This window comes from Streptosporangium sp. DT93, assembly GCF_049844535.1.
In the GTDB taxonomy this organism is placed as follows: Bacteria; Actinomycetota; Actinomycetes; order Streptosporangiales; family Streptosporangiaceae; genus Streptosporangium.
Map to the genome: position 1 here is coordinate 223,072 of NZ_JBNCLF010000006.1, position 56,524 is coordinate 279,595.

51 protein-coding genes, 1 pseudogene and 1 riboswitch (1 of these 53 cut by a window edge) are annotated in these 56,524 nt (G+C 73.6%); of the genes and pseudogenes, 33 read left to right on the forward strand and 19 right to left on the reverse strand.

Annotated elements, in window-relative coordinates; genetic code table 11:
- The first annotated feature begins 154 nt into the window (after positions 1-154).
- Positions 155-247, forward strand: a riboswitch (adenosylcobalamin (AdoCbl) riboswitch).
- Positions 248-288: 41 nt separating this feature from the next.
- The 6 genes from ACLQ2R_RS15685 to ACLQ2R_RS15710 are packed head-to-tail and all read left to right on the forward strand — an operon-like array spanning position 289 to position 5,924.
- Positions 289-483 (forward strand): CbtB domain-containing protein, encoded by a 195-nt coding sequence (locus ACLQ2R_RS15685; protein ID WP_386233655.1) that lies wholly within the window; start codon positions 289-291, stop codon positions 481-483.
- 7 nt (positions 484-490) lie between these two features.
- Positions 491-1,264 (forward strand): CbtA family protein, encoded by a 774-nt coding sequence (locus ACLQ2R_RS15690; RefSeq protein ID WP_425960219.1) that lies wholly within the window; start codon positions 491-493, stop codon positions 1,262-1,264.
- The gene (locus ACLQ2R_RS15695; protein ID WP_425960220.1) at positions 1,261-1,827 is read left to right on the forward strand and encodes a histidine phosphatase family protein; all 567 of its coding nucleotides are present in this window, start codon (positions 1,261-1,263) and stop codon (positions 1,825-1,827) included. The genes ACLQ2R_RS15690 and ACLQ2R_RS15695 overlap by 4 nt, the downstream gene beginning before the upstream one ends.
- A gap of 20 nt (positions 1,828-1,847) precedes the next feature.
- A complete protein-coding gene (locus tag ACLQ2R_RS15700; RefSeq protein WP_425960221.1) occupies positions 1,848-3,968 on the forward strand; it encodes a putative cobaltochelatase in 2,121 nt (706 codons plus the stop codon).
- 19 nt (positions 3,969-3,987) lie between these two features.
- Entirely contained in the window at positions 3,988-4,590 is a 603-nt protein-coding gene (gene cobO / locus ACLQ2R_RS15705; RefSeq protein ID WP_425960222.1) for a cob(I)yrinic acid a,c-diamide adenosyltransferase, read from the forward strand.
- Positions 4,584-5,924, forward strand: coding sequence for a cobyrinate a,c-diamide synthase (locus tag ACLQ2R_RS15710; RefSeq protein WP_425960223.1), 1,341 nt, complete (start codon positions 4,584-4,586; stop codon positions 5,922-5,924). Before cobO ends, ACLQ2R_RS15710 begins: the two co-directional genes overlap by 7 nt.
- Positions 5,925-6,070: 146 nt before the next feature.
- Here the strand turns inward: ACLQ2R_RS15710 and ACLQ2R_RS15715 are convergent, their stop codons facing one another.
- Both ACLQ2R_RS15715 and ACLQ2R_RS15720 read right to left on the reverse strand, forming a co-directional pair.
- The gene (locus ACLQ2R_RS15715) at positions 6,071-6,865 is read right to left on the reverse strand and encodes a serine/threonine-protein kinase (protein ID WP_386233635.1); all 795 of its coding nucleotides are present in this window, start codon (positions 6,863-6,865) and stop codon (positions 6,071-6,073) included.
- A gap of 161 nt (positions 6,866-7,026) precedes the next feature.
- Entirely contained in the window at positions 7,027-7,431 is a 405-nt protein-coding gene (locus tag ACLQ2R_RS15720; protein WP_425960224.1) for a hypothetical protein, read from the reverse strand.
- Between the two features lie 230 nt (positions 7,432-7,661).
- Here ACLQ2R_RS15720 and ACLQ2R_RS15725 point away from each other — a divergent pair, with 230 nt between their 5' ends.
- The 8 genes from ACLQ2R_RS15725 to ACLQ2R_RS15760 all read left to right on the forward strand — a co-directional run bounded on the left by ACLQ2R_RS15725 (position 7,662) and on the right by ACLQ2R_RS15760 (position 15,727).
- Entirely contained in the window at positions 7,662-7,871 is a 210-nt protein-coding gene (locus ACLQ2R_RS15725; RefSeq protein ID WP_386233629.1) for a ubiquitin-like protein Pup, read from the forward strand.
- Positions 7,872-8,420: 549 nt separating this feature from the next.
- Complete coding sequence (prcB, locus tag ACLQ2R_RS15730; RefSeq protein ID WP_425960474.1) at positions 8,421-9,239, forward strand: proteasome subunit beta; 819 nt, start codon at positions 8,421-8,423, stop codon at positions 9,237-9,239.
- 25 nt (positions 9,240-9,264) lie between these two features.
- Positions 9,265-10,077 (forward strand): proteasome subunit alpha, encoded by an 813-nt coding sequence (gene prcA / locus ACLQ2R_RS15735; RefSeq protein WP_425960225.1) that lies wholly within the window; start codon positions 9,265-9,267, stop codon positions 10,075-10,077.
- Positions 10,078-10,565: 488 nt separating this feature from the next.
- On the forward strand, positions 10,566-11,924 hold the full coding sequence (pafA, locus tag ACLQ2R_RS15740) for a Pup--protein ligase (protein ID WP_425960226.1): 1,359 nt from the start codon (positions 10,566-10,568) through the stop codon (positions 11,922-11,924).
- Between the two features lie 251 nt (positions 11,925-12,175).
- Positions 12,176-13,138 carry an FKBP-type peptidyl-prolyl cis-trans isomerase gene (locus tag ACLQ2R_RS15745; protein ID WP_425960227.1) on the forward strand — a complete coding sequence of 321 codons (963 nt, stop codon included), beginning with the start codon at positions 12,176-12,178 and terminating at the stop codon, positions 13,136-13,138.
- Positions 13,139-13,327: 189 nt separating this feature from the next.
- Positions 13,328-14,353 carry an FKBP-type peptidyl-prolyl cis-trans isomerase gene (locus tag ACLQ2R_RS15750; RefSeq protein ID WP_425960228.1) on the forward strand — a complete coding sequence of 342 codons (1,026 nt, stop codon included), beginning with the start codon at positions 13,328-13,330 and terminating at the stop codon, positions 14,351-14,353.
- 223 nt (positions 14,354-14,576) lie between these two features.
- Positions 14,577-15,218 carry a helix-turn-helix transcriptional regulator gene (locus ACLQ2R_RS15755; RefSeq protein ID WP_425960229.1) on the forward strand — a complete coding sequence of 214 codons (642 nt, stop codon included), beginning with the start codon at positions 14,577-14,579 and terminating at the stop codon, positions 15,216-15,218.
- A gap of 32 nt (positions 15,219-15,250) precedes the next feature.
- On the forward strand, positions 15,251-15,727 hold the full coding sequence (locus ACLQ2R_RS15760) for a DUF3291 domain-containing protein (protein WP_425960230.1): 477 nt from the start codon (positions 15,251-15,253) through the stop codon (positions 15,725-15,727).
- On the opposite strand, the gene ACLQ2R_RS15765 is transcribed toward ACLQ2R_RS15760, so the two are convergent.
- Positions 15,673-16,875 (reverse strand): DUF3866 family protein, encoded by a 1,203-nt coding sequence (locus ACLQ2R_RS15765; protein WP_425960231.1) that lies wholly within the window; start codon positions 16,873-16,875, stop codon positions 15,673-15,675. The genes ACLQ2R_RS15760 and ACLQ2R_RS15765 overlap by 55 nt on opposite strands.
- 40 nt (positions 16,876-16,915) lie before the next feature.
- Here ACLQ2R_RS15765 and ACLQ2R_RS15770 point away from each other — a divergent pair, with 40 nt between their 5' ends.
- The 7 genes from ACLQ2R_RS15770 (at position 16,916) to ACLQ2R_RS15800 (ending at position 24,209) form a co-directional block, all read left to right on the forward strand.
- Positions 16,916-17,872 (forward strand): helix-turn-helix transcriptional regulator, encoded by a 957-nt coding sequence (locus tag ACLQ2R_RS15770; protein ID WP_425960232.1) that lies wholly within the window; start codon positions 16,916-16,918, stop codon positions 17,870-17,872.
- The gene (locus tag ACLQ2R_RS15775) at positions 17,869-18,825 is read left to right on the forward strand and encodes a helix-turn-helix transcriptional regulator (protein ID WP_425960233.1); all 957 of its coding nucleotides are present in this window, start codon (positions 17,869-17,871) and stop codon (positions 18,823-18,825) included. The genes ACLQ2R_RS15770 and ACLQ2R_RS15775 overlap by 4 nt, the downstream gene beginning before the upstream one ends.
- 24 nt (positions 18,826-18,849) lie before the next feature.
- A complete protein-coding gene (locus tag ACLQ2R_RS15780) occupies positions 18,850-19,038 on the forward strand; it encodes a hypothetical protein (protein ID WP_425960234.1) in 189 nt (62 codons plus the stop codon).
- A gap of 79 nt (positions 19,039-19,117) precedes the next feature.
- On the forward strand, positions 19,118-19,462 hold the full coding sequence (tatA, locus tag ACLQ2R_RS15785; RefSeq protein WP_425960235.1) for a Sec-independent protein translocase subunit TatA: 345 nt from the start codon (positions 19,118-19,120) through the stop codon (positions 19,460-19,462).
- Between the two features lie 141 nt (positions 19,463-19,603).
- Complete coding sequence (gene tatC / locus ACLQ2R_RS15790) at positions 19,604-20,485, forward strand: twin-arginine translocase subunit TatC (RefSeq protein WP_425960236.1); 882 nt, start codon at positions 19,604-19,606, stop codon at positions 20,483-20,485.
- Between the two features lie 17 nt (positions 20,486-20,502).
- Positions 20,503-21,378: a YegS/Rv2252/BmrU family lipid kinase gene (locus ACLQ2R_RS15795; RefSeq protein ID WP_425960237.1), complete on the forward strand. Its 876-nt coding sequence runs from the start codon at positions 20,503-20,505 to the stop codon at positions 21,376-21,378.
- Positions 21,379-21,479: 101 nt separating this feature from the next.
- Positions 21,480-24,209: a DEAD/DEAH box helicase gene (locus ACLQ2R_RS15800; RefSeq protein ID WP_425960238.1), complete on the forward strand. Its 2,730-nt coding sequence runs from the start codon at positions 21,480-21,482 to the stop codon at positions 24,207-24,209.
- Positions 24,210-24,398: 189 nt separating this feature from the next.
- On the opposite strand, the gene ACLQ2R_RS15805 is transcribed toward ACLQ2R_RS15800, so the two are convergent.
- From ACLQ2R_RS15805 to ACLQ2R_RS15815, 3 genes are all read right to left on the reverse strand, one after another.
- The gene (locus ACLQ2R_RS15805; protein WP_425960239.1) at positions 24,399-25,748 is read right to left on the reverse strand and encodes an RNB domain-containing ribonuclease; all 1,350 of its coding nucleotides are present in this window, start codon (positions 25,746-25,748) and stop codon (positions 24,399-24,401) included.
- 156 nt (positions 25,749-25,904) lie between these two features.
- Complete coding sequence (locus ACLQ2R_RS15810; protein ID WP_425960240.1) at positions 25,905-26,831, reverse strand: 5'-3' exonuclease; 927 nt, start codon at positions 26,829-26,831, stop codon at positions 25,905-25,907.
- An 18-nt stretch (positions 26,832-26,849) separates the two neighbouring features.
- Complete coding sequence (locus ACLQ2R_RS15815; protein ID WP_425960241.1) at positions 26,850-28,085, reverse strand: PP2C family protein-serine/threonine phosphatase; 1,236 nt, start codon at positions 28,083-28,085, stop codon at positions 26,850-26,852.
- A gap of 219 nt (positions 28,086-28,304) precedes the next feature.
- Here ACLQ2R_RS15815 and ACLQ2R_RS15820 point away from each other — a divergent pair, with 219 nt between their 5' ends.
- A complete protein-coding gene (locus tag ACLQ2R_RS15820; RefSeq protein ID WP_425960242.1) occupies positions 28,305-29,420 on the forward strand; it encodes a M24 family metallopeptidase in 1,116 nt (371 codons plus the stop codon).
- A gap of 281 nt (positions 29,421-29,701) precedes the next feature.
- Positions 29,702-30,871 (forward strand): acyl-CoA dehydrogenase family protein, encoded by a 1,170-nt coding sequence (locus ACLQ2R_RS15825; RefSeq protein ID WP_425960243.1) that lies wholly within the window; start codon positions 29,702-29,704, stop codon positions 30,869-30,871.
- 273 nt (positions 30,872-31,144) lie between these two features.
- On the opposite strand, the gene ACLQ2R_RS15830 is transcribed toward ACLQ2R_RS15825, so the two are convergent.
- The 3 genes and pseudogenes from ACLQ2R_RS15830 to ACLQ2R_RS15840 all read right to left on the reverse strand — a co-directional run bounded on the left by ACLQ2R_RS15830 (position 31,145) and on the right by ACLQ2R_RS15840 (position 34,463).
- Positions 31,145-32,554 carry a dihydrolipoyl dehydrogenase family protein gene (locus ACLQ2R_RS15830; RefSeq protein ID WP_425960244.1) on the reverse strand — a complete coding sequence of 470 codons (1,410 nt, stop codon included), beginning with the start codon at positions 32,552-32,554 and terminating at the stop codon, positions 31,145-31,147.
- A 25-nt stretch (positions 32,555-32,579) separates the two neighbouring features.
- Positions 32,580-33,044: a pirin family protein gene (locus ACLQ2R_RS15835; RefSeq protein ID WP_425960245.1), complete on the reverse strand. Its 465-nt coding sequence runs from the start codon at positions 33,042-33,044 to the stop codon at positions 32,580-32,582.
- Positions 33,045-33,355: 311 nt separating this feature from the next.
- Positions 33,356-34,463: pseudogene (locus ACLQ2R_RS15840) on the reverse strand (RNA-guided endonuclease InsQ/TnpB family protein).
- Positions 34,464-34,612: 149 nt separating this feature from the next.
- Between ACLQ2R_RS15840 and ACLQ2R_RS15845 the strand changes: the two are divergent.
- The 3 genes from ACLQ2R_RS15845 (at position 34,613) to ACLQ2R_RS15855 (ending at position 37,956) form a co-directional block, all read left to right on the forward strand.
- Positions 34,613-36,388 carry a sensor histidine kinase gene (locus ACLQ2R_RS15845; protein WP_425960246.1) on the forward strand — a complete coding sequence of 592 codons (1,776 nt, stop codon included), beginning with the start codon at positions 34,613-34,615 and terminating at the stop codon, positions 36,386-36,388.
- A gap of 46 nt (positions 36,389-36,434) precedes the next feature.
- Positions 36,435-36,920 (forward strand): Lrp/AsnC family transcriptional regulator, encoded by a 486-nt coding sequence (locus ACLQ2R_RS15850; protein WP_425960247.1) that lies wholly within the window; start codon positions 36,435-36,437, stop codon positions 36,918-36,920.
- A 100-nt stretch (positions 36,921-37,020) separates the two neighbouring features.
- Positions 37,021-37,956 carry a nucleoside hydrolase gene (locus ACLQ2R_RS15855; protein ID WP_425960248.1) on the forward strand — a complete coding sequence of 312 codons (936 nt, stop codon included), beginning with the start codon at positions 37,021-37,023 and terminating at the stop codon, positions 37,954-37,956.
- Positions 37,957-38,062: 106 nt separating this feature from the next.
- Here ACLQ2R_RS15855 and ACLQ2R_RS15860 read toward each other — a convergent pair whose 3' ends face one another.
- Positions 38,063-38,488, reverse strand: a complete 426-nt coding sequence (locus tag ACLQ2R_RS15860; RefSeq protein ID WP_425960249.1) for a nucleoside deaminase — start codon at positions 38,486-38,488, stop codon at positions 38,063-38,065.
- Positions 38,478-38,918 carry an LLM class flavin-dependent oxidoreductase gene (locus ACLQ2R_RS15865; protein ID WP_425960250.1) on the reverse strand — a complete coding sequence of 147 codons (441 nt, stop codon included), beginning with the start codon at positions 38,916-38,918 and terminating at the stop codon, positions 38,478-38,480. The genes ACLQ2R_RS15860 and ACLQ2R_RS15865 overlap by 11 nt, the downstream gene beginning before the upstream one ends.
- A gap of 93 nt (positions 38,919-39,011) precedes the next feature.
- On the opposite strand from ACLQ2R_RS15865, the gene ACLQ2R_RS15870 reads away from it, so the two are divergent.
- Positions 39,012-39,125 (forward strand): AsnC family transcriptional regulator, encoded by a 114-nt coding sequence (locus ACLQ2R_RS15870; RefSeq protein ID WP_425960251.1) that lies wholly within the window; start codon positions 39,012-39,014, stop codon positions 39,123-39,125.
- A gap of 427 nt (positions 39,126-39,552) precedes the next feature.
- On the opposite strand, the gene ACLQ2R_RS15875 is transcribed toward ACLQ2R_RS15870, so the two are convergent.
- Entirely contained in the window at positions 39,553-40,791 is a 1,239-nt protein-coding gene (locus tag ACLQ2R_RS15875) for an aminotransferase class V-fold PLP-dependent enzyme (protein WP_425960252.1), read from the reverse strand.
- A 22-nt stretch (positions 40,792-40,813) separates the two neighbouring features.
- On the opposite strand from ACLQ2R_RS15875, the gene ACLQ2R_RS15880 reads away from it, so the two are divergent.
- Entirely contained in the window at positions 40,814-42,202 is a 1,389-nt protein-coding gene (locus ACLQ2R_RS15880) for a PLP-dependent aminotransferase family protein (RefSeq protein WP_425960253.1), read from the forward strand.
- A 156-nt stretch (positions 42,203-42,358) separates the two neighbouring features.
- Here the strand turns inward: ACLQ2R_RS15880 and ACLQ2R_RS15885 are convergent, their stop codons facing one another.
- From ACLQ2R_RS15885 to ACLQ2R_RS15895, 3 genes are all read right to left on the reverse strand, one after another.
- Positions 42,359-43,330 (reverse strand): N-acetylglucosamine kinase, encoded by a 972-nt coding sequence (locus ACLQ2R_RS15885; protein WP_425960254.1) that lies wholly within the window; start codon positions 43,328-43,330, stop codon positions 42,359-42,361.
- The gene (locus ACLQ2R_RS15890) at positions 43,327-44,586 is read right to left on the reverse strand and encodes a 6-phospho-beta-glucosidase (protein ID WP_425960255.1); all 1,260 of its coding nucleotides are present in this window, start codon (positions 44,584-44,586) and stop codon (positions 43,327-43,329) included. Before ACLQ2R_RS15890 ends, ACLQ2R_RS15885 begins: the two co-directional genes overlap by 4 nt.
- A 268-nt stretch (positions 44,587-44,854) precedes the next feature.
- Complete coding sequence (locus ACLQ2R_RS15895) at positions 44,855-46,114, reverse strand: ROK family transcriptional regulator (protein ID WP_425960256.1); 1,260 nt, start codon at positions 46,112-46,114, stop codon at positions 44,855-44,857.
- Between the two features lie 261 nt (positions 46,115-46,375).
- On the opposite strand from ACLQ2R_RS15895, the gene ACLQ2R_RS15900 reads away from it, so the two are divergent.
- From ACLQ2R_RS15900 to ACLQ2R_RS15915, 4 genes are all read left to right on the forward strand, one after another.
- The gene (locus tag ACLQ2R_RS15900) at positions 46,376-48,757 is read left to right on the forward strand and encodes a HelD family protein (protein WP_425960257.1); all 2,382 of its coding nucleotides are present in this window, start codon (positions 46,376-46,378) and stop codon (positions 48,755-48,757) included.
- A gap of 592 nt (positions 48,758-49,349) precedes the next feature.
- Positions 49,350-51,092: an apolipoprotein N-acyltransferase gene (lnt, locus tag ACLQ2R_RS15905; RefSeq protein ID WP_425960258.1), complete on the forward strand. Its 1,743-nt coding sequence runs from the start codon at positions 49,350-49,352 to the stop codon at positions 51,090-51,092.
- Complete coding sequence (locus tag ACLQ2R_RS15910) at positions 51,092-51,862, forward strand: polyprenol monophosphomannose synthase (protein ID WP_425960259.1); 771 nt, start codon at positions 51,092-51,094, stop codon at positions 51,860-51,862. The genes lnt and ACLQ2R_RS15910 overlap by 1 nt, the downstream gene beginning before the upstream one ends.
- A gap of 106 nt (positions 51,863-51,968) precedes the next feature.
- Entirely contained in the window at positions 51,969-52,565 is a 597-nt protein-coding gene (locus ACLQ2R_RS15915) for an FxsA family protein (RefSeq protein ID WP_425960260.1), read from the forward strand.
- 126 nt (positions 52,566-52,691) lie between these two features.
- On the opposite strand, the gene ACLQ2R_RS15920 is transcribed toward ACLQ2R_RS15915, so the two are convergent.
- On the reverse strand, positions 52,692-53,135 hold the full coding sequence (locus ACLQ2R_RS15920; RefSeq protein ID WP_425960261.1) for an SRPBCC family protein: 444 nt from the start codon (positions 53,133-53,135) through the stop codon (positions 52,692-52,694).
- A 236-nt stretch (positions 53,136-53,371) separates the two neighbouring features.
- Here ACLQ2R_RS15920 and ACLQ2R_RS15925 point away from each other — a divergent pair, with 236 nt between their 5' ends.
- Entirely contained in the window at positions 53,372-53,863 is a 492-nt protein-coding gene (locus ACLQ2R_RS15925) for a GNAT family N-acetyltransferase (protein WP_425960262.1), read from the forward strand.
- A gap of 166 nt (positions 53,864-54,029) precedes the next feature.
- Here ACLQ2R_RS15925 and ACLQ2R_RS15930 read toward each other — a convergent pair whose 3' ends face one another.
- The 3 genes from ACLQ2R_RS15930 to ACLQ2R_RS15940 form a co-directional block, all read right to left on the reverse strand.
- Complete coding sequence (locus ACLQ2R_RS15930) at positions 54,030-54,593, reverse strand: snapalysin family zinc-dependent metalloprotease (protein WP_425960263.1); 564 nt, start codon at positions 54,591-54,593, stop codon at positions 54,030-54,032.
- A gap of 64 nt (positions 54,594-54,657) precedes the next feature.
- The gene (locus ACLQ2R_RS15935) at positions 54,658-55,779 is read right to left on the reverse strand and encodes a S1 family peptidase (protein ID WP_425960264.1); all 1,122 of its coding nucleotides are present in this window, start codon (positions 55,777-55,779) and stop codon (positions 54,658-54,660) included.
- Positions 55,780-55,993: 214 nt separating this feature from the next.
- Positions 55,994-56,524, reverse strand: the 3' portion of a protein-coding gene (locus ACLQ2R_RS15940) for an MHYT domain-containing protein (RefSeq protein ID WP_425960265.1). The gene runs 354 nt beyond the window's last position; 531 of the gene's 885 nt are visible here — the last part of the coding sequence; the start codon falls outside the window, past its right edge — the gene reads right to left on this strand; it ends in the stop codon at positions 55,994-55,996.

Below are 56,524 nucleotides of genomic sequence, written 5' to 3' on the forward strand. Positions count from 1 at the left end.
GGGGCTCCCCGGCGCCCTGTGCGGTCTGGGGCGGGGGGCGGCGGCCCGGCCGGGCCGCCTCCCCCCTCACCATGTCCGACCGCTTTTTCGGTTAATTAGCTTTTTTGTCTGGATTGACGGGCGATGGGAAACCGGGATACGTTCCGGGTGTTTTGTGGCGGTGCGAGGGAAATCCGGTGAGATTCCGGTACGGTCGCGCCACTGTAACCGGCCCCCAGGGGCGGAAGTCAGGTCACTCGGCCGCCACCGACCTACGAAAAGGGACGCGTGATCCCGGAGGAGGTAGTCGTGAGTCAGATCTCGGCTCCGTACGCCCAGCCCATCCCCCTGCGGTCGCTCACCCGCTGGCTTCTCGCCGTGCCGGTGCTGCTGCTCCTGGCCTACCTGGTCACCTTCGACCAGGGAGTGGTCTCACAGGCGGGTGACTACCTGCACGAGCTGATGCACGACGGGCGTCACCTCCTCGGCGTCCCCTGCCACTGAGCCACAGGTGATCACCAAACTGATCGTCCGGGGACTCGTCGCCGGACTGCTCGCAGGGCTGCTCGCGGCCGTTTTCGCCTACGCCGTGGGCGAGCCGCGCATCGACCAGGCCATCGCGCTGGAGGAGGCGGCGGCCGCCGTCGCGGCCCCCGCCGGGGACGTCGGGGGCACGGCGACCGGAACGCACTCGCACGAGGCGGGGACGGAGGAGGCCGCCCACTCCCACGGGGAGGAGGCCCTGGTCAGCAGGAACGGGCAGCGGTTCGGCCTGTTCCTCGCCCTGGGCCTGTACGGGCTGGCGGTCGGCGGCCTGTTCGCCCTCGTCTACGCGGCCGTACGCGGCAGGGCCGGGCCCCGCTCGGAACCGGCGCTCGCGGTCACCCTCGCGGCCGCCGCGTTCCTCGCGGTGGTCCTCGTCCCCTTCGTGAAGTACCCCGCCAACCCGCCCGCCGTGGGCGACCCGGGGACCATCGGCCAGCGCACCGTGCTGTACCTGGTCGCGGTGGCCATCGGCCTCCTGGCGGTGGCCGCGGGGGTCGCCGCCCACCGGTACGCCTCCGGCGGCGAGCCGTGGGTGCGGTGGCTGGTCACGGGCGCCGCGGTGCTCGTCCCCGTCGTCGCCGCCTGGGCGCTGATGCCGAGGATCGCCGAGGTGCCGCGGGGCTTCCCCGCTGACCTGCTCTGGGACTTCCGGGTCGCCTCCCTGGGCACCCAGGTGGTCTTCTGGGCGGGCATCGGCGTGCTGTTCGCGTTCGCCGCGCGCCGGCGCACCCCGGTGTGACGGCGGCCCCCTCGGGGGTCACCCGGCTGCTGCTGGTCTGCCACGCCTCCACCGAGGCGACGGCGCGGGCCGCGTTCCCCGCCGACGAACCGCTCGACGGGCGCGGCCTGCGCCTGGCCACCGGGCTGGCACGGGAGTTCGTGCCCGGCCCGGCGGCCTGCCCGCCCGAGCTGCGCTGCCTGCAGACGGCGGCGGCGCTCGGCCTGCGGGCCGAGCCCGACCCGCTGCTGGCCGACTGCGACTACGGGCGCTGGGCCGGGATGACGCTGGGTGAGGTCGAGGCCGCCGAACCCGAGGCGCTCGCGTCCTGGCTCGGCGACCCGGCCGCGGCACCGCACGGCGGCGAGCCGGTCACCGCGCTCCTGGCCAGGGTGTCCGGCTGGCTCGCGGTCCGCCCCCCGGGCCGTACGGTCGCGGTCACCCACCCGTCGGTCGTCCGCGCCGCCGTGGTGCACGCCCTCGGCGCCCCGGCCCGCGCCTTCTGGCGCGTGGACGTGGCGCCGCTGTCCCGGGTGACGCTCACCGGGCGCGGCGTGCGCTGGCGGCTGACCTACTCCCCGTGACGACGAAGGAGGACCCGAAGGTGCCTGACTCCCGTTATCCGTTCACCGCGATCGTGGGGCTGGAGGATCTCAAGCTCGCCCTGATCCTCAACGCCGTGTCCCCGCGGGTCGGGGGCGTGCTGGTCAGGGGGGAGAAGGGCACCGCCAAGTCCACCGTCGTACGGGCGCTGGCCGCGCTGCTGCCCCCCGTCGAGGTGGTGGCAGGCTGCCGCTTCTCCTGCGATCCCGCCGCCCCGGACCCCGGCTGCCCCGACGGGCCGCACGAGGTCCCTCCCGCCCGGGGGACGCTCCGGCCGGCCCGGCTGGTCGAGCTGCCCGTCGGCGCCTCCGAGGACCGGCTCGTCGGCTCCCTCGACATCGAGCGCGTCCTGACCGAGGGCGTGAAGTCCTTCGAACCCGGCCTGCTGGCGGGCGCCCACCGGGGCGTCCTCTACGTCGACGAGGTCAACCTCCTGCACGACCACCTGGTGGACCTGCTGCTCGACGCCGCCGCCCTGGGCACCTGCTACGTCGAGCGCGAGGGCGTGTCGGTGCGGCACGCGGCGCGCTTCCTGCTGGTGGGGACCATGAACCCCGAGGAGGGCGAGCTGCGCCCGCAGCTGCTGGACCGCTTCGGGCTCACCGTGGAGGTCCGCGCCTCGCGCGAGCCGTCCCTGCGGGTGGAGGTGGTACGGCGCCGCCTGGCCTTCGAGGCCGACCCCGACGGCTTCGCCGCGGCCTGGTCGGGCGAGGAGCGCGAGCTGGCGGCCCGGATCGCCGAGGCGCGGGCCCGGCTGCCGGAGGTCGTCCTCCCGGACGCGGCGCTGCTGCGGATCGCCACCGTCTGCGCGGCGTTCGAGGTGGACGGGCTGCGGGCCGACCTGGTGACCGCGAGCGCGGCGATCGCGCACGCCGCCTGGCAGGGCCGTACCCGGGTCACCGCCGACGACGTACGCGAGGCGGCCCGGCTCGCGCTCCCGCACCGCCGGCGCCGCGACCCCTTCGACGCGCCCGGCCTGGACGAGGCCAGGCTCCAGGACCTCCTGGACCGGATCCCCGACGACCCCGACGACCCCGACGACGGCCCCGGCGGCCCGGGACCCGACGGCCCGGACGGCCCCGAGGGTCCGGACGGCCCGGACGGCCCGGACGGTCCCGGGGGCCTGGACCCCGACGGCGCTCCCGAGACCGGGGAAGCGGCGGGGGACACGCCGGACCACCCCGGTGACCCCGTTGATCACGGCGGCGCGGACGCCGGGCCGCCCTCCGTCCCGGACGTCCCCGGCCCGCGCGGCGCCGGCCCCGAGGCCGGGGAGCAGGGCGCGGACCCCGCAGGGAAGGGGCCGGGCGGCTCGGAGCGGACCTCCGGCGCCGACCCGGGCGCCAGGACCAGGCTGTTCACCGTCCCCGGCGTCGGCGCCGGAGCCCCCGGGCGAAGGTCCCGGGCCAGGACGCCGCTGGGCCGCACCACCGGGTCACGCGTCCCCGAGGGCCGTACCGGCTCCGTGCACCTGAGGGCGACCGTCGGCGCCGCCGCCCCGCACCAGGCGGCGCGGGGCAGGAGCGGCCCCGGGCTGCTGCTGCGGCGCGGCGACCTGCGGGAGGCGGTCCGCGAGGGCAGGGAGGGCAACCTGGTGCTCTTCGTGGTGGACGCCAGCGGTTCCATGGCCGCCAGGCAGCGCATGCGCGCGGTCAAGACGGCCGTGCTCGGGCTGCTGCTGGACGCCTACCAGCGCCGCGACAAGGTGGGGCTCGTCACCTTCCGCGGTACCCGCGCGGACCTGGTCCTGCCGCCGACCTCCTCGGTCGAGGCGGGGGCGGCCCGGCTGCGCGAGCTGCCCACCGGGGGGCGCACCCCCCTGGCCGCCGGGCTGCTGCGGGCCGCCGAGGTGCTGCGGGTCGAGCGATTGCGCGACCCGTCCCGGCGCCCGCTGCTGGTCCTGGTCACCGACGGCAGGGCGACCTCCGGCACGGTCGAGGACTCCCGGCGGGCCGCGGGGCTGCTGGCGGGCGTGGCGAGCGTGGTGGTCGACTGCGAGGACGGCCACGTGCGCCTCGGCCTCGCCGCAGAACTGGCGGCCCGGATGGGCGCCGAGACCGTACGCCTGGACGACCTCACCGACCTGGCCGGAATGATCCGCGAGCGGCGCGGTGCCGCGTGAGAACGAAGAGGGGGCGAGGATGCCACAGGGCAGACCCGTCAGCGTGCCCGAGGACGGCCTGACCACCCGGCAGCGCCGCGCCCGGCCGCTGCTGATCGTCCACACCGGCCCGGGAAAGGGCAAGTCCACCGCGGCCTTCGGCCTGGCGCTGCGCGCCTGGAACCAGGGCTGGCCGATCGGGGTCTTCCAGTTCGTCAAGTCCGCCAAGTGGCGCATCGGCGAGGAGCGCGCCCTGCGGGTGCTCGGCGACTCGCAGGAGGGCGGGACCGTCTCCTGGCACAAGATGGGCGAGGGCTGGTCCTGGATCCAGCGGCCCGGCAGCGAGGAGGACCACGCCGCCGACGCCCGCGAGGGCTGGGAGCAGATCAAGCGGGACCTCGCCGCCGAGACGTTCCGGCTGTACGTGCTCGACGAGTTCACGTACCCGATGAAGTGGGGCTGGATCGACGTCGACGAGGTGGTGGCCGTCCTGCGGACGCGGCCCGGGGGCCAGCACGTCGTGGTCACCGGCCGCGACGCCGACCCCCGGCTGGTCGAGGCCGCCGACCTGGTGACCGAGATGGGCAAGGTCAAGCACCCGATGGACGCCGGTCAGAAGGGGCAGAAGGGCATCGAATGGTAGCCCGCCTGGTCATCGCGGCCCCCTCCTCCGGGGCGGGCAAGACGACCGTGGCCACCGGGCTGATGGCCGCCCTCGCCCGGCGCGGCACGAGGGTCTCCCCGCACAAGGTGGGACCCGACTACATCGACCCCGGTTACCACGCCCTGGCCACCGGCCGCCCGGGCCGCAACCTCGACCCGTGGCTGGTGGGGGAGGAGCTCGTCGCCCCGCTGTTCCTGCACGGCGCCGCCGGGGCCGACCTCGCGATCGTCGAGGGCGTGATGGGCCTGTACGACGGCGCGGGCTCGAGCGAGTTCTCCTCCACCGCGCACGTGGCCCGGCTGCTGGAGGCCCCCGTGGTCCTGGTGGTGGACGCGGCCAGGCAGAGCCGGTCCGTGGCCGCGCTGGTGCACGGGTTCGCCTCCTACGACACCCGGATCAGGCTCGGCGGGGTGATCCTCAACCGGATCGGCTCGGAGCGGCACGAGCGCATCTGCCGCGAGGCGCTCGCCGAGAGCGGGGTGCCCGTGCTCGGCGCGATCCGCCGCAGCGACGCGGTCGCCACCCCCTCCCGGCACCTGGGCCTGGTGCCCGCCGCCGAGCGCCGCACCCAGGCCGCGCGGGCCATGGACGCCGTCGCGGACCTCGTCGTGGCCTCCTGCGACCTGGAGGGGCTGCTGAGGCTCGCCCGCACCGCGCCGCCGCAGACGGCCCCGCCCTGGAGCCCGGCCCCGCCCTGGAGCCCGGGGTCGTCCGTCCCGGCGGTGACCAGGATCGCGGTCGCGGGCGGCCAGGCCTTCACGTTCGGGTACACCGAGCAGGCCGAGCTGCTGGCGGCCGCGGGCGCCGAGATCGTCCCGCTCGACCCGCTGGCCGACGAGGCGCTCCCCGAGGGGACACGCGGGATCGTCATCGGCGGCGGCTTCCCCGAGGTCTACGCGGCCGAGCTGTCGGCCAACGAACCGCTGCGCAGGCAGGTCGCCGCGTTCGACGGGCCGATCTCGGCCGAGTGCGCGGGCCTGCTCTACCTGTCCCGGAGGCTGGACGACAGGCCCATGTGCGGGGTCCTCGACGTGGAGGCCAGGATGACCGGCACGCTGACGCTCGGGTACCGGGACGCGGTGGCCGTGCGGGACTCGGCGCTCACCCGGGACGGCGAACGCTACCGGGGCCACGAGTTCCACCGCACCATGGTCGAGCCCGCCCCCGACCGGCCGCTGTTCCGCTGGCGGGACGGGGCCGACGGCTTCGGCGACGACCGGATCACCGCCTCGTACCTGCACCTGCACTGGGCCGGAAGTCCCGCGCTGGCCTCCCGGTTCGTCGCGGCCTGCCGCCGCGTCCCCGTCGGCTGACCGCGTCCCTCCGCCCGTCCCCGCCGCGCCGGCCCGGCAGTCCGCGCCGGCCGGTCACGCCCGTCGGTCCGGCGTCACGCCGGTCCGCCGGTCCCCGGCCGTTGGTTCCCGGCCGCCTGTCCGGCGGGGCGGGGCGGGGTGGCGGGTCAGGCCGCGGTGAAGCAGCGCACGTCGTCCAGCATCTTCGCCGCCCGCACGGCGCTCAGCCGGGCCCGGGGATCCTTGCGCAGCAGCCCGCGCAGCACCGGCTCCAGGGCGCCCGCCCGCTTGGGCGCGCGCGGCGGCTCGCGCAGCGCCGCCACCAGCGCCGCCATCGAGTTCACCGTACGGAACGGGGTCCTGCCCTCGACCGCCATGTACAGCGTCGCGCCGAACGACCACATGTCCGCCTCGCGGGTGCCGCCCCTGCCCTGGAGCGCCTCCGGGGCGATGAACGCCGGGGTGCCGCGCATCGAGCTCGTCGCGGCCCCCTCGGGCGCGGCGAAGCCGAAGTCGGCCAGCACCACCCGGTCGCCGGTCAGCATGATGTTGGCGGGCTTGATGTCGCGGTGGATCACCCCGCCGTCGTGCGCGTGCCGCAGCGCCTCCAGCAGGCGGCACCCCATCGCCGCCACCAGGTCCACCGGGAGCGGCCCCGCCTGCACGAGCGTGTCGTGCAGCGTCAGCGCCTCCAGGAACTCCATGACGATCCAGAGGCGGTCGGCCTCCTCGGTGAGGTTGTGCACCGTCACGATGCCCCGGTGGCTCAGCCGGGCGGCCATCCGCGCCTCCCTGACCACGCGCCGCCGCTGCTCCGCGGCGGCCGCCCCGGGGGGCAGGGGTATCTCCTTGAGGGCCACCTCACGCTCCAGAAGCAGGTCGTAGGCGCGCCAGACGACGCCGGTCGCCCCCTGGCCGACGCGGGAGACGAGCTTGTACCTGCGCGCGATGATGGTGCTCACCCCGCAATGATCGCAGTTTTCCACCCCGGAGGCCTACTTGGAACGTTCCTTGCGTCCCTCTGGCCGCCCTTGTTCTCCGGATTCGACGGTGACGATGCTCACACGGGGCTCAAAGCAGGCTCATGGGGCTCATAGCGGGCTCACGCTGGCGCGCAGTGGGCTCACACCAGGCCGATGCCGAGCAGCAGCGCGCCCGCCGCGAGGGAGACCCCGCCCGCCGGGACGAGCCAGATCAGCCGGTTCGGCGTGGTGTCGGAGGGGCGGACCACCGACAGGAAGAAGCCGATCGGCATCAGGATGGGGGCCGCCACGATCAGGACCCGGGCAAGGTCCTTCATGCCGGCGGACAGGTCCGCCTGGTCGATGTAGAGGAGCGCGACGAGCGCGAAGAGCACCAGGACGCCCGCGTGGGCGTGCCCCGCCCGCCACAGGCCCCGGCGGACGGGATTGTCCGCGTAGCCGGGGATGTCGCGCATGATGTGCGCGAGCAGGGAGGCCCCGCCGAAGGCGACGGCGGGAACGGTGATCAGGAGCACTCCGGCGGTGCTCAGGGAGGACGGCGACACGGGGGGTCCCTTCATTGGATAGTTGCGCTTGCCAATTATTGGATAGGTCGACTATCCAGTCAAGGGGGTGCGGATTTGCCTCGGGGCGGGGTGAGGGGGTTCCCTGACGGGCAGGACCTCGGCACGGCCCGTGGGGGTGCCCGCAAAGATCGCGGGATCATCCGCGCGCAATGTCGCCCGGTTCGGGGAAGATATGAATCAGATGCGTCCCCCAGGTGGAGGTGCCACACATGGCGAGCAAGGACACCGGCGGCCAGAAGCAGACCGGCCGCACCGACAAGGAGGTCGAGGAGACCGCCGCGGCGGAAACCACCGACGTCCAGGAACGTCACGAGAAGCTCTCGGACGACGTCGACGCGATCCTCGACGAGATCGACGAGGTGCTCGAGGAGAACGCCGAGGAATTCGTCAGGTCCTACGTCCAGAAGGGCGGCCAGTAGGTCTTACATCAGCTCTCATGTGACTTGTCCTACTGGAGCCTGATGAGGTCGGATCCATCGCGATCCGAAGGGCTCGTCCCGGCCGGGGGCGAGTCCGGCGGGCGCCGGGCTCGGCGGGTGGGCGGCGCACGGCCGTCCCCGCCGTGAGCGCCCCCTCCGCGTTCCGGCGCGGGCGCCGCCGGAGCCGCCGGAGCCGCCGGAGCCCAGGCCGAGGGGGACGAGTCCCGGCAGAAGCGTGGCCGCCCGGTCCCCTTCATCCCCGTGGCCCCTTCGGTGCCTCCCTCCCCCCTGTTCCCCCTGCTTCGTCCCTGCTGGGCGCCGTCGTCCGCCGCCGGTGCCCCTTCGCCGTGTCCGCGTGAGGCGGCGGCGGACCGGGCCGCCTGAGGCCGGTCGTCGGTGAAGATTCAAAAGCCGGGCACCCGTAGGTGGTTCGCGCTGAGCTGATCCAGGGAAGTGCAAGCAGCACGGCAAGATGAGTAAGGTCGGGCCATAAAGGACTGCACCTTTGGAGGGAGTCGCGTGGGATCGCACAGGGACCTGCCCGCCGGCATGGTGAATCATATCTTTACCGACACCGGGAGCTCCTCGTTCACCGAGTTCGTCAGGTCCCACTCGCCGGACTTGCTGCCTGGCCGTAACGAGGCCCTGGCGACACCGGTGGGCGACCAGATTCCGCACGCCACCACGATCGTCGCGGCGAAGTGCGCCGGCGGCGTGGTGATCGCCGGAGACCGCCGGGCGACCTCCGGCAACATCATCTCCCAGCGGGACATCGAGAAGGTCTTCCGCACCGACGACCACTCGGCCATGGGCATCGCGGGGACCGCGAGCACCGGCATCGAGCTGGCCCGCCTCTACCGGGTGGAGCTGGAGCACTACGAGAAGCGCGAGGGCCGCACGCTCTCGGTGACGGGCAAGGCCAACCGGCTCGCCACGATGATCCGCGGCAACCTGCCGATGGCCATGCAGGGACTCGTCGTGGTGCCGATCTTCGCGGCCTACGACCCCGACATCGACGGTGGCCGGATCTTCGGCTACGACGTGGGCGGCGGGCCGTACGAGCAGCACAACCACCACACGATCGGATCCGGCTCGATCTTCGCGCGCGGGGCGCTGAAGAAGCTCTACCGGGAGGGCGCCTCGCCCGAGGACACCGTCCTGACCCTCGTCCACGCCCTCTACGACGCGGCCGACGACGACTCGGCGACCGGCGGTCCCGACGTGATCCGCAGGATCTGGCCCGTCGTCGTGGTGATCACGGCCGACGGATTCCACCGGCTCCCCGACGACGAGGTCGCCGAGCACGTCCGGGTCGTGATCGACTCCCGGACGAACTCCCCCGACGGCCCCACCGCCCCGCTGCGCTAACACGAGAGGATCACCCCAGGTGTCCATGCCTTTTGGATATGTCTCGCCCGAGCAGCAGATGCGGGACAAGGCGGACTACGCGCGCAAGGGGATCGCGCGGGGCCGCAGCGTCGTCGTCCTGCAGTACGAGGACGGCATCCTGTTCGTCGCGCCCAACCCGTCCCGTGCGCTGCACAAGATCAGCGAGATCTACGACAGGATCGGGTTCGCCGCGGTCGGCCGCTACAACGAGTTCGAGGCGCTGCGCCTCGGCGGCATCCGCTACGCCGACATCAACGGCTACACCTACGCGCGCGACGACGTCACCGCCCGCGGCCTGGCCAACCTCTACGCGCAGAACCTCGGCCAGATCTTCACGGAGTCGCCGAAGCCGTTCGAGGTGGAGATCGTGGTCGCCGAGGTCGGCGACTCCGCCGACGAGGACCACATCTACCGGCTGACGTTCGACGGCTCGGTCTTCGACGAGGCGGGGCTGGTCGCCATGGGCGGCCAGGCCGAGGCGGTGGCGGGGCGGCTCAAGGAGCGCTACCGCGACGGCCTGTCGCTGGGCGAGGCGCTGGAGGCCGCGCTGTTCGCGCTGACCGAGCCGGGGGGCGAGCGGTTCCCGGCCGCCCAGCTCGAGGTGGCGGTGCTCGACCGCAACCGGCCGCACCGCAAGTTCCTGCGGCTCAACGGCCCGAGGCTGGAGCGCCTGCTGGCCACCGGAGCCCCCGCCGCCGAGTCGGCCGCCCAGGCGGTACGGGACGAGAAGGAGCAGAACCCCCTCTCCGCCCCCGAGACGCCCGGCACCCCGCCGACCGCACCCGACGGTGACATCGACACCGGATCGAGCGGCTGACCCCGCCACCGGCATCGATACCGGCATCGGTGGCCGGTCCCGCCGGGACCGGCCACCGATGGGTCGGCGACACGACGGCGCGGAGACACGACGGCGCGGATACACGGATACACGGATACACGGAGACACTGTGGTGTGACGGCGTCACGGCGTGACGGTACGACGTGAGGGCGCCGCCCCGGCCGGGGCGGCGCCCTCACGCGTTCGGGACCGCCCTTTTCCGGGCGGCCGAATCCGGCCCCGGCCCCTCGCCTCCGGCGTGCGAAAACCCGCCGCACGAGCTCGCGCGACGCCCCCGCGACCCCGGCTCCCGGCTCTTTGCCGCCGCCCCCCGGCGCTCCCGCGCCGCTCGCGGCCGTGACGGTCCTCCCGCGAGCCGGGCACGGGCGGCGTTCGCGCTTAGCAGCTCGTCGGCCTGGGCATAAGCCGTACGACCGAAAACCCCATGATCCCTCCCACGAGAGGGGTTCGGCGAATAGTGTGAGGCAATGGATCGTCGCATCTTCGGGCTTGAGAACGAGTACGGCGTCACCTGCACGTTCAGGGGGCAGCGGCGGCTGTCGCCCGACGAGGTAGCGCGCTATCTATTCCGCCGCGTCGTCTCCTGGGGCCGGTCGAGCAACGTCTTCCTCCGCAACGGGGCCCGGCTCTACCTCGACGTCGGAAGCCACCCCGAGTACGCCACCCCCGAGTGCGACAACGTCGTGGAGCTCGTCACCCACGACAAGGCGGGCGAGCGCATCCTGGAGGGTCTGCTCGTCGACGCCGAGAAGCGCCTCCGCGAGGAGGGCATCGCCGGCGACATCTACCTGTTCAAGAACAACACCGACTCCGCGGGCAACTCCTACGGCTGCCACGAGAACTACCTGGTCGGCCGGCACGGCGAGTTCGGCCGCCTGGCCGACGTGCTGATCCCCTTCCTGGTCACCCGGCAGATCGTCTGCGGCGCCGGCAAGGTGCTGCAGACCCCCAGGGGAGCGGTCTACTGCGTCTCCCAGCGGGCCGAGCACATCTGGGAGGGCGTCTCCAGCGCCACGACCCGGTCGCGCCCGATCATCAACACCCGCGACGAGCCGCACGCCGACGCCGAGCGGTTCCGCCGCCTGCACGTCATCGTCGGCGACTCCAACATGAGCGAGACGACCACGTTGCTCAAGGTCGGCGCGACCGACCTGGTGCTGCGCATGATCGAGGCGGGCACCGTGATGCGCGACCTCTCCCTGGAGAACCCGATCCGGGCCATCCGCGAGGTCTCCCACGACATGACCGGGCGCCGGCGGGTGCGGCTGGCCAACGGCCGCGAGGCGTCCTCGCTGGAGATCCAGGAGGAGTACCTCTCCAAGGCCCGCGACTTCGTCGACCGCCGCGGCGGCGACGAGCTCAGCCACCGGGTGCTGGAGCTGTGGGAGCGCACGCTCAACGCGGTCGAGACCGGTGACCTGGACAAGGTCGCCCGGGAGATCGACTGGGTCACCAAGTACCAGCTCATCGAGCGCTACCGCAACAAGTACGACCTGCCGCTCTCCAGCCCCAGGGTCGCCCAGCTCGACCTGGCCTACCACGACGTGCACCGCAGGCGCGGCCTGTTCTACCTGCTGCAGAAGCGCGGCGCGGTGGAGCGGGTGGCCTCCGACCTCAAGATCTTCGAGGCCAAGTCGGTGCCGCCGCAGACCACACGCGCGCGGCTGCGCGGGGAGTTCATCCGCAAGGCCCAGGAGAAGCGCCGCGACTTCACCGTCGACTGGGTGCACCTGAAGCTCAACGACCAGGCGCAGCGCACCGTGCTCTGCAAGGACCCCTTCCGCAGCGTCGACGAGAGGGTGGACAAGCTCATCGCCGGCATGTGACGGCGGCGGGCCCGGCGTCCGTCCACGGATGGAGGGCCCGTCGATCGTCCGCACCGGACGGACGCCGGGCCCGCCGCCCGTCCGCGCGCGACGGCCACCGGTCGCCGTGAATCTTTCACGGGCGGCGGGCGGGTAACGTCGATCGTCGGCATGTCATGGTCACGCTTAGGCAAGCTCGTCCCGGTCTTACCTCCTCCGTACACCGGGAGGGGTAATGTGACGCGAACCTGACGTCTGCTTGAGGGATACCTATGCGCCGCCGCAGTCTGGCCGTACTGGCCGCAGTGCCTCTGATGTTCGCCGCAGCATGTGGAACCGGGGGAGACGCCGCCACCAGCACCACCGGCGCCTCCGGCTCCGCGAGCAGTGGCGGGGTCCCCGAACTGCAGGTCACCGGAGCGGCCGGGGCGAAGCCGACCGTGGCCTTCCCGGCCAAGGTCGTCGAGACCTCCTCCTTCAAGGTCCTCACCCCCGGAACGGCCGGCGAGACGGCCAAGACCGGCGCCAGCGTGGTGGCCAACTTCACCGTCTTCACCTGGGACGGCAAGGAGAACAAGCTCGCCGGCTCGACCTACGACGAGGGAGGGCCGCAGGTCATCACCCTCAACGAGCAGGTCCCGGAGATCCTCCGCAAGGGCTTCGCCGAGACCAAGGGCGGCGGCAGGTTCCTGTCCGTCGTCGCCAAGGACACCCTGCCCAAGGAGCAGCAGGCGCAGGCCCCGCCGGGACAGTCGCAGGTCTTCGTGGTCGACGTGGTCGGTGTTCCCACCGAGAAGACCGCCAAGGGCGACGCCACCGACCCGGGCCTCAAGGGCGTCAAGGTGGAGAACCCGGGCGGCGAGGCCGCGCCCAAGCTCACCACCAAGACCAAGGAGAAGGCTCCCAAGGGGCTCGTCACCAAGACGGTGATCGAGGGCACCGGGCCCAAGGTCACCTCGGGCCAGTCGATCCTCGTCCAGTACGCCGGCAAGATCTGGGGTTCGGACGTCGAGTTCGACAGCAGCTGGTCGCGCGGCGCCCAGCCGATCATGTTCCAGATCGGCACCGGCAAGGTCATCAAGGGCTGGGACCAGGGCCTGGTCGGCGTTCCGGTCGGCAGCCGGGTGCTGCTGAGCATCCCGCCGGACCTCGGCTACGGCGAGAAGGGCTCCGGCGAGAAGATCAAGGGCACCGACACCCTGGTCTTCCTGGTCGACGTGGTGGCCGCCTACTAGACCGTCCTTCCGGCTTCCGGCGCGTCCCGCCGGACCCCTCCATGGCACGTCCCGTGACCGGGCCCCGATCGGGGCCCGGTCATCAGGTTTTCACCGCCTCCGCCCGGCCTCCGGTCGTGATCCCCGGCTACTGACAACCCTCCCAATAGCGGGTTAGGGTTGGCGCAGCCCTCGGCCCAGGGAGTCCGGATGCGCCCCACCGTCCGTGCCGTCGTCCGTGCCGTCGTCCGTGCCACGGTGCGTCCCGCGCACCGCCCCGCGTCCCGTCCCGCGCGGCCTCCCGCGCCACGCCCCGGGACGCTGCTCGCCGCGCTGCTCGCCGCGTTCTCGCTCGTGCCGGTCGCCGCCTGCAGCTCCGGTGACGGACCGGCGGGGCCGGACGTCGAGGTGGTCGGGAACTTCGGCGAGAGGCCGACCGTGCGCTTTCCCGAGGGCACTCCCTCGCCGGGGCTGAGGTTCACCGAGCTGATGACCGGCACCGGCGCGCGCATCGGGGCGGACGACCTGGTCGTGGCCCAGTACACCGCGCACGTGTGGGACGGCAAGGACAACCGCCTGCTGGCCTCCAGCTTCAACCAGGGCGCCCCGGCCTCCTTCCCGCTGAACGGGACGCTCACCGGTGTGGGCAAGGCCCTGCGGGGTCACGCGGTGGGCAGCAGGGTGATCGCCTCCGTCCCTCCCGAGGAGGGCTACGGCCCCAACCCGCCCGGCGGGATGACCGCGCGGGACGAGCTGTTCTACGTCGTCGACGTGCTCGGGACCTTCCCTCCCGGTACCGCCGCCGGGGGCGAGCCGACCGGCGTCGGCGGTGCCGCGGCGCTGGACGGGGTCAGGGTCACCGGCCCTCCCGGCGGGCGCCCGGCCCTGTCCGTGCCGAAGGCCGCTCCTCCGGCCACGCTGAGAAGCAGGATCCTGCTGCGGGGGACCGGCGCCGGGGTCCGCGCCGGGCACCTCGTCGTCACCCAGTACGAGGGCAGGGTCTGGCGCGGTGGCGCCGTGTTCGACTCCACCTGGGCGGCCGGGCGGCCCAGGGCCTTCCAGATCGGCAGGGGCCGCGTCATCGCGGGCTGGGACCGGGCCCTGGTCGGTGTCCCCGTGGGCAGCCGGGTCGCGCTCGTCGTCCCGCCGGGTCTCGGCTACGAGGAGGGCCTGCCGCCGTCGATCAGGCCCGGCGACACCCTGGTCTTCGTCGTCGACGTCCTGGCGGCCTACTGAGCCGCCGCCCGGGCCTGCGGACGTTTCCCGGTCCTGCGGCCGTTTCCCGGTCCTGCGGCCGTGACCGGTCCTGTAGCCGTTTCCCGGGCCGGTAGCCGTTTCCCGGACCCGCGCCCGCCTCCCGGACCCGCGCCCGCCTTCCGGACCGGTCGCGGCCGTCAGGACGGTCGGGGCCGTCGTGGCCGTGACGGCTTTCCGCGGGTCCCGCCCTACAATCCGGGCTGTGAGCGGCGACGACCTCGACACGATGGCGGTACTCCACGACCCGGTGCGCCGGGCCGTCTACGACTACGTGGTCTCCCTGGGCCGGGAGGTCGGGCGGAACGAGGCGGCCGAGGCGGTGGGGGTGCAGCGGACCCTGGCCGCCTTCCACCTGGACAGGCTCGTCGAGGCGGGCCTGCTGGAGGCGGGGTTCCGGCGGCTGACCGAGCGGACCGGGCCGGGCAGCGGCCGGCCCGCGAAGGTCTACCGCAGGGCGCCGGGGGAGTGGCAGGTCAGCGTGCCGGCGCGGGACTACCGCACGCTCGCCCTGGTGCTGGCCGAGGCGATCGAGGAGCTCGGCGGGGACGAGCGGGCCGGACGGGCCGCCCGCCGCGCCGGGGCCGGGCTCGCCCTGGAGGGGGAGGACCTGCCCGGAGTGCTGCGCCGGCGCGGTTACCTGCCCTACGAGGAGGAGGGGCGGATCCGGCTGCGCAACTGCCCGTTCCACGTGCTGGCCGAGGAGCACCCGCCGCTGGTCTGCTCGGTCAACCTGGAACTCTGCCGTGGCCTGCTGGAGTCTCTCGGCCAGGACGCCTCGGCCGCCCGGATGGACCCGCGCCCGGGGGAGTGCTGCGTCGCCTTTTCTAAAAACAATGATGATTGACATAGAAGGAGCGGGGATGGTCTGCTGTGCTCATGCACCTGGCACAGATGAACGTCGCCCACATGCGCGCGCCCACGAACTCCCCGGAAATGGTCTCCTTCATGGCGGGCCTCGATCCCCTCAACCGGCTGGCCGAGGCCACCCCGGGCTTCGTCTGGAGGCTCAAGGGCGGGGAGGGCCCCGAGGACACGGTCGAGCACGTCTACGGCGACCACCTGCTGATCAACTTCTCGGTCTGGGAGTCGCGCGACGCGCTCTGGAACTACGTCTACCGCACCGTCCACCTGGAGTTCCTGCAGCGGCGCAGGGAGTGGTTCCACCACATCGCCGAGCCGTACTCGGTGATGTGGTGGATCCCGGCCGGGTACGAGCCGACACTGGCCGAGGGCATGGAGCGCCTGGAGCTCCTGAAGGCCGAGGGCCCCACGCCCTCGGCCTTCACCTTCAAGAACTTCTACGGGAGCAGCGAGGCGGCCAGCCTCCCGGCCGCGGCCGAGGCCAGGAAGTAGGCCAGGTCCTCGTCCAGGCCGCGTCCCATCGTCGACAGCCGGACGGGTGAGCCGCGCAGCGCCTCGGCCAGCCCGTCCACCGGCACCTCCACCAGCTCGTGCCGGGCGCCGAGCGGGCGCGACTGCTCGGCCACCCGCCTGCCGAAGTCACCGGGCAGCACCGGGACGGCCACCCGGGCCGGGGCCAGCGCCACCCGGCCGTAGGCGGTCAGCGAATGGTGCGAGACCCCGATGTGACGCTCGCGCAGGTCGCCCTCGCTGACCCGCAGCGCCGCCACCGGACGGCCGCCCAGGACGGCGGCGGCGTTGACCGCCTCACCGGCCGAGACGCCCGAGAAACCCCAGCGGGTGCCGCCGCCCAGGTTGCCCGGTCCCTGCGCGGCGATCGCGACGTCGGCCCCCAGGACGTGCCGGGCCGCCAGCAGGCCGGTGTGCGCGGTCACCGCCTCCACGTCGCCGCCGAAGGCCTGGCCCACCGTCACCACCCCGCACAGCCAGCCCGTCTCCCGCAGCCGCGCGGACGACATGGAGAACCAGGCGGGCAGCGCGCCCCCGTCCAGCATCACGTAGGCCACCCTGGGCACCCTGCGGGCGCCGCCCTCCGGCGTTCCCGCGACCGCGACCTCCCCGGTCCCCCCGCCGGCGGCCCGCGTGGCGCCCCCGCCCGCGTCCCCGGCCCTGTCCCCGGCCCTGTCCCCGGCAGGGCCCGGCGGGCGCGGGGGAGTGGTGCCGTACAGGCCGCAGAGGATCGCCGGCAGGGCCGAGTGCAGGTCGGCGACGATCACGGGCATGCCGTCCACCGAGTCGGCCTCGCGCAACACGTCGTGGAAGGGCGAATCCTGCTCGTCGGCGCCGAGCACGGTGGCCTGCAACGGGGTGTAACGTGCCTTTACCAGGTGTCCGGGGCCGCGCGGATCTTGTGGCAAACGGTCGGGAATCGCCACCACCATGGCGTAGCCTCCCGTACCGAGCCCCATGGCGAGCGCGGTCGTGTTGAGCAGCACCGTGTCACCGGGCTCCGGGTGCCCCACCAGGGCCGGATAGGCGAGAGCGCGTGCCTGGCCGTCCTCGGTGGTCACGTCGAGTTCCACCGCCCCCGGCCACTCGCGCCGGACCCGCACGACCTCGCCCCTGCGCCATCTGATCACGGGGGAAGGGTAGCGTCACCCGAACAGGAAGGGAGGCCGGATGTCGCGCCGGAAGACCGAGCGGCTGCTCAATCTCGTGATCTGCCTGCTGGCCACGCGGCGGCCGCTCAGCGCCGAGCACATCCGCCAGGCGGTGCCCGGCTACGACGCCGACAACGACGAGGCCTTCCAGCGGATGTTCGAGCGGGACAAGAACGAGCTCCGCGAGATCGGCATCCCCATCGAGGTCCACAAGGACCCCTGGGAGGAGGATCCGGGCTACCGGATCGTCCGGCAGGCCTACGAGCTGCCCGAGATCACCCTGGAGCCGGACGAGGCGGCCGTGGTGGGCCTGGCGGCCCAGGTGTGGCAGCGCGCCAGCCTGGCCGAGGCGGCGGGCGGGGCCCTGCTGAAACTGCGCGCCGGGGGCGTGCAGACCGACGAGGCCCACGGGGTCCTCGGCGGGGCGCTGGAGCTGCGCGTCGACACCCAGGACGCGTCCTTTCCCGCCCTGTGGGAGGCCGTGCGCGACCGGCGCGTGGTCCGCTTCGCCTACCGGGCCGCGGCCAGCCAGAGCATGCTGACCCGCACGGTGGAGCCGTGGGGCGTGGTCAGCCGCCGGGGCCGCTGGTACATGGTCGGCCACGACCGCGACCGCGACGCGCCCCGGGTCTTCCGGCTCAGCCGGATCAGCGGCACGGTCACCCCCGTCGGCCGCCCGGGCGCCGTGGTGGTGCCCGAGGGCGTCGACATCACGTCCATGGTCGGCTACCGCGACGCCGCCGTCCGCGAGCGCACCGCCGTGATCCGGGTCAGGCACGACACCTGCCAGGGACTGCGCCAGGTGGCGAAGAGCGCGCGGACCGCCGGTGACGGCTGGGACGAGCTGGAGGTCGACTTCACCGACCCCGAGCGGCTGGCCGGCTGGATCGTCGGCTTCGCCGACGACGCCGAGGTGCTCGGCCCGCCGGACGCCCGCGACGCGGTCATCTGCCGCCTGAAGGGAGCACTCGCGTGAGCACCGCCGACCGGCTGCCCAGGCTGCTCGCCCTGGTCCCCTACCTGATGTCGCACCCCGGCGCCCAGGTGCCCGAGGTGGCCAAGATCTTCGGGGTGACCGAGAAGCAGCTCATCGACGACCTGCAGCTGGTCTGGATGTGCGGGCTGCCCGGCCACACCCCCGGCGACCTGATCGACGTCTCCTGGGACGGCGGGGAGATCGTCATCGACAACGCCGAGACCATCGCCCGGCCCCTGCGGCTGGCCGTGGACGAGGCCAGCGCCCTGCTGGTGGCGCTGCGGCTGCTGGCCGAGATGCCGGAGTTCGGCGAGCGGGACGCGCTGATGCGGGTCATCGCCAAGTTCGAGCGGGCCGCGGGCGAGGGCGCGGCGGCGGTCAGCAGCCAGGTCGCGGTGGAGGTGGACGCCGCCCCCGACGCGCTGCCCGTCGTCAACGAGGCGCTGCGCCGGGGCAGGAGGCTCTCTCTGCGCTACTACGTGCCCGGACGCGACGAGATCACCCCGCGCGACGTGGACCCGATGCGCCTGGTCGTGGTGGACGGGCGGACCTACCTGTCGGGCTGGTGCTACCGGGTCGAGGCGGTCCGGCTGTTCCGGCTGGACCGGATGCTCTCGGTCGACATGCTCGACGTTCCCGCGGACCCGCCCGAGGGGGCAGTGCCCGACGAGGTGACCCCGGGGGTGTTCCGGCCCTCGCCGACCGACGAGCTGGTGGAGCTGGAGCTGACCGCCGTGGGCCGCTGGGTCGCCGAGTACTACCCGTGCGAGAGCGTCGAGGAGCTCGGCGAGGGCCGCGTCCGGGTGGCCCTGCGCGCCAGGGACCACGGCTGGCTGGTACGCCTGGCGCTGCGCCTCGGCGACAGCGGGAGGGTGATCTCGCCCGCCTCGCTGGACGAGAGCGTGCGCGCCGCCGCGAGGGCCGCGCTGAATCGTTATGAGTCGGTCTCCTGACATGCGACGACAGGATCACCCGTCATGAGCTGGATCGTCGCCCCGATTCTCGTGGGGCTCGCCGGGCTGGTGGTGCTCGGCGTCCTCGCCCTGCGCGCGCTGCGTGCCGGCCTCGCGCTGCGCCGCGAGGTCGACCGCACCCAGGGCAGGCTGGAACCGGTCCGAATCCTGTTCGGCGATCACACCGGGGAGATCCGCCCGCCCCGCGGATGAGCCGGTGGGGGTGAGACCGCGCCCCGAGGAGCGTACGATCGGGACAGAGACCGCACGTCGCTCGGCGTAAGGATGTGTAATGCCCAACCTCGGACCCACTGAGCTGATCATCATCGGCCTGATCCTGGTGCTGCTCTTCGGTGCCAAGAAGCTGCCGGAGGCCGCCCGCGGGCTCGGCCGGTCGCTGCGCATCTTCAAGTCGGAGACCGCCAAGCTCCGCGAGGAGGACGAGGCCGACACCACGACCGCCACGGTCGTCCAGGCCAAGCCCGCCGTCGCCCCGGCACCCCAGCCGATCCCCCCGGCCACCCCGGTCCCCGCTCCCGAGCCGGTCTCCGTGCCGAGCGCCGAGGAGCAGGCCCGCAGGCTCGAGGAGCAGGCCGCCAGCCTGCGTGCCCGGTCGGGCGCGCCCAAGGCGCAGTGATCAGCGGTAGTCTGAAGATCTCCCCGATCAACCGACTCGTCACCCCGGGATTCGCGAATGGCGCTGCTGAAGTGGCCCAAATCAGGCCGGAACGGGGCGTCTCCGTCCCCTGAGGAGGCCGCCGACGGCCGGATGCCGCTCATGGCGCATCTGCGTGAGCTGCGCAACCGGCTGGTCATCGCCCTGCTCGGGCTGATCGCGGGCATCGTGGTCGGATTCATCTTCTTCGACCCGATCTGGAAGTTCGTCTCGGCTCCGTACTGCGGGCTGCCGCAGGCCCAGGAGCTGCGACCCGGGCAGTGCACGATGCTGATCCTCGGCGTCTTCGACTCCTTCTTCGTGAACCTCAAGGTCGCGGCGATGTTCGGCCTGGTCGTCTCCTCGCCGATCTGGCTCTGGCAGATCTGGGGCTTCGTCACCCCCGGCCTGTACCGCAACGAGAAGCGCTACTCGTTCCTGTTCATGCTGCTGGCCGTCCCGCTCTTCCTGGCGGGCGCGGCGCTGGCCTACTTCGTGATGGACACCGGCCTGTCGATCCTGCTCGGCTTCGCCCCTCCCGGGACGCTCACCGGCATCACGATCGACGAGTACCTCGGCTACGCCCTGATCATGCTCATCGTCTTCGGCATCTCCTTCGAGCTGCCGCTGCTGATGGTCTTCCTGAACATCATCGGGGTGCTGCCGCACGCGCTGGTGGCCAAGCACCGGCGCATGGTCATCTTCATCATGTTCGTCTTCGGCGCGGTGGCCACCCCCGGTGGCGACCCGTTCACGATGATCGCGCTGGCCCTGCCCATGGTGCTGCTGTTCGCCCTGGCAGAGGGCTTCATGTACCTGCGGGAGAGACGCCTGCCCAAGGGCGACGACTTCTCCCACCTGTCCGACGACGAGGCCTCCACCCTCGGCGACGACCACTCCGGCCCCTCCTCGCTCGACGACTCCTCGCCGCTGGACGAGGTGGAGCCCGTCCCCGCGCCCGCTCCTATCGATTCGAGAACGACCGATGCCGACCGTGCCCCCTAGGGGATAGATTCCGGTCCGTGCCCGCAGAGATCGCCGTCCTGGTCAACCCCGCCGCCCGCGGCGGCCGTTCGCGGGGGCTGCTCTCCCCGGTGCTCGACCGGTTGCGGAGGGGCGGGCGCGAGGTCTCGGTGATCCTCGGGGACTCCGCCTCCGACGCCCTGGAACGCGCCTGCACTGCCGTCGCCGAGCAGCCCGAGGCACTGGTGGCCTTCGGCGGCGACGGCCTGGTCCACCTTGCCGTCCAGGCGGTCGCGGGCAGCGGAGTGCCGCTGGGCGTCATCCCGGTGGGCACCGGCAACGACATCGCCGGAGCGCTCGGCATCCCGCTCAAGGCCCCCCTCGCCGCCGCCGACGTCGTGCTGCGCGGCCGGGTCCGCACGGTCGACGCCGCCAGGATCGGCGACGACGAGTGGTTCGCCGGGGTGCTGGCCTGCGGCTTCGACTCCCGCGTCAACGAGCGGGCCAACACGATGACCTGGCCGCCCGGCATGGCCAGGTACCTGGTCGCGCTCGCCGAGGAGCTGCGCTCCTTCCGGCCGATCCCGTTCCGCATCGACCTGGACGGCGAGATCGTCGAGCGCGAGGCCATGCTGGTGGCGATCGGCAACACCCGCTCCTACGGCGCCGGCATGCGGGTCTGCCCCGGCGCCCTGCCCGACGACGGCCTGCTGGACGTGACGGTCCTGGGCGCGATCCCCAAGGGGGAGTTCCTGCGCACCTTCCCCCGCGTCTACCGGGGTTCGCACGCGAGCCACCCGGCCGTCACCATGTACCGGGCCCGCCGGATCACCGTCGAGGCCCCCGGGGTGATCGCCTACGCCGACGGCGAGCGGATCGGCCCCACCCCGCTCACCTGCGAGATCGTCCCGGGCGCGCTGGAGGTGCTGGTCTGATCCGCCCCCGCCCCGGCGCTCCCGTACGGGACCGCCCGCCGGGCCGGGCGGGGAGGGAAAAGGGGGACGGACCGGAATCCCGATATCGGTAGGCTGGGGGTATGACGACCCCAGCGGAACGATACGCTGCCTTCCGTCAGAGCCAGGCCGAGAGCGGGCCCGCGCTGACCTCGTTCCGCGGACTGTACGACTTCGAGCTGGACGACTTCCAGCTCGACGCCTGCCGGGCGCTGGAGGCGGGCGACGGGGTCCTGGTGGCGGCGCCCACCGGCTCCGGCAAGACCGTGGTGGGAGAGTTCGCGGTGCACCTGGCCCTTCAGGAGGGCCGCAAGTGCTTCTACACCACCCCGATCAAGGCGCTGTCCAACCAGAAGTACAACGACCTGGTCAGACGGTACGGCGCGGCCAAGGTCGGCCTGCTCACCGGCGACAACAGCGTCAACGGCGAGGCGCCGATCGTCATCATGACGACCGAGGTGCTGCGCAACATGCTCTACGCCGGGTCCGGCACGCTGGCCGGGCTCGGGTTCGTCGTCATGGACGAGGTGCACTACCTCGCCGACCGCTTCCGCGGCGCGGTCTGGGAAGAGGTGATCATCCACCTGCCCGAGTCGGTGCGGCTGGTCGCGCTCTCGGCCACGGTCAGCAACGCCGAGGAGTTCGGCGAGTGGATGGGCGAGGTCCGCGGCGACACCAGCGTGATCGTCGACGAGCACCGGCCGGTCCCGCTGTGGCAGCACATGCTCGTCGGCAACCGCATCTACGACCTGTTCGTCACCGTCGACGACGACCGCCGCCCCCAGATCAACCCCAATCTGCTGCGCATCGCCAGGGACGAGGAGCGCCAGGCGTTCGGCAAGGGCCGCCGCGGCTACTCGCGCCCCCGCAGGGGCGGCCCGCCCGACCGGGCCGCCGCCATCGAGCGCCTGGACGCCGACGCCCTGCTGCCCGCGATCACGTTCATCTTCTCCCGGGCCGGCTGCGACGCCGCCGTCATGCAGTGCCTGCACGACGGCATCCGGCTCACCACCGACGCCGAACGCCACGAGATCCGGCAGATCGTCGACGAGCGCACCGCCCACCTGCCCGACGAGGACCTGGGCGTCCTGGGCTACCTGGAGTGGCGCGACGCCCTGGAGCGGGGGCTGGCCGCCCACCACGCGGGCATGCTCCCGTCGTTCAAGGAGGTCGTCGAGGAGCTGTTCACCCGCGGCCTGGTCAAGGCCGTGTTCGCCACCGAGACCCTCGCGCTCGGCATCAACATGCCGGCCCGCTCCGTGGTGATCGAGAAGCTCGACAAGTGGAACGGCGAGACCCACGCCGACCTCACCCCCGGGGAGTACACCCAGCTCACCGGGCGGGCCGGGCGGCGCGGCATCGACGTGGAGGGCCACGCGGTGGTCCAGTGGCAGCCGGGCATCGACCCGGTCCAGGTCGCGGGCCTGGCCAGCACCAGGACCTACCCGCTGCGCTCCAGCTTCCGCCCCTCGTACAACATGGCCGTCAACCTGGTCGGCCAGGTGGGCAGGGAGCGCGCCCGGACGCTGCTGGAGTCCTCGTTCGCCCAGTTCCAGGCCGACCGGGCCGTGGTGGGCCTGGCCAAGCAGGTGCGCCGCTCCGAGGAGGCGCTGGAGGGCTACCGCCAGGCGATGACCTGCCACCTGGGCGACTTCGAGGAGTACGCCGCCATGCGCAGGGCCCTGTCGGACCGCGAGGCGGAGCTGTCGCGCCGGCGCGGCGCGGCCCGGCGCCTGCAGGCGCTGCGCTCGCTGGAGGCGCTCAAGCCCGGCGACATCATCCGGGTCCCCGGCGGGCGCCGCGCCGGGCTGGCCGTGGTGCTCGACCCGGGCCTCAACTCCCGGGGCGAGGGCCCCTCCCCGCTGGTGCTGACCATCGGCAAGCAGGTCAAGAAGCTCTCCCCGGCCGACTTCCCCGTCCCCGTCGAGCCCGTCGAGCACCTGCGCATCCCCAAGAACTTCAACGCCCGGTCCCCCAAGGAGCGGGCCAACCTGGTCTCGTCGGTGCACGCCAAGATCGGTGACCGCGACGTCGGCAAGCCGGTGCGGGCGCGCGACCACGCGGCCGAGGACGACGAGATCATCCGGCTGCGCCACGACATCCGCCGCCACCCCTGCCACGGGTGCGACGAGCGCGAGGACCACGCCCGCTGGGCCGAGCGCTACCACAAGCTGCTGCGCGAGACCGAGGGCCTGCGCCGCAGGGTCGAGGGCCGCTCCCACGTCATCGCCCGTACCTTCGACAAGGTCTGCGGGGTGCTCGACCAGCTCGGCTACCTCGACGGCGAGAGCGTCACCGCCGAGGGCCGCAGGCTGGCCCAGCTCTACACCGAGCTGGACCTGCTGACCGCCGAGTGCCTGCGCTCGGGGCTCTGGGACGACCTGGACCCGGCCGAGCTGGCCGCGTGCGTGTCGTCGCTGGTGTTCGAGTCGCGCCAGGCCGACGACGCCCGCCAGCCCAGGATCCCCGCGGGCGCCTCCCAGAAGACGCTGGCCGACATGGTCCGCCTGTGGGGCGAGCTGGAGGCCATCGAGAGCGACCACGGCCTGTCGTTCATCAGGGAGCCCGACTTCGGCTTCGCCTGGGCGGCCTTCCGCTGGGCCAAGGGCCACACCCTGGACGCGGTCCTGCGCGACGGCGTCGGCGGCGCCGAGCTGGCCGCCGGTGACTTCGTGCGCTGGACCAAGCAGCTGCTCGACCTGCTCGGCCAGGTCTCCGACGCCGCCCCGGCCGGGAGCAAGGTCAAGCAGACCGCGGGCAAGGCGATGGACGCCCTGCGCCGCGGCGTGGTGGCCTACTCGTCCCTGAACTGACAGCGCGGGCCGGCCGGGATCTCCCGGCCGGCCCGCGTGTCATCCCACCGGGCTCGCGAGGGCGTCGCCGGGCCGGCTGCCGGGCCGACTGCCGGCCGGCTCGTCAGGCGGACTCGCGAGGGCGTCGCCGGGCCGGCCGCCGGGCCGGTTCGTCAGGCCGATCTCCGGGCCGGCTTGCGGGCCGGGCTGTCAGGCCGGCTCGAAGCGAATCTCGCGGGTGGCCGGGTCGGCGCGGGTCAGCCGCACCCGGACGCTCTCGCCCAGCGGCAGGTTCTCGCCGTCGCAGCACGCCACCACCGGCGGGTCGGTGACCTGCACCTGACCCCACGGCCGGTCCTCGGCCACGTCGATCACCACGGCCTCGAACGTCTGCCCCACCCGGTCGCGCAGCACGAACGCCTCCACCAGGTCCACGCACGCCCGCTCGACGCTCCCGGCCCGCCGCCCGGTGGCGTGCATGATCTCCGGCAGCTCGCCCATGGCGTCCTGGACGTCCTGGGGCACCGGCTCGCCGGCCGCGACGGCCAGGCAGATCTCGGTGGCGTAGCGGTCGACGAGCCGCCTCAGCGGCGCCGTCACGTGCGCGTACGGCGCGGCCACCGCGGCGTGCCCGGCCTGCGCGGGCGGCTCCCCGTTGAAGGCCACGTACCCGGCGCCGCGCAGCAGCACCGTCGACTCCTGCAGGAACGCGGCCTGCTCGGGGACCTTCGGGTCGAGGGCGTGCACGACGTCGCCGTACCCGGCGCCCTCGGGCCAGGCGACGCCGAGCGCCGCGGCCATCCGCCGGACCTGGGCGACCCGCTCGGCGGGGGCGGGCGGCAGCACCCGCAGCAGGCCGATCTCGGCGTCCAGCATCATCGAGGCGGCGGCCATGCCCGTCAGGAGCGAGATCTGCGCGTTCCACGCCTCGGCGTCCAGCGGCGCGCGCAGCTCCACCCGGTAGCCGTCCCCGTCCGGGACGACCTCCTGGTCGGGGGTGGGCAGCGTGACGCCGCCCCTGGCCCGCTCCAGGCCGAGCCTGAGCCGGCCGATCTCGGCCAGCAGGCGCAGCGTGCCGTCGGCGGTGCCGGTGTCGATCGCGGCCTGCGCGTAGTCGTAGTCGAGCCGCTCGCGGCTGCGGACCAGGGCCCGGGTCACGTCCGCGCCCACGATGTTCCCCTCGGCGTCGAGGTCCACGCACCACAGCGCGGCCGGACGGTCCACCCCGGGCAGCAGGCTGGCCGCGCCCTCCGAGAGCACGGGCGGGTGCAGCGGCACCCGGCCGTCGGGCATGTAGACGGTCTCGCCGCGCAGGCGGGCCTCGGCGTCGATCGCGCCGCCGGGCCTGACGAACGCCCCGACGTCGGCGATGGCGTACCAGACGCGGTAGCCGCCGGGCCGCTCCTCCAGGTGCAGGGCCTGGTCGAGGTCCATCGCCCCCGGCGGGTCGATGGTGATCATCGGCAGGTCGGTACGGTCCAGCCGGGGCAGGGCGGGCGCCTCGGCGACCCACTCGGCCTCGTCGACCACCGCCCGGGGGAACTCCTCGGGCAGCTTCATCTCACGACGAATCCGTTCGAAACCGTCGTCGAGCCGCGGATGGGACTCTCCGGGCACCCGGATGCTCTTGTGAGGCACAGGGAGCAACCTACCGGCTTTCGGGGGACCCACCACACGGCCGGGGCCCCCGGACGTGCCAGGGGCCCGCGAAGGGGGTCACAGGGCCGAGGTCAGCCTCTCCAGGGGGCTGCGCAGGCCGTAGCGCTCACCCAGCGCCGCCAGGGCCTCCGGATCCCGGGGGGCGGAGGGGAGCGCGAGGTCGATCGCGGGCACGGGGGCGTCGCGGGCGACCTGGACCACGCCGGGGGCGGCCCGCAGGTACTCGCGCGCGGCCGACAGCTTCGCGCGCCGCCCCGCGGTCAGCACGGCCGCGCCCCCCTGCGGGGACCCGCTCCCGGGATCGTCCTCGTCGAGGGCCCGCAGCAGCGCCTCCAGCGAGCCGTAGGCGGTGATCAGGGCCGCCGCCGTCTTGTCGCCCACCCCGGGCACGCCCGGCAGGCCGTCGCTGGGGTCGCCGCGCAGGGTGGCGAAGTCGGCGTAGGCGCGGCCGGGGACGCCGTACTTCTCGGTCACCGCCGCCTCGTCGATCGTCTGGAGGTTCTTCACCCCCCTGGCGGTGTAGAGGACGCGGACCGGCCGGGTGTCGTCGACGAGCTGGAACAGGTCGCGGTCGCCGGTGACGACGTCGACCGGGCCGCCCGCCCGCGCGGTGAGCGTGCCCATCACGTCGTCGGCCTCGTAGCCGGGCACGCCGACGCGGGCGATGCCCACGGCGTCGAGCACCCGCTCCAGCACGGGCACCTGCGGGGCGAGCGTGCCGGGGGTCTCCTCGGCGCCGCCCTCGACGACCCGGTGGGTCTTGTACGTCGGGATCGCCGCGACCCGGAAGGCCGGGCGCCAGTCGGCGTCCATGCAGGCGGCCATCTCCCCCGGGGAGTAGCGCCGGACGAGCATGGCGATCATGTCGATGACGCCGCGCACCGCGTTGACGGGCATCCCGTCGGGGGCGGTCATCGACTCGGGGATCCCGTAGTAGGCGCGGTAGTACAGCGAGGGGGTGTCGAGGAGCATCAGGCCGGGCATGGCGACCAATGTAACCAGTCAGCCGGGGAGGGCGACCGCCAGCACGCAGGTGTCGTCCTCGGGATCGGGGCCGCCGACCGTCTCGATGAGCCGGTCGAGCCCGCCCTCGGGATCCGTTCCCAGCAGGGCCGCCGCCTCCATGGCCAGCGCCACGCCCTCGTCGATGTCGCGGGCGCGCCGCTCCACCAGCCCGTCGGTGAACAGCAGCAGCAGGTCGCCCGCGCGCAGCCTGAACGCGGCCAGGCCGTACGGCTCGTCGTCGGTGGCGCCCAGCAGCACCCCGGCGGGCGGGTCGAGCTGGACGGCCCTTCCTTCGCGGACCAGGATCGGGGCCGGATGGCCGGCCTGCGCCCAGGTGAACATCCCGCCGACCGGGTCGAGACGGCCCACGGCTGCGGTCGCCGTGGTCTCCGGCATGCGCCGCAGCACGAGATCGTTGAGCCAGGTCAGCAGCCGGTCGGGGGAGTGGCCGGTCATCGCGAGGCCGACCAGGGCGTGCCGCAGTTGCGCCATCTGCGCGAGCGCCGGCATCCCGTGCCCGGCCACGTCGCCGATGGCGAGCTGGATCCCCCCGTCGGGCAGCCGGACGGCGTCGTACCAGTCGCCGCCGAGACCGCTCTCGACGCCCGCCGCCACGTAGCGCACGGCGACGCGGACGTGCGGCAGGTCGATCGCCTCGTCCAGGCCGGGCATGATCGCCTCGCGCAGCTCCACGCTCAGGTGGTGCTCCTCGGCGGCCTGCTCCCGTACGCGCAGCAGCATGTCCCGCGAGTCCGACATGATGCGCTCGGCCCGGCGGCGGAGGGTGATGTCCTGCAGGACGCCGTGCACGGCGGCGCGCCCGCCGCTCACCACGGGGTCGAGCACGGCCCGCAGGTGGCGGAGCTCGCCGTGGCGGCGGACGCGGAACTCCGCCTCCCCCGGCACGGCACGGCGCACCACAGACCAGAGCAGCCGGTCCAGGCCGGGCCGGTCGACGGTCTCGGCGTGGCCGGCGAGGTCGCGCAGCGGGATCGGGCCGTCGACGGGATCGCGGCCGAACATGGCGTACACCTGATCGGACCAGGCGGCCTCCCCGGTCCGGAGATCCCACTCGGCCCAGCCCAGGTCGCCCAGCCGTTCCGCGTGCGCCAGGCGCGCGGCGAGGAGGTGCGGCTCCCGCGGCTCCTGCGGCTTCACGGCCATGTGCTCACCCGGCTCGCCGTGCGGCCACCGTGCCTTCTCGGCGATGGTCGACGGAGCCGGGAGGGTCACCTGGTCGTTTCGTGGGTGGAGGGGTGGCTGGTGGCCGCCCACTACGCCGACCATGTAGCTCGCTCTCGAAAAAACGTGGCTTACGGATATTTTGTCAACGAAATGTGATCGTACTTCAACAGATTGTAGTCGCCGGGTCGCTTCCGCGCCTTCCTTTCCCGGACTTTCGGTCCGGCCCCGCGGGTGCGGCGCCGCCCCGCCCGGATTAGATTGGGCGGCGTGACAACGGAGTCCTCTGACCTCTATCCCGTGACCCGCCTGGCCGCCGCCCGGGAGGCGACGGCCGCCGCCGGCCTCGACGCGCTGCTGCTCACCCCGGGTCCCGACCTGCGCTACGTGACCGGGTACGAGGCGCTGCCGCTGGAGCGGCTCACCTGCCTGGTGCTCCCCGCCGGCGGTGAGGCGTTCATGATGGTGCCCCGCCTGGAGCTGCCCGCGGCCGAGCACTCCCCGGCCTCGCGCCTGGGCCTGGAGTTCGTCCCCTGGGACGAGACCGACGACCCCTACGCGACCGTCGCCGCCCGGCTGGGCGCCCCCCGCAGGGTCGGCCTGGCCGACCGGATGTGGGCGATGCAGTCGCTGCGCCTGCGCGCGGCCATGCCCGGCGCCGAGCAGGTGCTCGCCGGCACGGTGCTGCGCGGGCTGCGCATGCGCAAGAGCGCGGCCGAGGTGGCCGCGCTGCGCGAGGCGGGCGCCGCGATCGACGCCGTCCACGCGCAGGTGCCCGGCTTCCTCAAAGCCGGCAGGACCGAGCGGGAGATCGGCAGGGACATCGCCGAGGCGATCGTCGCGGCCGGGCACTCGACGGTCGACTTCGTCATCGTCGGCTCCGGCCCCAACGGCGCCAGCCCCCACCACGAGCTGTCGGACCGGGTGGTCGCCGAGGGCGAGCCGATCGTCGTCGACATCGGCGGCCAGATGCCGAGCGGCTACTGCTCGGACTCCACCCGGGTCTACGCGATCGGCGAGCCCCCGGCGGGCTTCCTGGCGTACTACGAGGTGCTCCGGCGCGCCCAGGAGGCGGCCTGCGAGGCGGTGCGGCCCGGTGTGCCGTGCGAGGCGATCGACGCCGCGGCCCGCGAGGTGATCGCCGCGGAGGGCTACGGCGAGTACTTCATCCACCGCACCGGCCACGGCATCGGCCTGGAGACCCACGAGGAGCCCTACATCGTCGCGGGCAACGCCAAGCCGCTGGCGCCCGGCTTCGCCTTCTCCGTCGAGCCGGGCATCTACCTGCCCGGCGCCCACGGCGCCCGCATCGAGGACATCCTCGTCTGCACCGAGGACGGCGGCGAGCGCGTCAACCACCGTCCCCGCGAGCTCGTCGTCGCCTGACGCGACGCCCCGCCGGGGAGCCGCACGACGCCTCGCTGCGGTGCCGCACGACGCCTCGCCGGGGCGCCGCACGGCGCGGTGGCACGGGCCCGATCGCCCGGCGGGAACGGCGGGGAGGGCGGGGACGCGACGGCCCGCGTCGTCCGCCCGCCGGGGGATGCCAGAATCGGGATGGCCGGTGACCCCGGCCGTCCCGCCGTCCGCGCCAGGACCTGGAGCACGCGGACACCACCCCCTTCCCCGAAGGATCCGGGGCGGGGTCCTCACGCTGGAGGATTCAGATGACCGTTGAGCGCGTCCTGCCGACCGGCGACGCCCATGACCTGCTGGACCTGGTCCGCGACCTGATCGCCAAGGAGGTCGCGCCCCGCGCCTCGGCCGACGAGGCCGCCGGCATGTTCCCGCGGGAGGTGTTCGCCACGCTCGGCCGCGCGGGCCTGCTCGGCCTGCCCTACCCCGAGGAGCACGGCGGCGCGGCCCAGCCGTACGAGGTCTACCTGCAGGTGATCGAGGAGCTCGCGGCCGGCTGGCTGGCCGTCGGCCTCGGGGTGTCGGTCCACACCCTGTCGTGCTTCCCGGTGGCCGCCTACGGCTCGGACGACCAGCGCGCCGCGCTGCTGCCCGAGATGCTGGGCGGCGAGTGGCTGGGCGCCTACTGCCTGTCGGAGCCGCAGTCGGGCTCCGACGCCGCCGCGCTGACCACCAGGGCGGTCCCCGGCACCGACGGCCACGACGGTTACACCGTCGACGGCGTCAAGGCCTGGATCACCCACGGCGGAGCCGCCGACTTCTACACGCTGATGGCCCGCACCTCCGCCGACGGCGCCCGCGGCATCTCCTGCCTGCACGTGCCCGCCGGCACCGAGGGACTGTCGTTCGGCGCGCCCGAGCGGAAGATGGGCATGAAGTCCTCGCCGACCGCGCAGGTCCGCTTCGACGGGGTGCGCCTGCCGCCCGAGGCGCTGCTCGGCGCCGAGGGGGAGGGCTTCCGGATCGCCATGGCCGCGCTGGACGGCGGCAGGCTCGGCATCGCCGCCTGCGCCGTGGGCGTGGCCCAGGCCGCCCTCGACGTCGCGACCGCCTACGCCGCCGAACGCCGCCAGTTCGGCTCGCGGATCATCGACTTCCAGGGGGTGGGCTTCATGCTCGCCGACATGGCCACCCAGATCGCCGCGGCCCGCGCCCTCTACCTGGACGCCGCCCGGCTGCGCGACGCCGGACGGCCGTACGGCACGCGGGCGGCGATGGCGAAGCTGTTCGCCACCGACATGTGCATGAAGGTCACCACCGACGCCGTCCAGGTCCTCGGCGGGTACGGCTACGTGGAGGACTTCCCGGCCGAGCGTCACCTGCGGGAGGCCAAGGTCCTGCAGATCGTCGAGGGCACCAACCAGGTCCAGCGCCTGGTGATCGGCCGCGCCCTGGCCAAGCAGGCCGGGCAGACGGGGTGAACCGGTCAGGTCAGGCGGGGTAGGCGGACAGGGGCAGGTCAGGTGGGACGGGAGGGCAGGCCGGGGGTGCCGGGCGCCGGGGCCCGTTCCGATGCCCTGCCTCCTTCCGACGCCCTGCCTCCTGCCTCCGAGGCCCGCTCCGTGTCTCGTTCCGAGCCACCCCGAGGCTCCGCCTTCCGACACCGAGGCCCGCTCCGTGTCTCGTTCCGAGCCCCCTGACGGACCCCGCGACGCGGGGCGTCCGTCAGGGGCGGCGCCCCGCGCCCGGAGGCGTCAGAGCCCGTACTCCTCCAGCAGCCGCAGCCAGATCTCGCTGACCGTGGGGAAGGACGGCACGGCGTGCCAGAGCCGCTCCAGCGGCACCTCGGCGGTGACCGCGATCGTCGCGGCGTGCAGCAGCTCGCCCACGGCCGGCCCGGCGAACGTCACCCCCAGCAGGACGCGGCGCCGCTCGTCCACGACGGCCTTGGCCCTGCCCCGGTAGTTCTCGCCCTGGAGGTAGGCGCCCGTCACGTTGCCCAGGTCGTACTCGACCACGCGCACCTCGAACCCTCCGTCGCGCGCCTCGGCCTCGGTCCGGCCGACCGCGCACACCTGCGGGTCGGTGAAGACCACCTGCGGGGCCCCGTACGCGCCGGCGGTGTCGCGCAGCGCGGGCAGGTCGTCCGGCTCGCCCTTGGCGCGCGCGGCGACGACGTCCCCGCACACCCGCGCCTGGTACTTGCCCATGTGCGTGAGCAGGGCCCGGCCGTTGACGTCGCCCACCGCGTACAGCCAGCCGTCGCCGACGCCGGTGGCGCGCATGTCGTCGCCGACCTCCACGTTCTTCCCGGCCTCCAGGCCGACCGTCTCCAGGCCGAGGTCACCCGTGGCGGGACGCCTGCCGGTGGCCACCAGCAGCTCGTCGGCCTCCACCGGAGGGCCTTCGGACAGGTGGACCGTCACCGGGCCGCCGGGCAGGGGCCGCTCGACCTTCGTCACCTTGACGCCGGTACGGACCGTGATGCCCGCCTCGGCGAACGAGGCGGCCACCAGCTCCCCGGCGAACGGCTCCATCCTGCCCAGCAGCCCGCCGCGCGCCAGCACGGTCGTCTCGGCGGCGCCGAGGCCGTGCATGGCCTGGGCCATCTCGCAGGCCACCACGCCGCCGCCCAGCACGGCCAGCCGCCTCGGGACGCTCCTGGCCGCCGTCACCTCGTGGCTCGTCCAGGGGGAGGCCTCGGCGAGGCCGGGGACCGGCGGGACGGCCGCCGAGCTCCCGGTGGCCAGCACGACCGCGTGACGGGCGGTCAGGGTGCGGACCGAGCCGTCCTTCGCGGTCACCGTGACCCGCTTGGGGCCGTCCAGCCGCCCGTGGCCGCGGACGAACTCCGCGGGCACCCCCTCGATCCACGCGACCTGGCCTGCGTCGTCCAGGTGGGACACGGCCTCGTCGCGCCGGGCGAGCACGGCGGCGGTGTCGATCGGCCCGATCGTCAGGCCCGGCACCCGGGATACCTCGGCGACCAGGTCCACCGGGCGCAGCAGCGCCTTGCTGGGGATGCACGCCCAGTACGAGCACTCCCCGCCGGCCAGGTTGCCCTCGACGACCGCCGCGGTCAGCCCTCCCCTGACCGCGCGGGCGGCGACGTTCTCGCCCGCCGGGCCCGCGCCCACCACCACCACGTCGAACTCGTCCGACACGACGTACCTCCCATAGAGAACCCGGTCACCGGCCCCGCGGCGCGTCGGCGGCACGGGGTCGTACCAGCTTCGCACCCCCGCTCCGGGCGGGCTCACGGACGGGGCCCGGCGCGCCGGGCGGCGGCAGGCGTGGGCGATGGCGCGATCGGCGGTCATCAGGTTGAGTCCCCTCGGGGGTGATCGTCTGCTCGCTGCCGAGGCTGTCGCGGTGCAGGATCTCCCCCTCCAGGAGCCAGCTCACGGTCTGCAGGCCGGTGTGCGGGTGCGCCGGGACGCGCATCGTCGCCCACCCGGGGCCGTAGTGGTCGACGAAGCACCAGGCACCGACCATCCGCACGTCCCGGTTGGGCAGGATCCGGGTGACCCTCATCGACCGCGGGCCGCCCAGCAACACGTCACGGCCGGTCAGCAGCTCGCTGACCGGCTCGGCCACCACGTCGGCCGGGCCGCCGCCCGCCGCCTCCCGGGGGCCCGTCTCCAGGTTGCTCATGCGGTGACCCTACGTCGAGGCCCGCGCTGGTCCGGTACCGCGCGGGGCGTTCCGGGCATCCCGGGCGCGCGGCGCCGACCAAGGGGTGGACCGGCTACGGATCCGCGGGCCGGTTCCGGTATCTTTCGTCCACCTCTCGGACGTCCGGACGCCAGCGGGACGGAACACCGTGCGAAGTGAGAGGCCGTTGACATCCTCCCCTCCCTGAGGGGAGGGGGTTCCCACGGTCGCCCGTGAGGGTTCCTGCTTCAGCGCCGACCGCCCGTCAGAGAGGACTCTCGTTGGGGTCTTACGTCAGCTCCACAGGCGTTTCACCTCTCCGCGAGCCCGGCGGCGAGGACGTTCTTCGCGGCGTTCACGTCCCGGTCGTGGGACGCGCCGCAGGCGCACGTCCACTCCCGGACGTTCAGTGGCATGGATCCCTGGAGGGTGCCGCACGCCGAGCACAGCTTCGAGGAGGGGAACCAGCGGTCCACCACCAGCAGCTCCCGCCCGTACCAGGCGGCCTTGTACTCCAGCATGGTGCGCATCTGACGCCACGAGGCGTCGGAGACGGCACGGGCCAGGGTGTGGTTGTTGACCAGGTTGCGCACGGTGAGGTCTTCGATCACGACCGTTTGGTTCTCACGGACGAGACGCGTGGTGACCTTGTGCAGATGATCGCGCCTGCGGTCGGCGATACGGGCATGCACCCGGGCGACCTTGAGTTTCGCCTTCTGCCGGTTGGCCGACCCCTTCTCCTTACGGGCAAGGCGCCGCTGAGCCTTGGCCAGGTTCTTGCGATCGGCCCGCTCGTGCCTGGGGTTGACGATCTTCTCTCCGGTGGAGAGGGTCGCCAGTGCCGTGATGCCCGCGTCCACGCCGACCGTGGCGGTCGTCGGGGGGAGCGGAACGATGCGGTCCTCGCACAGGATGGACACGAACCACCGCCCGGCCGCGTCCTTCGACACCGTCACCGTGGACGGGTCCGCCCCCTGGGGCAGCGGACGCGACCACACCACGTTCAGCGGTCCGTCCATCTTCGCCAGGGTGATCTGACCGTCCCGGTAGGTGAACGCCGACCGGGTGTACTCCGCGCTCGCCCGCGACTGCTTGCGGGACTTGAACGTGGGGTATCTGGCGCGTTTGGCGAAGAAGTTCGCGAACGCCGCCTGCAGGTGGCCGCAGCGCCTGCTGGAGCGGGACCGACGACACCTCGTTCAAGAACGCGAGGTCCTCGGTCTTCTTCCACTGCGTCAGCGTGGCCGACGATTCGACGTAGGAGACCTTGCGGCCTTCGGTCGTGTAGGCGTGGGTGCGGTGTTGGAGGGCTTTGTTGTAGACCAGGCGGGCGCAGCCGAACGTGCGAGACAGCTCCGCTGCCTGCTCGTTCGTGGGGTGGAAGCGGAATGTGAAGGCCCGCTTCACGATCTGCGCCATACTTCACCCGATACGGCAAGATCGGTTAGTTGGTGGGTGGAACGGGTGAAGCGGGTGGAGCGGGTCCAGGCATGCTCAGGTGCCGAAACGCCTTCCCGCTCCCGTTTCCTCCCCGGCCTGAAGGCCGGAGTATCCATGGGAGTTATTCGATGACCACCGAGACAGCTGCTCCCTCCCGATCCCGGCAGAGCCGCTGGAGCGCGCAGACCTGGTTCAACGTCGTGCTGATCGCCATGGCCGTCCTGCTCGGGATCTCCGCGGTCGTCGGCGCCACGGTCCTGCAGAACGCGGCCTCGGCCTCCAACCGCCTGATCGACCACATCTCCGTGGGCCGGATCCAGGCCGAGCGCCTGCAGGCGACCCTGCTGGACCAGGAGACCGGCATGCGGGGCTTCGTCATCACCGGCAACGAGGAGTTCCTGCAGCCCTACGTCGAAGGGCGCGCGGAGCAGTCCGCGGTGTCGGAGCGGATCAGGGAGCTGGTGCCGGGGGCCGCGCCGATGCGGGAACTCGGCACCGTGGAGAGGCTGGCCGGCGAATGGCGGGCCCGGTACGCCGAACCGATGATCGAGACTGCCAGGAAGACCGGCCCGGAGAGCGTGAGCGAGACGCTGATCGCGGAGAGCAAGAGCTCCTTCGACCTGGTCAGGAAGGCGCTCGACGCCCAGAACAACGCCTGGACCCAGGCGAGACTGGACGCCCGCGCCGAGCTGGAGTCGGCCCGCACGATCAGGGACGCGACCTTCTTCGGCATCCTGGCCGCCTTCCTGATCACCATCGTCGTCGTGGCGGTGCTGCTGAGGATCGCGGTGTTCGCCCCCCTGTCCCGGCTGCGGGAGGCCTCCCGCCGGGTCACCATGGGCGACTTCGACCACCACGTCGACACCGGGGGCCCGTCCGACCTCGCCGACCTGGCCGGGGACATGGAGGCGATGCGCAAGCGCATCGTCACCGAGCTGGAGGAGGCCCGGGAGTCCCGGCTGCGGGTCGCGGCCCAGGCCGAGGAGCTCAAGCGCTCGAACGCGGAGCTGGAGCAGTTCGCCTACGTGGCCTCGCACGACCTGCAGGAACCGCTGAGGAAGATCGCCTCCTTCTGCCAGATGCTGCAGCAGCGGTACGCCTCCCAGCTCGACGAGCGGGCCAACACCTACATCGACTTCGCCGTCGACGGCGCCAAGCGCATGCAGGTGCTCATCAACGAGCTGCTGACCTTCTCCCGGGTGGGACGCATCACCAGGGAACCCGTCGAGATGGACCTCAACGACGTGGTCGACCGGGCGCTGGCCAACCTCTCGGCCGTGGTCGAGGAGTCCGGGGCCGAGGTGGAGGTCGGCGACCTGCCGGTGTTCCTCGGCGACAGGACGCAGTTCGTGATGCTCTGGCAGAACCTCATCGGCAACTCCCTGAAGTTCCGCGTCCCCGACCGCACGCCCCGGGTCACGATCGAGGCCGAGCGGGTGGAGCGGGAGCCCGGCGGGGCGGGGGAGTGGCGGATGACCGTGACCGACAACGGCATCGGCATCGCCGCCAACTTCGCCGACAAGATCTTCGTGATCTTCCAGCGGCTGCACCAGCGGGACGCCTACGAGGGCACCGGCATCGGCCTGGCGCTCTGCAGGAAGATCGTGGAACAGCACGGCGGCACGATCCGGCTCGACACCGAGTACACCGGCGGGGCCCGCTTCGTCATCACGCTGCCCGCCCCGCCCCTGCCGCCCGCCACGGAGGAGCCCGAGCCGGTCGCGGCGGCCGGGACCACCGGGGCCGCCACGACCACCGAGGCGACCATGACCACGGGGACCACCATGGTCGGCGGGGCCACCGGGACCGACGGGACCACGGAGGCCACCACGGCCGACGGGACCGCCGTGACCGAGGGGACCGCCGCGGGCGCGGACAGGAGCGGGACCGTGCCGGGACCGTGACGCCGGGGCGGCGCGCGCGGTCCCCGGTGCCGTTACCGTGTACCGGGTGGAGGAGATCGACCGCCGTATCATCACGCTGCTGGCCAGAGACGGCCGGATGAGCTTCACCGATCTCGCCAGGGAGACCGGGCTGTCGGTGTCGGCGGTGCACCAGCGGGTGCGCCGGCTGGAGAAGCGGGGCGTGCTCCGCGGTTACGCGGCGCTCGTCGACTACGACGCCATCGGGCTGTCGCTCACCGCGTTCGTCTCCATCAAGCCGACGGACCCCGCCGCCGCCGACGACGCCCCCGAGCGGCTGGCCCACCTGAGCGCCATCGAGGCGTGTCACAGCGTGGCCGGGGACGAGAGCTACATCCTCAAGGTCCGGGTGGCCTCGCCGATCGCCCTGGAGGAACTGCTCAACCAGATCCGCGCCTCCGCCAACGTGTCCACCCGCACGACGGTCGTGCTCAGCACGCCGTACGAGCACCGCGTCCCGGAACCGGCGGGACCGGACGACCCCAGGCCCGACAGGGCCGACGAGCGCGGCTGACCCCTCCCGGTGACCGCCGCCCCCGGCGGGCGGTGACGACCACCTGGATCGGTCGATGACCGACTTGTCGGATCAGGGGTGGTTGATCCAAACTCGACGGGTGCCCGCCCAAAAGATCGTCATCGACTGCGACCCGGGGATCGACGATGCCCTGGCGCTCGTCCTCGCCCACGGGAGTCCCGAGCTGGAGATCCTGGGGATCACCACGGTCGGCGGCAACGTCGACCTGGCCAGGACCACCGACAACGCGCTGCGGCTCCGCGAGTTCCTGGGATTCGGCGGCGTGCCGGTCACCCCGGGCAGCGCGGGCGCCCTGCTGCGTTCCCGGGTGAACGCCGCCGAGGTGCACGGCGACTCGGGTCTGGGAGGCGCGCTGCTGCCCCCGGCGACGCTCCCCGTGGCCGCCGGGCACGCCGTCGACTTCATCGTCGAGACGCTCCGGGCCGCTCCGGGCGAGGTGACGCTGGTCGCCATCGGCCCGCTGACGAACGTGGCGCTCGCCGTGCTCAAGGAACCTCGCGTCACCGAGTGGGCACGGGGGCTCACCATCCTCGGCGGGTCGTACACCCGGGGCAACTTCTCCCCGGCGGCCGAGTTCAACATCGCCGCCGACCCGGAGGCCGCCGCGATCGTCTTCGGGGCCGGCTGGACGGTGACCATGATCGGCCTCGACGTGAGCCGTGGCGCGATGACCACGCGGGCCGTGGCGGACCGGATGGAGGCCATGGGCAGGCTCGGCACCGAGCTGCTCATCCCGTGCGTGGGGTTCCACGGCACGATCACCGCCGACGGCGGTCCCGCGATCCACGACGCCTGCGCGATCGCGCACCTGATCGACCCCTCACTGATCACCCTTGAGCCCGCCGTCGTCGACGTCGAGACGGCGGGCCGCTTCACCTCGGGCATGACCGTGACCGACTTCGCCCTCCGGGGCCGCACCCCCAACGCCCTTGTCGGCACCACCCTCGACACCGACCGCTTCTGGGATCTCCTGCTGGACGTCTACGCCCGCGTCGCGGAGTCCGTCGAACGGTAGGCGCGGGACGGCGTTCCGCCGACCCGCCGACCCGGCGTCCGGAGCGGGGCGGGGCGCCCGGCCACCGGACGGCGCGGCCGGTGGCGCAGGCCCTCGGCCGGGGCGGTCAGCGGTAGTAGCCCTCGACCGGGACGCGTGCCTCCTCGAACAGGGCAGGGCCCTCCTGGGGCACCCGGGGCCATCCCCCGCCCGGCTTGAGCGTGGCGAACTGCTCGTCGGACAGCGCGTACACCACGCGGCCGAGCCCGGAGCGTTCGACGGCTCCCTGGCACATGGGGCAGGGCCGGCAGCTGGTGTACATGGTGGTACCCGCCGCGACGGCCGGGTCCAGCTCGCGGGCGGCCCAGCGGGCCAGCTTCAGCTCGGGATGGGCGGAGATGTCGTTGTCGCTGGTGACCGTGTTGTGCTCCTCGGCCAGCACGTCGCCGTCCGGGCCGACCAGCAGCGACCCGAAGGGGGCGTCCCCGGTCGCGCGGGCGTGCGCGGCCAGGGCGATGGCCCGGCGCAGGAAGGTCTCGTCCTCAGGTGTCACGATCGCTCCGTTCATGGGTGACGGGTGACGGGGTGGCGGGGGCCGCCCCGGGCCACAGGTCGGCGACGGTCGCGAGCGCGGCGAACTCCTGGCGCGCCCAGCCGACGCCCACGCCGAGGATCAGCCGGCCGCCGCTGAGACGGTTGAGGTTCGCCGCCATCCTGGCCGTCAGGAGAGGATGGCGGTAGGGCACGATGAGCACCGAGGTGCCGAGCATGATCCGTTCGGTGACGCCGGCCAGCCAGGAGAGCGCGGTGAACGGCTCGTAGAACGGGGCCGGGTACTGCTCGGCGACGTCGGGCGTCACCACGACGTGGTCGGAGATCATCAGCAGGTCGTAGCCGAGGGCCTCCACGGTCCGCGCCCAGCGTCGCAGCACGTCCGGGCCGGTCCCCGGCCCGAAGTTCGGCACGTTCACCCCGAGTCGCATGGGAAGGAGAATACCCAGGCGACATGCCCGTCCTGAAGGTGACATTCACGGTGTCGGCGGCTCTCACCGTGGATCTGCCGGTATGTTCGGCGAATGGCCGAGGATCTCGACACCACCGACCGGGCGATCCTGGCGGAGCTCCAGCGGGACGGCCGCGTCCCCCTCACCGAGCTGGGACGTTCGATATGGCGGTTCGCCTGGCGGTGAATCGCCATCTCCTGTCCTGCTCCGTAGGGGTCCGATTCCTCCCCCGCCCGGAGGCGGGGGTTTCCTCGGAGGTAACTGATGAGGCTGATCTGCCGCAGGCCGGGCGCTACCGGCTCGATCGCGTCGACGACGTCGACCAGCATCGCGAGGTTGGGCGGGACGAGCTCGGCCCACGTGGGCCGGTCCTGGTAGGCGGCCCTGGCCGCCGCCGGCCTGGGACCCGCCCTGGTCCCCTCCACCATCTGCCGAAGGGGTACGAGGGCCACGTCCTGCGGCCCAGGCCGGCCGTCACCCCGGTCCTCACCGCCTACGCGCGCACCGGGTTCGACGCGCTCGCCGCGGCCTTCCTCGCCGTGCTCGCCGACGGTGTGGCGGGCACGCTCCTTCCCGTGGACCGCCCCGGGCGCTCCGCGGACGCCGCGGAGCCCTACCCCGGTGCGCCGGTCGCGCCCGTCACGCCGGGGCCGCCCTGACGCAGGTCCGCGACCGCGGCGACGACCCGGTCGACCTCCTCCTCGGTGTTGTAGTAGTGCGGCGACAGCCGCAGGCACCAGTCGACGTCCTTGTCGCCGAAGTCGAACCGCGCGAACTCGCGGAAGCTCAGCGCCGAGTTGACGCCCCGCGCGTCCATCGCCGCCTTGAACGGCCCCGGCTCCCACCCCTCGACCGAGAAGGTGACGATGGCGCCCAGCCGCGGGCCGCGATCCAGCGTCCGTACCCCGGGGAGGGCGCCGAGGCCGTCGCGGAGCCGGGCGCCGAGCGCGGGGGAGCGGCTCGCGATGGCGTCGAGGCCGACCCGGCGGGCGTAGCGCGCGGCGGCGGCGCAGCCGAGCACGGTCGCGTAGGGGAACTCCCACTCCTCGAACCGGGCCGCCGACTCCACGGCCCGGTAGCGGTCCGGCCCGACCCAGCGGGCGCCGTGCATGTCGATGAACAACGGCTCGTACCCGGCGCGCAGGACCCGGTCGGACACGTACAGGAAGCCCGAGCCGCGGGGGCCGCGCAGGAACTTGCGGCAGGTCGCGGTGAGCAGGTCGCAGCCGATCTCGGCCACGTCGACCGGGTACTGGCCCACCGACTGGCAGGCGTCGACCAGGTAGAGCAGGTCCAGCTCGCGGCAGTGCCGGCCGATCTCGGCGACGGGCTGGACCAGGCCGGAGTTGGTGGGGATGTGGGTGGCGGTCACCAGCCGGGGGCGGCGCTCGCGCATCAGCGCGGCCATCGCCGCCACGTCCACCCCGCCCTCGGGCGCGTCGGGCGCGTGCACGATCTCCACGCCGAACCGCTTGCGCAGCGACAGGAAGGCGATCTGGTTGGAGACGAAGTCGTTGCGGGTGGTGAGGATGACGTCGCCCGCCTGGAACGGGATCGCCGACAGGGCGGTGGCGAAGGCGTGGGTGGCGCTGCCGGCGAAGGCGACGTTGCCCGGCCCGCAGTTGATCAGGGCGGCGATCTCCGTGTAGAAGGCGCGCACCTCGGTCTCGCGGGCGGCCGAGGCCTCGTAGCCGCCGATCCGCGCCTCCAGGTTCAGGTGGTCGGTCATCGCGGTCAGCACCGGCGTGGCCAGCAGCCCGCAGCCGGCGTTGTTGAAGTGGACGACCCGCTCGCAGCCCGGCGTGTCCGCCCGCAGGGTGGCGAGGTCCGGTAGCGATTCCGGCCTGCTCACAGAAGTGCTACTGTCGTTTCTCATGAATGACGGTAGCACTTCCGCATCGCTGGTGACCAGCCTGCGGGAGCTGCTGGCCGGCCTGTCACCCGGTGACCGCCTGCCGAGCAGCCGGGAGCTGATCCGCCACCACAGGGTCGGCCCGGGGACGGTCTCGCGCGCGATCGCCGTGCTGGCCGCCGAGGGCGCCGTGGTCACCCTCCCGGGCAGTGGCACCTTCGTGGCGTCGCGCCCCCGCGGGGGCGCCGGGGGGGCCGACACGGTCTGGCAGACGGTCGCGCTCACCGACCGCACCGTCGACACGGGCCCGCTCACCGACGCGCTCGGCCCGCCGCCCCCCGGGACGATCATGCTGGACGGCGGCTACCCGCACCGTTCGCTGCGGCCCACCCGGCCGCTGGGCGCGGCGCTGGCCCGCGCGGGGCGCCGCCCCGACGCCTGGGACCGCGCCCCGGCGAACGGCCTGGCGCCGCTGCGCGCGGTCTTCGCCGGCATGGCGGGCGGCGGCATGACGCCGGACGACGTGCTGATCACCGCCGGCGGGCAGAGCGCCCTGTCGATGGCGTTCCGGGCCATCGCCGGGCCGGGCAGCCCGATCCTGGTGGAGTCGCCCACCTACCCGGGCGCGCTGGCCGCCGCCCGGAGCGCGGGGCTGCGTCCCGTCCCCGTCCCCCTGGACGACGACGGGGTGCGGCCCGACCTGCTGGCCGAGGCGTTCGCCATGACCGGCGCGCGGGTGTTCTACTGCCAGCCGGCCCACCACAACCCGACCGGCGTCGTGCTGGCACCCGGGCGCCGCCGGTACGTCCTCGACGTGGCCCGGGCCGCGGGCGCCTTCGTCGTCGAGGACGACTTCGCGCGCCACCTCGGCCACGGCGGTCAGGTGCCGCGACCGCTGGCGGCCGACGACCGCGACGGCACGGTCGTCTACCTGACCTCGCTCACCAAGCCCGCGGCCCCCAGCCTGCGCATCGGGGCGCTGGCGGCCCGCGGGCCGGTGATGGAACGGATGAGGGCGGTCCGGATGGTCGACGACTTCTTCGTCACCCGCCCGCTGCAGGAGACCGCCCTGGAGCTGGTCGGCTCACCGGCGTGGGACCGCCACGTCCGCGCGCTGGGCACGGCCCTGCGGGAACGCTGCGCGGAGCTGGCGGCGGCCGTCGCCAGGGAGCGGCCGGACTGGACCGTCACCCGGATCCCCGCGGGCGGGCTGCACCTGTGGGTACGCCTGCCGGACGGCGCCGACGACACCGCGATCGCCGGGGCCGCCCGCCGGCACGAGGTCGCCGTCGGCGCCGGCCGCCGGTACTTCGCGGCCGAGCCGCCCGCGGCCTTCCTGCGCCTGGGGTTCGCGGCGGCGGGCGACCTCGCCGAGCTGACGGAGGCGGCGCACCGGCTGCGTCACGTCTGAGACGCCCTCCCGGGCCCTCCCCGGCTCTTCCCCGCCCTTTTCCTCGCCCTCTCCCGGCCCTTGTTCCCGCGTGCCCCGGTCTCTTCCCGGACGGCGGCGACCCCGCCTCCTCCCCGGACGGTGCGGGCCCGGCCCCGTGAACCGTTCCGCCGGCCGTCAGGTGAGGGCGTGGAAACGGGCCCGCAGCCGGGCCCTGGCCTCCTCGCCGGCGCCCAGGGCGTCCAGTCCCAGCAGCGCGGCGCCCATGACGGGCGGGGCGTCGGCCACGATCAGCTCGGCGTGCGGGGCGCGCTCGGCGAAGCCCCGCTCCAGCAGCCCGCTCATGAGCGGGTCGCGGGCGGTGAGCACGCCGCCGCCCAGGACCACCTCCATCGGGACGCCGAGCAGGTCCAGGCGGCGCAGCGCGACCACCGCGAGCACGACGACCTCCTCGGCCATCCGGGACACCAGGGAGCGGGCCACCTCGTCGCCCGTGGCGGCGACCGCCATCAGCACCGGCGCCAGCTCGTTCAGCCGGACGTGGGCCAGCTCGCCGAAGTGGACGGCCAGCGACACCTCCTCGACCGTGCGGGTGCCGAAGTGCCCGCGGACGGCGTCGGCCAGCGCGGTGGCCGGGCCCCGGCCGTCCTCGGCGCGCACGGCGTGCCAGAGCGCCTCCTCGCCGAGCCCGAGCCCGCCGCCCCAGTCGCCGGTGAGCCGTCCCAGCGCCGGGTAGCGCGCCACCTGTCCCGAGGGGGAGACCGCGACCGCGTTGACGCCCGCCCCGCACACCACGGCCACGCCCGCGGGCCCGGAGGCGCCGGCGCGCAGCAGCGCGAAGGTGTCGTTGCCGACGGTCACCCGCCGGCCGTACCCGCGCGAGAGGATCTCCGCGCGCAGCGCCTCCTCCTCCACCGGCAGGTCCGCGCCCGCGACGTAGGCGGCGACGTGGTCGGCGTAGGGCGGGACCGCCCCGGGGCCGAGCGCCGAGCGTACGGCCTCGGCGAGCACGTCGATCGCGCGCGCCACCCCGGCGGTCTGCGGCTGGAACGCGGCGCCGCGCCCGGTGGCCAGGACCGAGCCGTCCTCGGCGACCAGCGCGACGTCGGTCTTGCTGTTGCCCCCGTCGACCGCCAGCGTCGTCCTCACGCGGTCGCCCAGGGCAGGTGGACGCGGTTGGCCTCGACCAGGCGCCGCGCCAGGTCGCCGGAGAGCGGGAACTGCCCGACCAGCGGGTGCGCCAGCAGCGCGTCGGCGACGCGCTCCTCGCCGCCGTGCAGCGCCGCCTCCAGCGCCAGCGTCTCGTACGCGGTGACGTGCGCGATCAGCCCGGCGAAGAGCGGCTCCACCGGCTCCACCGGCAGCGCGGTCGCGCCGGCCGCGGTGACCGTGGCCGGCACCTCGATGACGGCCTCGTCGGGCAGGAACGGCAGCGTGCCGCCGTTGCGCAGGTTGACGACCTGGGTGTCGCCGCGATCATTCACCAGCGAGGCGATCAGCGCCACCGCCGCCTCCGAGTAGAAGGCGCCGCCGCGCCGTTCCAGCAGCTCGGGCTTGGTGTCCACCGCGGGGTCGGCGTACAGCCTCAGCAGCTCGGTCTCCATGGCCGCCACCTCGGCCGCGCGCGAGGGTTTCGTGCGCTGCTCGGCCACGACCCGGTCGTGCTCGTAGAAGTAGCGCAGGTAGTAGGAGGGGACCACGCCCAGCCGGCGGATCAGCGCGGCGGGCAGGCCGACCTTCTCGGCGATCCTCTCGCCGTGGCTCTCCAGCAGCTCCGGCAGCACGTCCCGCCCGTCGAGGTGGACGGCCCGCTCCCAGGTGAGGTGGTTCAGTCCGACGTGGCCCAGGGAGATCCGCCCGGGGGCGACGCCCAGGTCCTCGGCGAAGCGGCGCTGGAAGCCGATGGCCACGTTGCACAGGCCGATGGCCCGGTGCCCGGCCTCCAGCAGCGCCCTGGTGACGATGCCGACCGGGTTGGTGAAGTCGACGATCCACGCGCCGGGCGCGTGCCTGCGGACCTTCTCGGCGATGTCGAGCACCACCGGCACCGTGCGCAGCGCCTTGGCGAGACCGCCCGCGCCGGTCGTCTCCTGCCCGACGCAGCCGCACTCCAGCGGCAGCGTCTCGTCCACGTCGCGCGCGGCCTGGCCGCCGACGCGCAGCTGCAGCAGGACGGCTCCGGCCCCGGCGACGCCCTCCTCGACCGAGGTGGTCGCGACGACCGGGGCCGGATGCGCGGCCCGCGCCAGCATCCGGCGGGCCATCCCCGCGACGAGGCCCAGCCGGCGCGCGTCCGGATCGACCAGCGCGATCTCGGTCAGCGGCAGCTCGTCGCGCAGCCGCGCGAACCCGTCGATCAGCTCCGGCGTGTACGTCGAGCCGCCCCCGACAACGGCGAGTTTCACCTTGTTGACTCCTTCGGCGTGGCGCCCTGGACGAGAACCCTCCGGGCGAGGGGGACATGACGAGCACCGGGGCCATGACGAGCGGCTCGCCGCCATGGTGAGGGTCCACCGCACGCCGTGCGGTGCCCGGAAGGACGCGGGCCCGGGGGAGAGCGTCCGGTTCGCCTCATGGGATGGGGGTGGAGCGGGACAGCGGACCGTGGTCATCGTCCCAGCGGGAGGGGAGCCGGAACAGGCCCGCCGTCGCGGTTCCGGGAAGGCGCGGGGGTCAGGGAGGGACGGCGGAGCCGAAGACCTCCTCTCGGGCGCCCGCCAGGGCGAGGTCGAGGGCACCGGCGAGGACGGGGTTGCCCTCCACGGTCGACAGCACCAGCGGCGGCCGGGGGATCGTCAGGGCGTGCAGCTCGTGCTCGACGAGCTCGCGCAGGGTCTCGCCGCCGGCCAGCAGGGTCCCGCCGGTCAGCACGATGATCTCGGGGTCGACGACGGAGGTGATCGCGGCCAGCCCCAGGGCCAGCCGGGAGGCGACGTCGAGCAGCCCGGCGCGCGCGTCGCCGGCGCGGGCGCCGCGTCCACCCGCGGACGCGGCGGCCCGCACGGCGTTGCGCACGGCCCGCGCAGGGTCGCCCCCGCGCACCCCGTACGACCTGAGGATCCTCAGGACCGCGGGGCCGCCGGTGAGGGCCTGGTAGCCGTGGTTGGCATAACGGCCGGTCTCCCTGGCGGTCGGCGCGCCGGGGGTGGGCATGTAGCCGACCTCTCCGGCGCCGCCGGTGGCGCCCCGGTGCAGCCGGCCGCCGAGCACCAGGGCCGAGCCGAGGCCCTCGCCGGCCCAGAGCAGCACGAAGTCCCGGTGGCCCCGGCCCGCGCCGTGCGCCTGCTCGGCCTGGGCGACGAGGTTGACGTTGTTCTCGACGGCGACGGGCACGCCGAGGCCGTCGCTCAGCGTGCTGACCAGGTCGGGGATCTGCCAGCCGGGCATGTCCTCGCTGGTGGCGTAGGCCAGCCGGCCGGTGCCGGGGTCGACGGCCCCCTCCACGCCGATGACCGCGCGCCTGATCACCACCGGGGCCGCCGTCGCCGCCGTTCGGACCGCCGTCGCCGTTCCCGGCCTCGCCGCCGAGGCTCCGGCGCCCTCCAGCGCGGCGCGGACCCGCCCGACGGGGTCGCCCCCGGAGCGGCCCGGGGTGGGCAGGTGGTACTCGCCGGCGACGGTGCCGGTGATGTCGGCGATCCTGACGTGGACGCCCGCCCGCGTGACGTCCAGCGCGGCGACGTGGGCCGCGGTCGGGTTGAGCCGGTAGACCTCGGCGGTGCGGCCCGGCAGCCCCTCGCGGATGCCGTCGAGCACGACCAGGCCGGCCTCCTGCAGGCGGATCAGGAGCTGGGAGGCGGTGGGCTTGGACAGGCCGGTGAGGGCGCCGATCTCCGGGCGGGTCAGCGGGCCGCGCTCCAGCAGCGCCCGCAGGGCGGCGCGGTCGTTGATGGCGCGCAGCAGACGGGGGGTGCCGGGCGTCGGCTGGTTCACTGGTCCTCCGCGTTCCGGTGCCGGCGATGCGTCCCGGCCGCGGGCGGCCTGCCCTCCGCGGGCGGCCCGCCCTCTACGGACGGTCCGGTCTCCGTGCGGGGCCCGCCCTCCGCGTACGGCCTGGTACGGCCTGGTACGACCTGACCGCCGCGAGCGCATCCAAGTTAGGAAAGTTTCCTAACTTGGAGCGAATCTAGGGAGGCGTGCGGATTCTCGTCAAGCGGGAGGGCGGCGCCGCAATCAAGCTGTGACGGCGGAGGGGTGGGTAAACTTCTCGACGGACCTGCTAGGGTAGTTGTTTGTCATAACAACCAGCAGAATGGCCCGGAGTGTCCCATTACTAGCAACGATAACGGAGCGACGGCAACCCGTCAAATCGAGCTGGCCAGGGAGCAGGAGTACGTTTCCGGGCTCTACCGGCGGCTCGATCTGCTGCGTGAGCGCACCCAGCGGCAGCTGGACGGCGTCCTGGCGCAGGGCGGCAGCGGCGGCACCCACCAGAACCGCTCCGAGCGCGACAGCTTCGCCGGGATGTACGCCGAACGCCTGGGCCGCCTCTGGGCGGTCGAGAACGGCCTGTGCTTCGGCAGGCTCGACAACACCGACGCCACCTCCCTCTACATCGGCCGGATCGGCATGGCCGACGACGACCAGCGCCGCCTGCTGATCGACTGGCGCGCCCCGGTGGCGCAGCCCTTCTACGGCGCCACCCCAGCCGCCTCGATGGGCGTCACCCGCCGCCGTCACCTGCAGACCAAGGGTCGCACGGTGATCGGGATCGACGACGACCTGCTGGACCTCGACGCCCTCACCGACGAGGCCGCGGCCACCCTCAACGGCGAGGCCGCGCTGCTGGCGTCGCTGGCCGCCCGGCGCACCGGCCGGATGCGCGACATCGTGGCCACCATCCAGTCCGAGCAGGACCGCATCATCCGCTCCGACCTGAACGGCGTGCTGGTCGTGCAGGGCGGCCCCGGCACCGGCAAGACCGTGGTCGCGCTGCACCGCGCCGCCTACCTGCTCTACACCCACCGGGAGAAGCTGGCCCGCAGGGGCGTGCTCATCCTCGGGCCCAACCTGACCTTCCTGCGCTACATCGAGCAGGTGCTGCCCTCCCTGGGCGAGACCGACGTGCTGCTGTCGACCGTCTCCGAGCTGTACCCGGGCGTCGTCCCCGGCCGCAGGGAGCGTCCCGAGGTCGCCGCGGTCAAGGGCGACGTCCGGATGGCCCAGGTCGTCGCGCGGGCCGTGCGCGAGCGCCAGCGGGTGCCGCGCAAGGCGCTGGAGATCAAGCTCGACCGCTACACGCTCCGGCTGGAGGGCAGCGTCCTGGAGGCGGCCCGCAACCGGGCGTCCCGCTCCAAGAGGGCCCACAACGAGGCCCGCTCGGTCTTCGTCCGCCACCTGCTCAACGCGCTCGCCCGCCAGGCGGCCCGGCAGCTCGGCAAGGGCATGATCGACGACGACGAGCTGGCCGACCTGCGCGAGGAGCTGCGCACCGAGCGTCCCGTCAAGGCCGCGCTGAACCGCCTGTGGCCCTACGTCACCCCGCAGCAACTGCTGATCGGGCTGTTCACCTCCCGCGAGCGCCTGGACTACGCCGCCGACGGGTTCGGCGCGTCCGAGCGGGAGCTGCTGCTGCGCGAGCCGCCCCGCCAGGGGGAGAACTGGTGGGCCGAGTCCGACGTGCCGCTGCTGGACGAGGCGGCCGAGCTGCTCGGCGACATCGACCCGGCGGTGCTGCGGGCCGGCGCCTGGATGGCCGAGGAGGAACAGGCCGCCCGGCGCGCCGCCGCGCTCGACGAGCGGCAGCACCAGCTCGCCTACGCCAAGGAGGTGCTGGAGATGACCGGGCTGTCCGACATCATGGACGCCGAGCGGTTCGCCTCCCGCCACCTCGGCGACGACGTCTTCCTGACCACGGCCGAGCGCGCCGCCGCCGACCGCACCTGGGCCTTCGGCCACGTCATCGTGGACGAGGCGCAGGAGCTGTCCGCGATGGACTGGCGGATGCTCATGCGGCGCTGCCCGACCCGGTCGATGACGATCGTCGGCGACCTGGCCCAGACCGGGGCGTCGGCCGGGGCGCGCTCCTGGGGAGCCGTCCTGGACCCGTACGTGGCCGGGCGGTGGCGCGAGGAGACCCTCACCGTCAACTACCGCACCCCCTCCGAGCTGATGGCCGTGGCCGCCGACGTGCTCACCCTGGTCGGCCCGGACCTGACCGCCCCGACCTCGGTCAGGGAGACCGGCACGCACCCCTGGGCGGCCTCCCCGACGGGCCGGCTCGGCGACCTGGTCAAGGCCGAGATCGTCGAGGGGGGACGGCTCGTCGTGATCGTCCCCGAGTCGCGGGCCGCCGAGTTCGGCGAGGTCGTCCTCGCCTCGGTCGGGGGCGCGACCGCCGGGCCCGGCGCCGCCGCGCTGGACGCGCAGGTGGCGGTGCTGACCGCCACCGAGGCCAAGGGGCTGGAGTTCGACGCGGTCATCGTGGTCGAGCCGGAGCTCATCCTGGAGGAGTCCACGCGCGGGGCCAGCGACCTTTACGTGGCGCTGACCCGCGCCACCCGGCGCCTTGGCGTCGTGCACGACGGCCCGCTTCCCGCCGCCCTCGCTCGACTTGAGGGACATCGGATCACATGAGACCATTGACGGCTCTCGTCGATCATGTCCTAGCTGCGAAAACTTGGTGTTTCCGCTGTTGGTGACACGGTTGACATCTGCGCTGGGCTCGGTAGTTTGCTGCCCAGTCCAGCACGGGACTGGCCGGTCGGCCGCCTTTCGACATCGCCGTCTCCTGCGCCCGTGACGGGGTCACGCCCGTCCCTACAGCCAGGCGCAGGGCCGGCAGTCCGTCGAGGCGGGGCACTCCTTCCGGGCGGGGGGTTGGACCCAGGAGGAGTCCGGGCACCCAGTAGACAACGGCAATCCGCGCCCGCCGCCGACGGGACGGAACCGGTCCGAAGGGTGACCCGGGCTCTCTTCCCGCTCCCGTGCGAGCGCCGCAAGCGTCGGGGCGGCCGGGGTGTCCGTCGACACCCCGGCCGCCCCGTTGCCGTGTCCGGGCCTGTGCCCGGGTCTGTGCCCGGGTCTGTGCCCGGGCCTCTGTCCGGGCCCGCGATCGGGCGCCGGACTTCAGGGGTACGTCCGCCGGGAGGTAACGTTCAGACCGCAGGACGGGGCACAGCCCGCCGTGCCACCCGTGCCGCCCGTGAGATCGCAAGGAGCCCCGCCCGTGGTGCTGGACAAGACGGCAGGCCCGGCGCCGGGGACGCCCGCGCAGGGCGATCCGCCCGCGGGCACGCGGTCCCGGCCGGTTCCGGCGGCCCGGATCGCCGGCGCGGTGGCCGGCGGCCTGCTGGTGTTCTGCGCCTTCCCGCCGGCCGGCCTGTGGTTCCTGGCCCCGCCCGGCATGGCCGCGATCATGCTGGCGGTGCACGGCGTCCGCCCGCGCCGCGGCGCCTGGCTGGGCCTGCTCGCGGGCCTGGCCCTGCTGCTGCCCGCCCTGCGCTGGGTGAGCCCGATCGGTGCGGACGCCTGGCTGGGCCTGGTGGCCATCGAGAGCGCCTACTACGCCTTCTGGGGAGCGGGAGCCGCACTGGTGTCCCGGTTGCGTCTGTGGCCCCTGTGGAGCGCCGCGCTCTGGGTGGCGGCCGAGTGGGCGCGGGGGCGCTTCCCCTTCGGCGGCTTCCCGTGGGCCCGGGTGGCCTTCGGCCAGGGCGAGTCGCCCTTCACCCCGTACGCCGCCCTCGGCGGGGCGCCGCTGGTGAGCTTCGCGGTGGCGCTGTGCGGGGGCCTGCTCGCGCTGGCGGCGGCGCGGGCGCTCACGGCCCCGCGGTCCGCCCAGGCTCCGCCGCCCGGCTCCCCGGACGCGCCCGGCTCCCCGGTCCCCCCGGTCCCCCCGGTCTCCCGGACCCCCGGAGCGCCCGGTGTCCCGCGGGCGGCGCTGGGCCTGGTCCTGCCGCTGGTGGGGGCGCTGGCCGTGCCGGCGGCGGCCCTGGCCGTTCCCCGGTACGGCGACGAGGGCCGCAGCGTGACCGTCGGCGTCATCCAGGGCAACGTCCCCGGCCGGGGCATGCACCCGCTGGGCGACGAGCCCGCCGTGGTGCTGGGCAACCACAACCGGCTGCTGCACCGGATGGCCGACGACGTGCGGTCGGGGCGGGTTCCCCGTCCCGACCTGGTGGTGCTCCCGGAGAACTCCACCGACATCGACCCGCTGCGCAGCGCGTTCGCCCGGAGCGAGATCGACGCGGCGGTACGGGACGTCGGGGTGCCCGTGCTGGTCGGCGCCGTGGTCGGGGTGGGACGGAACGAGCGCGCGACCCGCAGCCTGGTCTGGGACCCGGTGACCGGGCCCGGCGCCCACTACGACAAGCAGCGCCTGGTGCCCTTCGGGGAGTTCACCCCGATGAAGGAACTGGTGCTGGCCCTGTTCGAGCGGGCCTCCCTGGTCGGCAAGCAGTCGGTGGCGGGCACCCGGGACGGCGACCTGCGGATGGGCCCGGTGACGATCGGCGCGATCAACTGCTACGAGGTGGCCTACGACGAGGTCGTGAACGGCACCGCCCGGACGGGTGCCACGCCGCTGGTGGTACAGACCAACAACGCCACCTACGCGCTCACGAACCTGCCGCCGCAGCAGCTCGCCATGTCCCAGTTGCGGGCCGTGGAGCACAATCGGGCGGTGATCACTTCCGCAATTACGGGTATATCGGCATATGTGACCCCCAATGGCTCGATAGCCTGGCGCACCGAGGAACTGGTGCCCGCGTCGAACGTCCTGACCGTTCCTGTCAGGACCGCGCAGACGATCGCCACCCGCGTGGGCGCGCTGCCCGAGTGGGCCCTCATGCTCATGGGGGCCTGCGCGCTGGCCGCCGCGGCGATCACCGGGCGGCGGCGGGCGGGGACCGTGGGACGGGCAGCGGGCCGGTCATCGGACCGGCAGGACGATCGTCAGGTGGGAGACGCGTGATGGAGCGGATGCTTGGCAGGGTGCTCGTCGTCGTCCCGACGTACAACGAGCGGGAGAACCTGCCGTTGATCGTCCGGCGCCTGCGCGAGGCCGCACCCGAGGTCCACCTGCTGATCGCCGACGACGACAGCCCCGACGGCACCGGGGCGATCGCCGACAAGCTCGCCTCCGACGACGAGCAGATCCACGTGATGCACCGGCCGGGCGGCAAGCAGGGGCTGGGCTCGGCCTACATCGCGGGCTTCCGCTGGGGCCTGGCGGAGGGGTTCGACGTCCTGGTGGAGATGGACGCCGACGGCTCCCACCCGCCCGAGGCGCTGCCCGCCCTGCTGAGGGCGCTGGCCCGCGGCGCCGACCTGGCGATCGGGTCCCGGTGGGTGCCCGGCGGCAAGGTGGTCAACTGGCCCGCGTCGCGGCAGCTGCTCTCGCGCGGCGCCAACATGTACAGCCGTCTCGCCCTCGGCCTGCCGGTCCGCGACGCCACCGCGGGATTTCGCGCCTACCGGGCCTCCACCCTGGAGAAGATCGGGCTGGACGACGTGGAGTCGCAGGGCTACTGCTTCCAGGTGGACCTGACCCTGCGCACCGCCCACAAGGGACTGCGGATCAAGGAGGTCCCCATCACGTTCGTGGAGCGCGCCGTCGGGGCCAGCAAGATGAGCCGTGCCATCATCCTGGAGGCGCTGTGGCGCGTCACCGTCTGGGGGATCGCGGGCCTGCCCGCCCGCATACGCCGCCGCCGCGACCGCCGCCGTCGTCCCGGCCGCTGAGCGCCGCGCCGGTCACGGCGGGAAGTCCACGCTGAGCGAACACGGAACGCGCCGGGGTCCCCGGACGTTGTCATGTCGTACGGCTGTCACGTGAGGTGAGGCGAAGATGCGTTTCCTGCTGTTCCTGATCTTCCTCGTGGTGCCGGTCCTCGAGATCTGGGTCCTCATCCAGGTGGGGCAGGTCATCGGCGGCTGGCCGACGGTGGCCATCCTGCTCGCCGACAGCCTGCTCGGCGCCTGGATCGTGCGGCGCGAGGGCCGCCGCGCCTGGCGCAACCTCCAGGGCGCGCTGCAGAGCGGGCGGATGCCCGACCGCGAGCTCGCCGACGGCGCGCTGGTCCTGGTGGGCGGCACGCTGCTGCTCACCCCCGGGTTCCTCAGCGACGTCCTCGGCTTCCTGTGCCTGCTGCCGTTCACCCGGCCGATGGTCCGCGGGGTGGCGACCTGGTTCTTCGCCCGCCGGGTCCGCACCATGGTCTCCAAGAGCATGACCGGGGCCGGTCTCGGCGGACCGCTCGGAGGGCCTTTCGGCGGGCCCGGCTCGCCCTTCGAAGGGCTGCGGGCCGACGGGCGGGTCCCGGGAGCCCAGGGACGCGCCCCCGGTGCGCCGGTCGTCCACGGCGAGGTGATCCACGACGAACCGGCCGCCCCCGGCGGCGCGGGGGAGACGGGCCGGCCCCCGACGGGTCTGCCCGGCCGCTGAGCACGACCGGCTCGCGGGACGAGAGCCGGGGCCGGTCTCGTCCTCCGCCGAGCACGGCGGCCTCCGGAACGGGCCTCCCCGGCCGCTGAGCACGACCGGCCCGCGACGTGAGGGACGCACCCGGCCTCACCGGTCGCTGAGCGCGGCCAGCCTGCGGAGCGAGAGCCGGAACAGCGCCGCGTTCAGCGGCGCGATCACCCGCCAGCCGAGCCGCCCGGCCGCGCCGAACGGCACGTCGAGCTCCTCCTCCCAGACGATCGTGCTGCCGCCGCCCTCCCGGGGCAGCACGCGGAAGACCCCGGTGCCGCGTACCAGCCGCCCGGTGTGCCGGACCCCCACGCGCGACGGCGGGTCCCACTCGGTGATCTCCATGGTGTCGAGGAAGCCGACCGGTCCCACCCCGGTGAAGGCGGCGAGTCGGCTTCCCGGGCTGCGGCCGTCCCCGGAGGCGACGCGCGCGTGGGTCAGCACCATCCACTCGTCGTGCCTGGACCAGTCGGTCAGCACGGAGAACACCTGCTCGGGCCGGGCGTGGGCGTCCACGGAGACGCTGATGCGGGAACGGGTCACCCTCGGGATCCTTCCCCGTGATCGCGGGACGACTCCTCGGAGGGCCGGGGCGCGTCTCCCCGCAGGACGTGTCCCGTCCCGTGATCGCGGGACGACCTCCCGAAGGGCCGGGGCGCGTCTTCCCGGAGGGCGCCGCGGGACATGTCCCGATATCGTGTACCGGCCCGGAGCGGTCCGGGGAGCGGAATGTCGTGTACCGGCCCGGAGCGGTCCGGGGAGCGGAGACGGGGGACCCGGTGGGAACGTTCGCGGCCAGGAGCGGCCCGATCACGGTCACGGCCGTCGGCTGGGACGACGACGCCGCCGTCGCGCTGCGGCGGGCCATGACCGAGGAGATGGACGCCCGCTACGCCGACCTGATCGCCGTCCCCGGCCTGATCCCCGAGGGGATGAACGTCGACCCCGCCACGGTCGTCTACACCGGCGTCGCGCGCTCGGCCCTGGGCGTCCCGGTCGGGCACGTGGCCCTGCGCGCGCTCGGCGGCGAGCTGGAGCTCAAGCGGATGTTCGTGACCCCGGCCGAGCGGGGCGGCGGCGTGGCGCAGGCCCTGCTGGCCGCCGCCGAGGACGTGGCCCGCGGCCGGGGCGCCTCGCGGATCGTGCTGCAGACCGGCCCCCGCCAGCCGGACGCGGTGCGGATGTACCTGCGGGAGGGCTACACGCCCGTCCCGGTCTTCGCCCCCTACGAGGGGCTCGCGGGCTCGCACTGCTTCGAGAAGTCCCTGTGACCGTCCCGCCCGGAGCGCGGGCGGCGTCCACGCGGGGGGCGGGCGGCGTTCCGGGCGGGAGGGAGACCCCGCGACGGCGGGACCGCCCTCCCGCCCGGGGCGGGAAAACGTGCTCGCCGGCCCGGCCGAGTGACTCGGCCGGACCGGCGAGGGTGTTCGCGAGCGTCTAGGACGCCGCGAGCTGGGGAACGTCGACGTAGAGCTCACCGAAGGTGATCGAGGGGGTGGACCCCGCGAAGTTCCTCTGGACCGATGCTCTCTCCGCCGTGCTCGGGTTGGCGTTGGTGCAGGAGACGGGCGCGCTCGAACCGGACATCAGGTCCGTGCACAGACCGGTGCGCCGGTCCGGCAGGCCCAGGATGTGACCGATCTCGTGCGTGGCGATCCGCAGCGGGAAGTACCCCTGCGACGTCGCCTGCCGCCCCATCCAGATGGTGCCGCGACCCAGGCTGGTCGGCTGTGCGCGCGGCCAGCCGTTGTCGGCGAGCACCACGAAGTCCGCGGGCGTGCCGGCCACCAGTCGTACGTTGGTGACGCGGGAGTTCCAGACCTGTGCCGCCTGGTCCACGACCGACCTGAACTCCGCGGCCCTGCTGGCGTCGTACCTGAGCACGCGGACCGCCGCCGTACCGGTCTCCGCCTTGGCGGTGGCCGCCTGGGACGGTGCGGCCGTCACCAGGAAGGCCAGGCCCAGGATGAAGGCGATACCGGAGCGAATGAATCTTGACATTTCTAGCGAGCCTCCTCGGCCATCGGGGGGTTGCTCATGACGAGCAGCTGGTGAGGAGGGTGGATCAGCCGGTGACCAGGGTCAGCCCGTACGCCGAGAGGACCTCGCCGACCGGCTGGAAGTAGGTCGTGCCACCGGAGGAGCAGTTGCCCGAACCGCCGGAGGTCATGCCCTGGGCCTGGTTGCCGGAGATGAACGAGCCGCCGGAGTCGCCCGGCTCGGCGCAGACGTTGGTGCGGGTCAGGCCGCTGACCGAGCCCTGCGCGTAGTTGACGGTGGCGTTGAACTGCTGGACGGTGCCACAGCGCCAGCCGGTGGTGGAGCCGGAGCGGCAGATCGAGGCGCCGACCGCCGCGCGGGTGGCACCGCGGACGAGGACCTGGGAGCCGCCGGAGCCACGGACGTAGGGGGTCGGGGTGTGGCCGGGGGTGGAGACGAAGGCGTAGTCGTTACCGGGGAACGACGAGCCGTAGAAGGAACCGGACGGGTTGCTGGTGGTGGCGCCGGCCCTGCCGCAGTGACCGGCGGTCACGAAGCCGGGGGCGGTGCCACGGCGCACCGAGAAGCCGATGCTGCAGCGGCTGCCGCCGATGTAGTAGGCGGCACCGCCGACGAGGTTGATGTAGGTCTGCGGCTTCTCGTTGGTGACCGCCACCTTGACGGCGTTCTTGTCGACGCCCGCGGCGGCGATGAGGGCCTCGCCGGCCGCCTGGTCGCTCGCGTTGACGGCGACGGTGTTGCTGGCGACGTCCACGTACCACAGGGACGCGCCGGCCTTCGCCTCGGCGGAGGCGCCGTCGAGCTTGTCCTTGAGGGCGTTGAGGTCGTTCAGGGACCGGCTCACGACCACGGGCTGGGCGCCCTTGGCGCTGATGGCGGCCGCGGCCGCGGCGTCGGTGGTGGCCACCGAGAGCTGCGAGGCGTCAGCGTTGAGCCAGGCGCCGGCGTAGCTGGCACCGAGCTGCTTGGTCAGGGCGGCCTCGGAGGCAGCGGCGCGCTGCTCGTTGGCGAGGCGCTGGACGGCCTGCTCGGCGGTGAGGCCGAGGTCGCGCTGGAGGGCCTCCACCATCGCGTCCGGGGGCTTGGGGGCGGAGACGGCGGGTGCTGCGAAGGCGGGGGCCACGGTGGCGGCCAGGTACAGGGCCACGGTGGTGGCGCCGGCCAGGAAGGTACCTCGACGTAACATGAACACTCCTTGTGAGGGGTGATGTCAAGGTATTTGCCGAAGGCGCCCTGCGGGATCTCTCAAAGATTCCCTATCGCGATGTTATGGGGCCACCGATCGTTCTCCCGGCCGTCGTGGAGGGCGGCGCGGGGCCGCGTGGCGGGCCGCACGGCGGCCGTGTGACGGCTTCCGCGGGCGGGGGGCCGCGGAGGTTCGCGGCCGCTCCGGGCTCGTCTCAGCGGCCGGGGCCGCGGTCGTCGAAGAGGGAGGGGCCGCGGTCGCGGGCGGGGCGGGTGTGGGGCTCCATCGGACCGGCGGGGGAAGGGCCTGCGGGGGAGGGGCCGTCGCCGGAGCGGTTGCGCCGGAGCTGCTCCCGGAGTTCGGCGTCCTGGCGCATCTCCTGCTCGGAGGGGGACAGGAAGATCGTCAGGAGCAGGCCGAGGGTGAGCATGCTGATCCCGACGAGCAGCGGCAGCATGAAGTCCATCCCCTCCGCCCCGCTCGTCGGTGAGGAGGTGCCGTGCACGGTGACGTCCATGGAGAACATGCCGGTGTAGTGCATCCCGTTCACCGCGAGGCCCATCAGCAGGGCGGCGCCGGTCGTGGCGGCGGCCCCGCGCACCCGCACGCTGAACCACAGGGCCACCGTCGCCGCGGTCACGGCGATGAGCAGGGAGAGCCCGACCAGCACGGGGTCGTAGTTCACCTGGGCGGACATGTTCATGGCCGCCATGCCCAGGTAGTGCATGCCCGCCACGCCGAGACC

What these genes read in the sequence shown, in the direction of transcription:
- ACLQ2R_RS15870 (WP_425960251.1), top strand. Translation starts at nt 39,012, where the DNA reads ATGGCCGAGGATCTCGACACCACCGACCGGGCGATCCTGGCGGAGCTC.
- tatC (WP_425960236.1), top strand. Translation starts at nt 19,604, where the DNA reads ATGGCGCATCTGCGTGAGCTGCGCAACCGGCTGGTCATCGCCCTGCTC.
- ACLQ2R_RS15880 (WP_425960253.1), top strand. Translation starts at nt 40,814, where the DNA reads ATGAATGACGGTAGCACTTCCGCATCGCTGGTGACCAGCCTGCGGGAG.
- ACLQ2R_RS15910 (WP_425960259.1), top strand. Translation starts at nt 51,092, where the DNA reads ATGGAGCGGATGCTTGGCAGGGTGCTCGTCGTCGTCCCGACGTACAAC.
- ACLQ2R_RS15745 (WP_425960227.1), top strand. Translation starts at nt 12,176, where the DNA reads ATGCGCCGCCGCAGTCTGGCCGTACTGGCCGCAGTGCCTCTGATGTTC.
- ACLQ2R_RS15805 (WP_425960239.1), bottom strand. Translation starts at nt 25,748, where the DNA reads ATGAAGCTGCCCGAGGAGTTCCCCCGGGCGGTGGTCGACGAGGCCGAG.
- ACLQ2R_RS15780 (WP_425960234.1), top strand. Translation starts at nt 18,850, where the DNA reads ATGAGCTGGATCGTCGCCCCGATTCTCGTGGGGCTCGCCGGGCTGGTG.
- ACLQ2R_RS15915 (WP_425960260.1), top strand. Translation starts at nt 51,969, where the DNA reads ATGCGTTTCCTGCTGTTCCTGATCTTCCTCGTGGTGCCGGTCCTCGAG.
- ACLQ2R_RS15725 (WP_386233629.1), top strand. Translation starts at nt 7,662, where the DNA reads ATGGCGAGCAAGGACACCGGCGGCCAGAAGCAGACCGGCCGCACCGAC.
- ACLQ2R_RS15760 (WP_425960230.1), top strand. Translation starts at nt 15,251, where the DNA reads ATGCACCTGGCACAGATGAACGTCGCCCACATGCGCGCGCCCACGAAC.
- ACLQ2R_RS15845 (WP_425960246.1), top strand. Translation starts at nt 34,613, where the DNA reads ATGACCACCGAGACAGCTGCTCCCTCCCGATCCCGGCAGAGCCGCTGG.
- prcB (WP_425960474.1), top strand. Translation starts at nt 8,421, where the DNA reads ATGGTGAATCATATCTTTACCGACACCGGGAGCTCCTCGTTCACCGAG.
- ACLQ2R_RS15935 (WP_425960264.1), bottom strand. Translation starts at nt 55,779, where the DNA reads ATGTTACGTCGAGGTACCTTCCTGGCCGGCGCCACCACCGTGGCCCTG.
- ACLQ2R_RS15930 (WP_425960263.1), bottom strand. Translation starts at nt 54,593, where the DNA reads ATGTCAAGATTCATTCGCTCCGGTATCGCCTTCATCCTGGGCCTGGCC.
- ACLQ2R_RS15750 (WP_425960228.1), top strand. Translation starts at nt 13,328, where the DNA reads ATGCGCCCCACCGTCCGTGCCGTCGTCCGTGCCGTCGTCCGTGCCACG.
- pafA (WP_425960226.1), top strand. Translation starts at nt 10,566, where the DNA reads ATGGATCGTCGCATCTTCGGGCTTGAGAACGAGTACGGCGTCACCTGC.
- ACLQ2R_RS15710 (WP_425960223.1), top strand. Translation starts at nt 4,584, where the DNA reads ATGGTAGCCCGCCTGGTCATCGCGGCCCCCTCCTCCGGGGCGGGCAAG.
- ACLQ2R_RS15770 (WP_425960232.1), top strand. Translation starts at nt 16,916, where the DNA reads ATGTCGCGCCGGAAGACCGAGCGGCTGCTCAATCTCGTGATCTGCCTG.
- ACLQ2R_RS15835 (WP_425960245.1), bottom strand. Translation starts at nt 33,044, where the DNA reads ATGAGCAACCTGGAGACGGGCCCCCGGGAGGCGGCGGGCGGCGGCCCG.
- prcA (WP_425960225.1), top strand. Translation starts at nt 9,265, where the DNA reads ATGCCTTTTGGATATGTCTCGCCCGAGCAGCAGATGCGGGACAAGGCG.
- ACLQ2R_RS15800 (WP_425960238.1), top strand. Translation starts at nt 21,480, where the DNA reads ATGACGACCCCAGCGGAACGATACGCTGCCTTCCGTCAGAGCCAGGCC.
- ACLQ2R_RS15810 (WP_425960240.1), bottom strand. Translation starts at nt 26,831, where the DNA reads ATGCCCGGCCTGATGCTCCTCGACACCCCCTCGCTGTACTACCGCGCC.
- ACLQ2R_RS15825 (WP_425960243.1), top strand. Translation starts at nt 29,702, where the DNA reads ATGACCGTTGAGCGCGTCCTGCCGACCGGCGACGCCCATGACCTGCTG.
- ACLQ2R_RS15865 (WP_425960250.1), bottom strand. Translation starts at nt 38,918, where the DNA reads ATGCGACTCGGGGTGAACGTGCCGAACTTCGGGCCGGGGACCGGCCCG.
- cobO (WP_425960222.1), top strand. Translation starts at nt 3,988, where the DNA reads ATGCCACAGGGCAGACCCGTCAGCGTGCCCGAGGACGGCCTGACCACC.
- tatA (WP_425960235.1), top strand. Translation starts at nt 19,118, where the DNA reads ATGCCCAACCTCGGACCCACTGAGCTGATCATCATCGGCCTGATCCTG.